The sequence below is a fragment of the Anaerobiospirillum sp. NML120449 genome, from assembly GCF_023051105.1.
Taxonomy (GTDB): Bacteria; Pseudomonadota; Gammaproteobacteria; order Enterobacterales; family Succinivibrionaceae; genus Anaerobiospirillum.
Genome location: NZ_JALKIL010000012.1, coordinates 1 through 57,671, shown reverse-complemented (window position 1 = coordinate 57,671; position 57,671 = coordinate 1). Strand labels below are relative to the sequence as shown.

34 protein-coding genes, 2 tRNA genes and 1 pseudogene (1 of these 37 running past the window's edge) are annotated in these 57,671 nt (G+C 53.3%); 26 read left to right on the top strand and 11 right to left on the bottom strand.

What is annotated here, in order from left to right:
* From MXE41_RS05390 to MXE41_RS05380, 3 genes are all read left to right on the top strand, one after another.
* Positions 1 to 525, top strand: partial view of a bifunctional aconitate hydratase 2/2-methylisocitrate dehydratase gene (locus MXE41_RS05390; RefSeq protein ID WP_247099627.1) — the final stretch only. It extends 2,040 nt beyond the left edge of the window; the window shows 525 of its 2,565 coding nt (coding positions 2,041–2,565); its start codon lies beyond the left edge, outside the window; the stop codon is at positions 523 to 525.
* Positions 526 to 1,155: 630 nt separating this feature from the next.
* Positions 1,156 to 2,115 carry a malate dehydrogenase gene (mdh, locus tag MXE41_RS05385; RefSeq protein WP_247099625.1) on the top strand — a complete coding sequence of 320 codons (960 nt, stop codon included), beginning with the start codon at positions 1,156 to 1,158 and terminating at the stop codon, positions 2,113 to 2,115.
* A 387-nt stretch (positions 2,116 to 2,502) separates the two neighbouring features.
* A complete protein-coding gene (locus MXE41_RS05380; protein WP_247099624.1) occupies positions 2,503 to 2,706 on the top strand; it encodes a hypothetical protein in 204 nt (67 codons plus the stop codon).
* Positions 2,707 to 2,760: 54 nt separating this feature from the next.
* On the opposite strand, the gene MXE41_RS05375 is transcribed toward MXE41_RS05380, so the two are convergent.
* Positions 2,761 to 3,123 (bottom strand): hypothetical protein, encoded by a 363-nt coding sequence (locus MXE41_RS05375; protein WP_247099622.1) that lies wholly within the window; start codon positions 3,121 to 3,123, stop codon positions 2,761 to 2,763.
* Between the two features lie 564 nt (positions 3,124 to 3,687).
* Here MXE41_RS05375 and MXE41_RS05370 point away from each other — a divergent pair.
* The 10 genes and pseudogenes from MXE41_RS05370 (at position 3,688) to MXE41_RS05325 (ending at position 15,360) form a co-directional block, all read left to right on the top strand.
* Positions 3,688 to 4,407 carry a flagellar protein MotX gene (locus MXE41_RS05370; protein ID WP_246978224.1) on the top strand — a complete coding sequence of 240 codons (720 nt, stop codon included), beginning with the start codon at positions 3,688 to 3,690 and terminating at the stop codon, positions 4,405 to 4,407.
* A 498-nt stretch (positions 4,408 to 4,905) separates the two neighbouring features.
* On the top strand, positions 4,906 to 6,309 hold the full coding sequence (gene ffh / locus MXE41_RS05365) for a signal recognition particle protein (RefSeq protein ID WP_246978225.1): 1,404 nt from the start codon (positions 4,906 to 4,908) through the stop codon (positions 6,307 to 6,309).
* An 887-nt stretch (positions 6,310 to 7,196) separates the two neighbouring features.
* A pseudogene (gene rpsP, locus MXE41_RS05360) lies at positions 7,197 to 7,427 on the top strand (30S ribosomal protein S16); the annotation flags it as partial.
* Positions 7,428 to 7,590: 163 nt separating this feature from the next.
* Positions 7,591 to 8,121, top strand: a complete 531-nt coding sequence (rimM, locus tag MXE41_RS05355) for a ribosome maturation factor RimM (RefSeq protein ID WP_246978226.1) — start codon at positions 7,591 to 7,593, stop codon at positions 8,119 to 8,121.
* A 67-nt stretch (positions 8,122 to 8,188) separates the two neighbouring features.
* Positions 8,189 to 8,935 (top strand): tRNA (guanosine(37)-N1)-methyltransferase TrmD, encoded by a 747-nt coding sequence (gene trmD / locus MXE41_RS05350; RefSeq protein ID WP_246978227.1) that lies wholly within the window; start codon positions 8,189 to 8,191, stop codon positions 8,933 to 8,935.
* A gap of 28 nt (positions 8,936 to 8,963) precedes the next feature.
* Positions 8,964 to 9,314 (top strand): 50S ribosomal protein L19, encoded by a 351-nt coding sequence (gene rplS / locus MXE41_RS05345; protein ID WP_246978228.1) that lies wholly within the window; start codon positions 8,964 to 8,966, stop codon positions 9,312 to 9,314.
* 686 nt (positions 9,315 to 10,000) lie between these two features.
* Entirely contained in the window at positions 10,001 to 11,269 is a 1,269-nt protein-coding gene (locus tag MXE41_RS05340; protein ID WP_246978229.1) for a hypothetical protein, read from the top strand.
* A 670-nt stretch (positions 11,270 to 11,939) separates the two neighbouring features.
* Positions 11,940 to 12,869: a flagellin gene (locus MXE41_RS05335; protein WP_247099621.1), complete on the top strand. Its 930-nt coding sequence runs from the start codon at positions 11,940 to 11,942 to the stop codon at positions 12,867 to 12,869.
* A 323-nt stretch (positions 12,870 to 13,192) separates the two neighbouring features.
* Positions 13,193 to 14,101, top strand: a complete 909-nt coding sequence (locus MXE41_RS05330) for a flagellin (protein ID WP_247099620.1) — start codon at positions 13,193 to 13,195, stop codon at positions 14,099 to 14,101.
* A 341-nt stretch (positions 14,102 to 14,442) separates the two neighbouring features.
* Positions 14,443 to 15,360, top strand: coding sequence for a flagellin (locus MXE41_RS05325; RefSeq protein WP_247099618.1), 918 nt, complete (start codon positions 14,443 to 14,445; stop codon positions 15,358 to 15,360).
* A gap of 425 nt (positions 15,361 to 15,785) precedes the next feature.
* Here MXE41_RS05325 and MXE41_RS05320 read toward each other — a convergent pair.
* The 3 genes from MXE41_RS05320 to MXE41_RS05310 all read right to left on the bottom strand — a co-directional run bounded on the left by MXE41_RS05320 (position 15,786) and on the right by MXE41_RS05310 (position 19,606).
* Positions 15,786 to 15,862, bottom strand: a tRNA-Met gene (locus MXE41_RS05320).
* An 819-nt stretch (positions 15,863 to 16,681) separates the two neighbouring features.
* Entirely contained in the window at positions 16,682 to 17,011 is a 330-nt protein-coding gene (locus MXE41_RS05315) for a hypothetical protein (protein WP_246978232.1), read from the bottom strand.
* A 1,782-nt stretch (positions 17,012 to 18,793) separates the two neighbouring features.
* Positions 18,794 to 19,606, bottom strand: a complete 813-nt coding sequence (locus MXE41_RS05310; protein ID WP_247099658.1) for a MutH/Sau3AI family endonuclease — start codon at positions 19,604 to 19,606, stop codon at positions 18,794 to 18,796.
* A gap of 928 nt (positions 19,607 to 20,534) precedes the next feature.
* On the opposite strand from MXE41_RS05310, the gene MXE41_RS05305 reads away from it, so the two are divergent.
* The 7 genes from MXE41_RS05305 (at position 20,535) to nagA (ending at position 34,005) form a co-directional block, all read left to right on the top strand.
* On the top strand, positions 20,535 to 21,044 hold the full coding sequence (locus tag MXE41_RS05305) for an RNA pyrophosphohydrolase (RefSeq protein ID WP_247099616.1): 510 nt from the start codon (positions 20,535 to 20,537) through the stop codon (positions 21,042 to 21,044).
* Positions 21,045 to 21,416: 372 nt separating this feature from the next.
* The gene (gene ptsP / locus MXE41_RS05300; RefSeq protein ID WP_247099614.1) at positions 21,417 to 23,717 is read left to right on the top strand and encodes a phosphoenolpyruvate--protein phosphotransferase; all 2,301 of its coding nucleotides are present in this window, start codon (positions 21,417 to 21,419) and stop codon (positions 23,715 to 23,717) included.
* A 334-nt stretch (positions 23,718 to 24,051) separates the two neighbouring features.
* Positions 24,052 to 24,846: a thymidylate synthase gene (thyA, locus tag MXE41_RS05295; protein ID WP_247099613.1), complete on the top strand. Its 795-nt coding sequence runs from the start codon at positions 24,052 to 24,054 to the stop codon at positions 24,844 to 24,846.
* 2,020 nt (positions 24,847 to 26,866) lie between these two features.
* Complete coding sequence (gene glmS / locus MXE41_RS05290; RefSeq protein WP_247099612.1) at positions 26,867 to 28,882, top strand: glutamine--fructose-6-phosphate transaminase (isomerizing); 2,016 nt, start codon at positions 26,867 to 26,869, stop codon at positions 28,880 to 28,882.
* A 1,573-nt stretch (positions 28,883 to 30,455) separates the two neighbouring features.
* Positions 30,456 to 30,725, top strand: coding sequence for a succinate dehydrogenase assembly factor 2 (locus MXE41_RS05285; RefSeq protein WP_246978237.1), 270 nt, complete (start codon positions 30,456 to 30,458; stop codon positions 30,723 to 30,725).
* A gap of 530 nt (positions 30,726 to 31,255) precedes the next feature.
* Entirely contained in the window at positions 31,256 to 32,659 is a 1,404-nt protein-coding gene (locus tag MXE41_RS05280; protein WP_247099611.1) for a DEAD/DEAH box helicase, read from the top strand.
* 158 nt (positions 32,660 to 32,817) lie between these two features.
* Positions 32,818 to 34,005: an N-acetylglucosamine-6-phosphate deacetylase gene (nagA, locus tag MXE41_RS05275; protein WP_246978239.1), complete on the top strand. Its 1,188-nt coding sequence runs from the start codon at positions 32,818 to 32,820 to the stop codon at positions 34,003 to 34,005.
* A gap of 679 nt (positions 34,006 to 34,684) precedes the next feature.
* On the opposite strand, the gene MXE41_RS05270 is transcribed toward nagA, so the two are convergent.
* Positions 34,685 to 35,338 (bottom strand): hypothetical protein, encoded by a 654-nt coding sequence (locus tag MXE41_RS05270; protein WP_247099610.1) that lies wholly within the window; start codon positions 35,336 to 35,338, stop codon positions 34,685 to 34,687.
* Between the two features lie 418 nt (positions 35,339 to 35,756).
* Here MXE41_RS05270 and MXE41_RS05265 point away from each other — a divergent pair, with 418 nt between their 5' ends.
* The 5 genes from MXE41_RS05265 to MXE41_RS05245 all read left to right on the top strand — a co-directional run bounded on the left by MXE41_RS05265 (position 35,757) and on the right by MXE41_RS05245 (position 42,111).
* Positions 35,757 to 36,587: a hypothetical protein gene (locus tag MXE41_RS05265; RefSeq protein WP_247099609.1), complete on the top strand. Its 831-nt coding sequence runs from the start codon at positions 35,757 to 35,759 to the stop codon at positions 36,585 to 36,587.
* A gap of 599 nt (positions 36,588 to 37,186) precedes the next feature.
* The gene (locus MXE41_RS05260) at positions 37,187 to 38,101 is read left to right on the top strand and encodes a flagellin (protein WP_247099608.1); all 915 of its coding nucleotides are present in this window, start codon (positions 37,187 to 37,189) and stop codon (positions 38,099 to 38,101) included.
* A 327-nt stretch (positions 38,102 to 38,428) separates the two neighbouring features.
* Positions 38,429 to 39,346 (top strand): flagellin, encoded by a 918-nt coding sequence (locus tag MXE41_RS05255; protein ID WP_247099607.1) that lies wholly within the window; start codon positions 38,429 to 38,431, stop codon positions 39,344 to 39,346.
* A gap of 468 nt (positions 39,347 to 39,814) precedes the next feature.
* Complete coding sequence (locus MXE41_RS05250; RefSeq protein WP_247099606.1) at positions 39,815 to 40,729, top strand: flagellin; 915 nt, start codon at positions 39,815 to 39,817, stop codon at positions 40,727 to 40,729.
* Positions 40,730 to 41,190: 461 nt separating this feature from the next.
* Positions 41,191 to 42,111, top strand: coding sequence for a flagellin (locus MXE41_RS05245; RefSeq protein WP_247099605.1), 921 nt, complete (start codon positions 41,191 to 41,193; stop codon positions 42,109 to 42,111).
* A 687-nt stretch (positions 42,112 to 42,798) separates the two neighbouring features.
* Here the strand turns inward: MXE41_RS05245 and MXE41_RS05240 are convergent.
* The 3 genes from MXE41_RS05240 to ptsP (MXE41_RS05230) form a co-directional block, all read right to left on the bottom strand.
* A tRNA-Gly gene (locus MXE41_RS05240) sits at positions 42,799 to 42,872 on the bottom strand.
* Between the two features lie 984 nt (positions 42,873 to 43,856).
* On the bottom strand, positions 43,857 to 45,173 hold the full coding sequence (locus MXE41_RS05235) for a four-carbon acid sugar kinase family protein (RefSeq protein WP_246978978.1): 1,317 nt from the start codon (positions 45,171 to 45,173) through the stop codon (positions 43,857 to 43,859).
* A 1,979-nt stretch (positions 45,174 to 47,152) separates the two neighbouring features.
* Entirely contained in the window at positions 47,153 to 50,089 is a 2,937-nt protein-coding gene (gene ptsP, locus MXE41_RS05230) for a phosphoenolpyruvate--protein phosphotransferase (protein WP_247099604.1), read from the bottom strand.
* 1,028 nt (positions 50,090 to 51,117) lie between these two features.
* Between ptsP (MXE41_RS05230) and gltX the strand changes: the two genes are divergently transcribed.
* Positions 51,118 to 52,527 (top strand): glutamate--tRNA ligase, encoded by a 1,410-nt coding sequence (gene gltX / locus MXE41_RS05225; RefSeq protein ID WP_247099603.1) that lies wholly within the window; start codon positions 51,118 to 51,120, stop codon positions 52,525 to 52,527.
* A gap of 1,098 nt (positions 52,528 to 53,625) precedes the next feature.
* Here gltX and MXE41_RS05220 read toward each other — a convergent pair.
* The 3 genes from MXE41_RS05220 to MXE41_RS05210 form a co-directional block, all read right to left on the bottom strand.
* Positions 53,626 to 54,462, bottom strand: coding sequence for a hypothetical protein (locus tag MXE41_RS05220; protein ID WP_247099602.1), 837 nt, complete (start codon positions 54,460 to 54,462; stop codon positions 53,626 to 53,628).
* Positions 54,463 to 55,097: 635 nt separating this feature from the next.
* Positions 55,098 to 55,955, bottom strand: coding sequence for a CatB-related O-acetyltransferase (locus tag MXE41_RS05215; RefSeq protein WP_246978982.1), 858 nt, complete (start codon positions 55,953 to 55,955; stop codon positions 55,098 to 55,100).
* Between the two features lie 1,348 nt (positions 55,956 to 57,303).
* Positions 57,304 to 57,671, bottom strand: a 368-nt coding sequence (locus tag MXE41_RS05210) for an autotransporter domain-containing protein (protein ID WP_247099600.1), incomplete at its 5' end; no start/stop codon positions are given.

Here is a 57,671-nt window from a genome sequence, read left to right as displayed (position 1 = left end):
GAGATTGTTGAGCCAATCTTATGCGTGCCTAATGATCCTGATGCAGCCTATCCACTCAGTGAGTGCCAGGGCACAAAGCTCGATGAGATCTTCGTTGGTTCCTGTATGACCAATATCGGTCACTACCGTGCTGTAGGCTCCATTCTGGCCTCCATGGGTCAGGAAAGCCCATGCCGCTTCTGGATGGCACCACCTACCCGTATGGACGAGTACCAGCTGCGTGCTGAGGGCCTGTACTCAGTATTTGCCCGTGCCGGTGCCCGTATGGAAATGCCAGGCTGCTCCTTATGTATGGGTAACCAGGCTCATGTAGCTGAGAATGCCACCGTAATCTCAACTTCAACCCGTAACTTCCCTAACCGTCTGGGCAAGGGCTCTCAGGTTTACCTCTCCAGCGCCGAGTTATGTGCTGTATGTGCCCGTCTTGGCTACATTCCAACCAGAGAGGAGTACTTCAAGTACACCGAGTGCCTCAATGGCAACGAGTTCCAGATCTACCGTCTGCTTAACTTCGCTCAGGTCTAAGACCACAAGGTCAGCCAGTCAGCCAGCCAGCCAGCAAATCAGCCAGGCGCAGCTTAACTGCGTTGCCGCTGAGCTGAGCTGTATTGCGTTGAGCTGCGCGTCTGCCAGGCTGCAAGGCCGCCTTGCCCGCTCACTGCGCCCCATCACAGCGCCTTACGGCGCTGGCATGGGGCAGAAGATGCGGGCACTGATGAGCAAGGGCACGACAGTGCACTGCCGGGACAATGCTCCCGTCCCATAATCAAGACCGCCGGGAAAGACAGGCTCTTTTCCTGGCGGTCTTTTGTATTTTTGGCTGAGGGTGCTGTGCCCCTGATTGATTCAGGGCACAGCGGGAAATATTTCAAACTGTGAAGTGATCAGGCACAACAGCAATAAAGTTGTGAAAAATACATTCCACATCAGGGCACTTTTGCTAAAATGGCTGAAGTTGCGATTTGGCACCATGTCGTGCCAGGCCCGTCACTGGGCCGTTTTCGTCAGAAAAAAATCAAAAGTCCTGGTGCCGGCAGAAATGACCGAAGCAGCGTAAGCTCTCTCATTGACTGTAAGAACAGCCGGACCTGCCTGAGGCAGAGCCGTCAGTTTGCGCCAGACAGGGCTAAGCATTACGCATGAGGATTAAAAAGTATGAAGGTTGCCGTTTTAGGTGCAGCAGGTGGTATTGGTCAGCCATTATCTTTAATTTTAAAGACTGAGTTACCAGCTGGCTCAAGCCTTTCTTTATATGACGTAGCACCATTCACTCCAGGTGTTGCCAAGGACTTAAGCCACATCCCAACTGATGTATGCGTAAATGGTTTTACTGGTGATGATCTTCCAAAGGCTCTTGAAGGCGCCGATGTTATCGTTATCCCAGCTGGTGTAGCCCGTAAGCCAGGCATGACCCGTGACGATCTGTTCAACATCAACGCCGGCATTATTGCCAACCTGGTTAAGAATGCTGCCCGTGTATGCCCTAAGGCCTGCATCTGCATCATTACCAACCCAGTAAACTCCACTGTACCTATTGCAGCAGAAGTATTAAAGGCTGAGGGTGTATACGACAAGCACCGCTTATTCGGTGTTTCCGCTCTGGACGTTCTGCGTTCTGAGACCTTCCTTGGTGAGGAGCTCGGCATTTCCAAGGCTTACACCCAGGTTCCAGTAGTTGGCGGCCACTCCGGCACCACCATCTTACCTTTACTGTCCAAGGTCGTAGGCTCTGAGGTTATCAGCGAGCAGCGCATCAAGGAGTTAACCAAGCGCATTCAGGACGCTGGTACTGAGGTTGTTGAGGCCAAGGCCGGTGCTGGTTCTGCTACCCTGTCCATGGCTGCTGCCGGTGCCCGTTTCGCTCTGAAGGTCCTCCGTGGCTTAATGGGCGAGCCAGGCGTAACCGAGTACGGCTATGTTGAAGGCGGCAACAAGTACGGTGAGTTCTTCGCTCAGCGTCTTGAGTTCGGTACCGAGGGCTGGAAGCGTGTTATCGACTTTGGTCCAGTTTCTGCCTACGAGCAGGAGTGCCTGGACTCCCTGAAGGACGAGCTGGCCGGTAACATCAAGAAGGGTGTTGAGTTCGGTAAGAAGTGGGTTGCTGAGAACAAGTAATTCCGCTCACGCCTGATGGCGTGCCCGCCGCCCCTGCCGGGGCCATAAAAGAAAAGAGGTCAGCAATGACCTCTTTTCTTTTTTCGGCCGCAGCAACGCCGCGTCACACCAGACCCGGCCGCGCCATGCTCGGCCCGGCTGCCGTGCCGCCCATGGCGCCGCTGCCTCAGGCAGCGGGCACCACAAAAAAAATCCCCATGGCCCCTGGCCACGGGGATTTTTTGTATCCATACCAGTCAGATAAACACGCTTTCCAATACATATTTACAAATAATCATGGCGCGCAGCGTCGCGGTCAGTCAGGCAGCCAGGCATGATGCCCCGCAGCAGATGTAACTGCATGGGTATGCTCTGTATGGCTGTTTTCTGAGTGTGAAGGGGCTATCCATGCTTAATGCAGCTGCATGCCTTTTAGCTGAGTTTGCATGGGGCATCTCCAAGGCTAATGCTGCTGCATGCCTTTTAGCTGATTGCATGGCAGCAGGGCCTGTGGCAATTGCCTTTGTTGCTGCCACTGTAATGGCCACAGCCACCATGGTGGCTTTGCTCTTGTTATTTGACTTCATATCGCAATCGTTATGGCTGAAGTAATCTGCAGCACCTGCCTGCGGCACACTGTTGAGTAGCCAAACACTGCAAAATATTTTAGCAAGTGTCTAAGGCTACATCCTCATCCTCATCGTCCTCATAATCATCATCTACCCCCAGCCACTGCATTTCTCCTCTCTCTTTCTCCTTGATCTGTTTCACTGTTGTGCAGCTCCATACGTTAACTGCCCATCCATCCATCCATCGCATCATTAAACCCATACCTGTCCGGCTGGACTCAGCGCCGTCCAGCTGGGCGCATTTTTTAAGTGGTACCTGTATATACTTCACTATTTGATTTATAAAGTTTATTTCAGGTATTGTTTCATCCAGGCGGGGCTTCTCAGCGCTGTCCAGCCGTTTGCTCTGCTGTATTGTTTTCGTACATGCATCATTATTTGTTTTATAAAGAATATTCATGGTTTGCGGATGTGAGGGAATGGGGATGGCAGCACTGGTGGGGTGATGGCCGCGTCACCATCAGTGTGGGTCCGAGGGATGAGTGTCAATATTATGAAAGTGAATGCGTGTCACAGGGCGGCAAAGATTTTTCCTTTGGGGCGGCAATGATGGGCAAAATTGCCAGGCTGTAACTATTTGCGTTTTGAGGGCCGTATGCATGCGCTTTACAGGCGGAAGTCGGCACTTCCGGGGGGCTTAAGGAGCCTTTTTTGAGGTAAGAAATGGCTTATTTTTGCGGTTTTATGAGGTTGGGGTGGCGCGGGGTGATGGTGTTGTCAAATTGACAGATTTGAGGGCCTGTTGAGCTATTTAAAGATTTAAAATTCAGAAATTTGACTGCTTTGGTGCAAAACAGTGCAGGAGGGAGGCTGGTTTAAAAAGCCTGTAAATATCGTATTTACACAGTGATTTTGGGGGTGGCATGGCAAAATTTTGCCGAATGCGGCAAAAAATTAAAGAAACGGAGGCGCCCTGTCGTTAATAGGTTAGGACGAAACTAAAACTGAATACGAGGGCTCATTTATGAGATCGCGTTTATTACTGGCTGTTGCCCTTATTGCCGGCCTTTCCAGCTCTGCTATGGCCTCGGTATCTTCTACTTATGACAAGGTAACCGATGCTCAGGCTTTAACTGCCCGCAAGGCAATTGAAAGCACTCTTGAGAAGTACAAGGACGATAACACTACCGTTAACGTCTATACTGTTGATGAACTCAACACCTATGTAGACAGCGGTGTTTACACTCAGGTTATCAGAGACAGAGACAAGTGCCAGTTCACCCCTGATATCGAAGACCGTGCCCGTATCGTAGGCATGCCTGCATTCGAGTACGTCTGGGGAGATATGCTGATCTCAGGTATCTGCGTAAAGCAGGACGTAGAACTGGGCCTGGACTATATGAAGAAGGCCGTGGATCACGCCTATGCTCCTGCCATGATCAAGATGGCAGATTACTTTGAGCGTGGCTATCTGGTGCCTCGTAACAAGGAAAAGGCTGTTACCCTGATGCGTGCTGCTGCCGCTCTTGGTAACCGTACCGCACGTCTGCAGTGGGCCGATATGCTGGTCCGTGGACTGGGTGCACCAGCCTATTATGAGGAAGCCTATTCCTGGCTTTATCATTCCCTTTACTTCACCGAATACGAAAAAACCAAGCGTAACTTCCTGCAGGCTGAAATGCAGAAGATGATGCCGCCTAATGTTATTGCCCGTGCCATGGGCGACGGCTTTTACGATATTTAACGGTCTGGCTGGCCATATGGCTGCGCCAGGTCTGATCTAAAGATTTAGTTTCAGTCCAAGACCCCTGTATCTTGTGGTACGGGGGTTTTTTCTTTGGAGCGCAGACAGACAAAATCCCGCTCCGGCATCCTGCGCCGCAGGCAGGCTGCCGGTGTGCGGCCCCGTCGCAGGCCGCAGCGCAGGCCGGCGCCAGGGCTGGCCTCTGGCCTGTCCTTCATGGGCATGCCTGGGCAGGCATGGGCGGCTGCGATTTAGCCATTATCCGTACTATGTGTATAATGTTGACGATTGTGTCCGTAAAAGGCGGGCATAATAAAGAATTTCGAGCAGGCCTGCACTGTGTAGAGTGACTTACAGTTGGAGCAGTCTTTTGTGACTGCCGGGCAGGCTGATAAACCAATAACAGGCGCAAATGCTCAGCGGATATAGTGTGCGGTAGGGGCATGCACAGTCAGTGCAGCTCCAGGCGTCCTGGTTGTGCAGGAAAGTTACCAGTCCATGTTTGAAAGTTTAAGCGACAGACTTAACCGGACCCTGAAGAACATCTCAGGTCAGGGTCGAATTACCGAAGACAACGTAAAGGATACTTTACGTGAGGTGCGTACTGCACTGCTTGAGGCCGACGTGGCCTTGCCAGTGGTCCGTGACTTTACTGCCAGAGTAAAGGAAAAGGCCCTGGGCATGGAGGTTAATACTTCATTAACCCCAGGCCAGCAGTTTGTAAGTATTGTTCATGATCAGCTCATTGAGATCATGGGCGCCAGCAACAGCGAGCTCAATCTTGCTCACCAGCCACCAGCAGTTATTCTGCTGGCCGGTCTGCAGGGTGCCGGTAAGACCACCTCGGCTGCCAAGCTTGGCCTCTATATTAAAGAGCGCCTCAAGAAGAGCATTATGATGTGTTCGGTCGATACCTATCGTCCGGCCGCTATCGAGCAGCTGCATACTCTGGGTCGTGAGACCGGCATTGAGACCTGGCCATCTGATCCGTCCAGCACTCCACAGAAGATTGCCGCTGCTGCCCTTGAAGAGGCCCGCCGCCGCTTTATCGATGTGCTGATTATCGATACCGCCGGTCGTTTGGCCGTAGACGAAGACATGATGAATGAGGTCAAGGAGCTGCATGGCATTCTTGAGCCTGTTGAAACCATGTTCGTTGTGGACGCCATGACCGGTCAGGACGCCGCCAATACTGCAAAGGCCTTTGCCGAGGCTTTGCCTCTTACCGGTGTGATTCTGACCAAGGCTGATGGTGATGCCCGTGGTGGTGCTGCTCTGTCGGTACGTCAGATCACTGGCAAGCCAATCAAGTTTATTGGTCTTGGTGAAAAGGTCGTTCCTCTGGAGCCATTCCACCCTGATCGTATTGCCGGCCGTATCCTTGGCATGGGTGATGTGCTCTCCCTGGTTGAGGAATTACAGCTCAAGACCGACAAGGAAAAGGCTGACCGTCTGGTCAAGAAGCTTAAGAAGGGCGAGGGCTTTGACCTTAACGACTTCTTAAGCCAGATGGTTGAAATGAAGAAGATGGGCGGTGTGACCGGCCTTATCTCCAAGCTGCCTGGTGGCGAAAAACTCATGGCTCAGGCTGGTGAGGCTGTCAGCGAGAAGAACTTCTCCCATATCGAAGCCATCATTCTGTCCATGACTCCCAAGGAGCGTGCTCACCCTGAAATCATCAAGGGCTCCCGCAAGAAGCGCATTGCCGCCGGCTGTGGCCTTGAGGTTCAGGAAGTCAATCGTCTGCTCACCCAGTTTGAGATGATGCAGAAGATGATGAAGAAGCTCAAGGGCGGCAAGGGCATGCGTGCTGCCATGAACGCCATGCGCGGTATGGCCGGCGGCATGGGCGGCATGGGTGGTCTGGCCGGACTGCTGGGCAACCCGGGCCGTCGCCGCTAAGCAGCCCGGGCCCGCCGCCATGGCACCGGCTCATGCCTGAACCAGGGGCGACTGCGGCCTCAGCCGCAGCCACCCCGGTCCCCAGACACAAAGGGCAGTACCCCAACAGGTACTGCCCTTTGTCGTAATGGGGCGCACAACAGGTCCGACCTTCACTACATATATATATAGCTGGAGATCACCTGCCGCATTGCCAAAGCCGTCAAAGGCCCGGCAGGGACCATGAGCTGACGCCGATGCCGTCTCTGAACCTGGCTCTTTAAAGACAGTGATACTGGGCCGTCATCACTTTTCTTACTTGCCCTGTAGTTGGGTAAGCCATCAGGCTTACCTGTATGGTCAACCTCCGTCACGGCAGGGACTGTGGCGGCTGCCCGGTCGGCAGTAGGGCAGGCAGCCGGGCGAGCCGGGAAACAGGCCTTACGCGCAGGCCCGGGCTTTTGTCCCTGGTCCGGCACACAGCATCACGGAACGCAGGCATGACATGGCCTCTGGCCGAAGGGCAGATAAAGACAGGGTTAAAGACGCATCAAGGGCAGGTTAGTCGGCCGGGGTGCAGATACACTGAGGGCAGGGCCGGTTTTAACGGGGAACAGGTCAGGGGAAAGTGAGGTGCTGCATGCAGCCGCTGAGGGTGAGCGTGCTGATGAGGCCGGGATTTGCCGCAGTGGGCGCAGGTGGGAGACGTCTAAAAGACATCCATACGAAAATAGCACATCGCGGGGGCTTTGCCTAGTGTGGAATGTTAAAAAATGAGTTATCGATCTTGATTTTTCGGTGAAAAACTGTAAAATCGCTTGTCTGTATTTATAACTTGGCTGATGCGCATCATGAGAAATCTATATGCACCTCTCAGCTGTGAACGTATTAAATAGGTAATTTACGAAATGGTAGTCATTCGTTTACGTCGCGCCGGCGCTAAGAAGCGTCCTTTTTATCACGTTGTAGTTGCTGATTCCCGTTTTGCAGCAACTGGTCGTTTCATCGAGCAGGTTGGTTTCTTCAACCCAATCGCCCGTGGTCAGGAAGTTCGTTTAAACCTGAACATCGACCGTGTTAACTACTGGAAGGGCGTTGGCGCTCAGCCATCCGATCGCGTAGAGCGCTTAATCAAGGACTTCGAGATGGGCGCTGAGGCTGTTGCCGCTTACAAGACCGCCAAGTACGAGAAGGCTGTTGCCGCTCGTAAGGCTGCTGCTGAAGCCGCCGCCGCTGCTGCCGCTGCTGAGGCTGCCGCCGCCGAAGCTCCTGCTGAAGCTTAATTAGCATTTTTTCCAGCTTATGGCTGATGATGCACCACGCTCCATGGGTAGACTGGGCTCTACTTATGGCTTAAAGGGCTACCTCAAGGTACAGTCCTTTACCGAGCAACCTGAAAACCTTTTTGACTACTCGCCTTGGTTCATTCGTCGGCGTGGGGAAGATTGGCGTGAGGTTCAGGTAGAAGCTTGGAAACCGCATGCTGACGGCTTTATTGTTAAGCTCGATGCGGTAAATGTCAAAGAAGAGGCTGCTCTTCTTACTGGCATGGATATCGGGATCAAGCGCTCAAGCTTGCCCGCACTTCCAGACGGCGAGATCTATCTTTGCGATCTCGAGGGATGCACTGTCATCGGTCTGGAGGGTGTCAACCTCGGTACAGTACTGAGGGTTGTGGATCAAGGAGCTGCCCCTTACATGGTGGTGTCTCCCTCTGACCAAACTAAGGGTGGACCTCGTCAAAGGCTCATTCCTTACGTTAAAGGCCCGATTGTCACGAAACTTGATCTCGAAGCGAAGACAATCTGGGTTGAGTGGGGCGAAGATTACTAAACCTTCTTTTTAAGGATGCGCAGGCCCGGCCTGCAGAAATTTGAGTCATCTTTTCAAGGAAATCGCAATGTGGTTTGGTGTTATATCGCTCTTTCCTGAGATGCTTAAAGCTGTAACTGAATCGGGAGTAACATCCCGTGCGGTCAAACACGGACTGATTGATATCAACGTGTGGAACCCGCGCGATTTTACTCTGGACAAATACCAGACAGTGGATGACAGGCCATACGGTGGCGGTCCCGGTATGTTGATGAAGGTTCAGCCTTTAAGGGATGCAATCAGCGCGGCCCGCCAGCAGGCACCTCAAGGAACGAAAGTCGTCTACATGTCTCCGCAAGGAGAACGTCTTAGCCACTCACTGGTCACACGATTCCATAACTGGGGTTCGTTAATCCTCATAGCCGGACGTTATGAGGGGATAGATGAGCGTATCCTTCAGAAAGAAGTCGATCTGGAGGTTTCAATCGGTGACTACGTGCTCTCGGGTGGTGAAATCCCTGCAATGTGTGTCATCGATGCGGTATCACGTATGGTTCCAGGAGTTCTGGGGGATATACGTAATGCCCATGAGGATTCTTTTGCCGATGGTTTATTGCACTTTCCTCAGTACACCCGTCCTGAAGTCATAGACGGGATGGCGGTACCAGAGGTACTGATGAGCGGCAATCACGAAAAGATCCGTCGTTGGCGACTGCAGCAGGCATTGTCCCGAACTTACGAGAGACGTCCTGATTTATTGCAGTCAAGATTACTTAATCGTGAAGAGCAGAAGCTTCTTGACGAATACCTTGAGCAAAAGAAGCTCGAGGATTAAAAAGATTTTGTTTTAGGGTAGGTAAAAAATGGCCAGTCATCCAATTATTGACCAGCTTGAGAAAGAGCAGCTCCGTCAGGACATCCCACAGTTCAACCCAGGCGACACCGTTCGTGTTGAGGTTCGTGTAGTTGAAGGCGACAAGTCCCGTTTACAGGCTTTCGAGGGCAACGTTATTGCCAAGCGTAACCGTGGCTTAAACTCCTCTTTCACCGTTCGCAAGATGTCTTCCGGTGAGGGTGTAGAGCGTGTCTTCCAGACCCACTCCCCAATGATCGCCTCCGTAAAGGTTACCCGTCGTGGTGACGTTCGCCGTGCCAAGCTGTACTACTTACGCAGCCGTACCGGTAAGGCCGCCCGTATCCGCGAGAAGGTCTAATACAAGGAACTATGTGTTCCCGGCGGCCCTGGCAAAGCGCTACGCGCAGCGGCCAGTGGTCTGCCATTATCGGCTCATGCTGATAACCATAGAGCCTGCCAGGAGCCCTGTACAGTCCGTACAGGGCTTTTGTTATTTTGGGCCTGGCCGCTTATCTGCAACCCGCCCTCCAGCCGCGCTGAACCCGGCCCGCACGGTCGGCGGCCGCAGCGCCGGTCATGCCTTACGCTGCCAGGCCCTCGGGTCAGTCCTTTATGGTGCCCGGCTGCTGCATGGCTGTGCACATTGTGCATTATGCACGCAGCAGGCGTCAGTATGGGCTGTGAGCGGCTACTTATGGCCCCTGACTTGCTAAAAACTGTTAAGACTCAATTTGGGCGTAATTGTCTGTGATAGCATAGGGCCTCACTGCATCACTAACAGCCAGCTGACCGGCGACCATGGCACGTCAGTCAGGCGCCCATGGCACGGCAGCCAGGCTGCCAGAGGTCCAGCAGCCTGGCAGTCAGGCCTGCCATACCACTTTATCCTGGCTAAATGATTATTATGACCAGCCTGAGCATGGCGGCTCATTGCTTGCAGAGATTTCACCATTGTGTCCTGAATGCCGCATCAGGAATATGCCGCAGCCACAGGGCTTTTGACTAACAGCAAAAAGAAGTCGGAATTAGGAGACCTGCGCTTTTATGCACAGATTTACCAGGGATTTGAGCGACAGACCGCAGATTGTCCATTACTACGTGGACAAGTGTGGCCTGACATGGGAGGAGGCAAGTCAGATCGCATACTGTATTGAGATCGAGAATGCCTCATGGGACATTGGCGTCTATGCTGCCATTGTCAACGCTCTCAATGAAGCTCATCACCTCCCACAGTACGACCTCAATCGCTTTGCCCGCATCATAGAGCTGCTCATGTGCTTTATGGTGATTAATGACGAGTTCAGTCACGATCTTTTCAACAACTTCGTTCGCAAGTATGAGATGTCAGCTCTGACTGATGGTGTGAGCAGCTGGGAAATAGATGAAGCTGAAAAGCTTATCGACAATACCTTTATCGATGCTTTCAGCCGCTCTATTGTCCAGTCCCGCCGCTACAGCAGCTGGCTTACTGATGAGACCGATGTTCAGGCTTCAATGATCATGTTCATCGGCTATGAAAAGCTGCGCCTCGTGGATTACATGAGAACTGACTGGGACAATCCTTACGCTGACGAAGATGCTCCTTTTGCCACCTTTGAGGTGGTAGTCGACCTGTCCTCCAATCCTCTTCCTGTGTTCTACGACTTCCGTCCGGGCAGCGTCAACCAGATGGAGGGTATCCACAGCCTGCTCAGCCGACTTGGAGATTACGGCCTGACTGCAGACGATGTTGATGTCTACATGGATCTTGATGAACCTGAGGTTAAGGATCTCGATAACATGGCCCATCAGGACTGCAGCTTTGTAGCAAGGCTCAAGCTTGACAGCAATGCAGCCCGCAGTGCTGCCCAGGAGGGCATAGACGCAGGCCTGTTCACCCAGTTTGAGCTTGAGGCGGGTATAGGCATCATGGGCCACTGTGCCAAGCAGCTGCACTCACGTAAGAGCCTTGCCCAGGTGACCTACCACTATTCCTATGACGGCGAGACCGACGGCTTTGGCTCCTTTGAAAACTTCGATGACTTCTACGAAGAGGAACAGGGACTTATGCTGCGCGGCATCAGTATCCTGGCCACCAACACCCCAAGGCCATCAGGATGGGATCCGTATCGTATCTTTGAGATGAGCGAGAACCCGGACACCGAGCTTATAATCAGGGACGACCTGCTCATGTACTGCGCCAGTGGAGAGACTACAGCCCAGATGAAGAGCCGCTTCCACCTTATCTTCGGCTCCCTCATGCTCAAGGCCGCATTCGAGTACCGCAGCCTCCAGGGCAAGGAGCTGATGATGAGCGAATACCACGCACGCTGACCCAAAACTCAGCCAGAGCAAAAAGCCATCCACAGTCCCCACAAAAAACAGTGCCGCACCCCACAGCTTTTCACGGCAGCCAGAGTACACATGGCTTTTGCGCCAGCCAGAAAACATATGGCTTTTGCGACAGCCAGGGTACACATAGCTTTCACGGCAGCCATAATACATAGAACAAAGCTGCCAGTCGGACCATCCGGCTGGCAGCTTTGCCGCATTTTGGCGGGATAGAATGATGATGGGGGAATGGTGCCTTGGTGACGTGGCCCGTATCAGCTTTTCATCATATGGACCATCAGGAGCTGCCTCCAAAGAGCACGTACCAGGGACTTAGCACTGTCGAGGATATGCATGGGGGGCATGAGAGCCACTTCGTGCAGTGGCCTGTGCAGCGTGCGCTAAATGTAGAGGCTATGACTGCCAGAAGATATGCAGGTGAGCTCGTTTACATGGCCTGATGCCTTTGATAAATATCGTGATATTTGCCTCTCTTTCAATCTGCAAATGGTATCTGTTGCCATGCGTTTTTCTGCCGCAAAGCCCGTAGCTATCAGCTTTGCGTGAATAAATGGCACCTGCGTTGCATGTAGTTATTTCAATAATGCAGTATGTCTATACTATGCTGTGACATACATGAGACGCGAAAAATAGAGAGATTAAGGAAGAGATTATGGCTCTATATGTTAATACGAATGTTAGCTCCATCAATGCCCAGAGGAAGCTCAGTAATGCCACTCTGAACCTTAATACCAGCTATCAGCGCCTCTCCTCAGGCCTTAGAATCAATTCGGCCAAGGACGACGCAGCAGGCCTGCAGATCGCTGACCGACTGACCTCACAGATTAACGGTCTTAATCAGGGTAACCGCAACACCAACGACGGTATTGCCCTTGCCCAGACCATTGAAGGCGCCCTGGACGAGACCACCAACATGCTGCAGCGCATCCGTGTGCTGGCTGTGCAGTCGGCTAACGGTACTAACTCTCAGAAAGACCGTGATGCCCTGCAGGAGGAAGTTACTCAGTTATCGGCTGAAATTACACGTATTGCTCAGCAGACAACCTATGCTGGACAGCTTGTACTGAACGGTAAGTACGATAAAAACAATAATAAGAACAGCTTAATTCCAGCTGATGGTAAGCTTGTTTTTCAGGTAGGTGCTAACGCAGGTAATACCCTTGACCTTGTGTGGGAAGATCCATTCACCATGTCGGGTATTGCTAAGATGGCTGGCATCGGTGCAGCTAATGCAAAAAATAATGGTCTTACTAAAGTCGGTCAGAATGTAAATGATTACCGCTGGTCCGTATCTTCAGCCAGCACCTCGACAAAGACCCTCGAAAACATCGACAAGATGATTCAGGCAGTTGATTCCAAGCGCGCCGGACTTGGTGCTTTACAAAACAGAATGGAAAGCACTATCCGCAACCAGGCTAACATCTCTGAAAATCAGTCTGACGCCCGTAGCCGCATAAGAGACACAGACTTCGCCTCCGAGACTGCAGCGCTTACCCAGAACAACATCATCCAGCAGGCATCTCAGTCCGTGCTGGCCCAGGCTAATCAGCGTCCTACGATTGCGCTTAGCTTACTGGGTTAATACCAGATATATTTCTTCTCTCTTTACCTAAAGCGGGCCTCGTGCCCGCTTTTTAGTTTTGCGGATCTGTAAGACTTTGGAATTATTCTGTTAGCAGTCCTAATTGCTGTTGACTGGCTGAGGCATGCTATGGCTTAAAATCATTCAAGCTCATTCTCAAACGTGCCAATGAGATTTTGCTTTTACGCTAAAGCCAATGGCATTCAGCTTTTAGATAATCAATGGCACCTGTATTGCATGGATCTATTTCAATACTACATTGCATCAATACAAGCTTTGATGAGCGTATTGCAATGAGAAATTGAGAGAGTAAGGAATAAACCATGGCCCTTTACGTTAACACGAACGTCAGCTCCATCAATGCCCAGAGAAAGCTCAGTAATGCCACTTTAAACCTGAATGTCTCATATCAGAGACTGTCATCAGGCCTACGTATTAACTCAGCTAAGGACGATGCAGCAGGTCTGCAGATCGCTGACCGACTGACCTCCCAGATTAACGGTCTCAATCAGGGTAACCGTAACACCAATGACGGTATTGCCCTAGCACAGACCATCGAAGGCGCCCTGGACGAGACTACCAACATGCTGCAGCGCATCCGTGTGCTGGCTGTACAGTCTGCCAATGGTACAAACTCAGCAGCAGACCGTAAAGCTCTTCAGGAAGAGGTCTCTCAGCTGTCACATGAAATTACCCGTATTGCCAAGCAGACTACTTTTGCGGGTCAGCAGATTCTCGACGGAGCAGGCAAGGGCTTAATTCCTACAGATGGCAAGCTTACTTTCCAGGTAGGTGCTAATGCAGGCAATACTCTGACATTGGACTGGAGTAAGGCTTTTACTATGACAGGCCTGATATCTCAGGTTAAAGGTAATGCAGCTCCTGATAAAAACAATGATGGCATAACTAAGTCTGGTGCAAATTACATTTGGACCATATCAATGGCTTCACTTGCAACTGCCGTTCTTAGAAACATAGACAGCTATATTCAGGCTGTTGATTCCAAGCGTGCAAACCTTGGTGCTTTACAAAATAGAATGGAAAGCACTATCCGCAACCAGGCTAACATATCTGAAAATCAGTCTGATGCCCGTAGCCGCATAAGAGACACAGACTTCGCATCTGAAACTGCAGCTCTTACCCAGAACAACATCATCCAGCAGGCATCTCAGTCCGTGCTGGCCCAGGCTAATCAGCGTCCTACGATTGCGCTGAGCTTACTGGGCAGATAATAAATTCATTACTCTTCTCTCTTTACCTAAAGCGGGCCTTGTGCCCGCTTTTTAGCTTTTTATAAGAGCAGTATGATACTTGCTGTCTGGAGGCCGGTCTTTGTGCCATGAAAAGATTGCGACACGTTCGGGGTTAATACAGTCAAGGCCATTTGACTTATAAGCTTCAGTCATAAAAGAGCCTGTTAGCTTCTGTTTATTGACGTTAAAGCCACAAGGAGCCTGCCTTGAGGGGAGCAATGGCACCTGCGTTGCATGAGACTGTTCATATAATGCAGAACACGTACTTAATGTCTTGCGTGTGTCATGCAACAAGAAATTGAGAGAATAAGGAAAAAACCATGGCCCTTTACGTTAACACGAACGTCAGCTCCATCAATGCCCAAAGGAAGCTCAGTAATGCCACTTTAAACCTGAATGTCTCTTATCAGAGACTGTCTTCAGGTCTGCGTATTAACTCAGCTAAGGACGACGCAGCAGGTCTGCAGATCGCTGACCGACTGACCTCTCAGATTAACGGCCTCAATCAGGGTAACCGTAACACCAATGACGGCATTGCCCTGGCCCAGACCATTGAAGGTGCCCTGGACGAAACCACCAACATGCTGCAGCGTATCCGCGTGCTGGCTGTACAGTCTGCCAACGGTACTAACTCTGCATCTGACCGTAAGGCTATTCAGGAAGAAGTAACTCAGCTCTCCCAGGAAATCTCACGTATCGCCAAGCAGACCACTTTCGCAGGTCAGGTTGTACTTGAAGGTGCAGGAAAAGGTCTTATCCCAGCTGATGGCAAGCTTACTTTCCAGGTTGGCGCTAATGCAGGCAACACTCTTAATCTGAGCTGGTCAATGGGATTTACTCTTTGTGGAATTGCTGACCAGGCAGGAATTAGTCCACAGAATCAGAAAGATACCAATGCCAAGTTTGGCCTTATGGTAAGTGCTAATGCTCTTCGCTTTACAGTTTCTACTTCTTCCAGAGCAACATATACACTGGAACACATAGACAAGCTGATTCAGGCTGTTGACTCCAAGCGCGCAGGACTTGGTGCTTTACAAAATAGAATGGAGAGTACTATCCGCAATCAGGCTAATATCTCCGAAAACCAGTCTGATGCCCGTAGCCGCATAAGAGACACAGACTTCGCCTCTGAGACTGCAGCTCTTACCCAGAACAACATCATTCAGCAGGCCTCACAGTCCGTGCTGGCTCAGGCTAACCAGCGTCCTACTATCGCTCTTAGCTTACTGGGCAGATAATCAATTACTTCTCTCTTTAACCTAAGCGGGCCACTGGCCCGCTTTTTCGCTTCTGGGGCAACAGAGCTGACCGCTTTAATAAAGAGGCATGGATCTGGAGATGAACACGTAAGACGTTGTTTAGAGGAGCCATAACGGCTGAGATAAACTCAAGTCCCACCTAATCACCTGTGCCACGGCCAAATGATATTGACGTCTGGGCAGAGCCTGAAGGCAATAGAGTGCTGACCAGTGATTACTGGCATGTGATGAGAGGTATTAGGGGATTAGAGGTCTTCAGAAGAGATGCGGCGGGATAGCGCCAGATGGGAGGTTGCCGTGGAGGCGACGGGCTGCAGGAGAATTTTGCAGGGCCCAGAAACGAAAAAAGCAGCTTAAAGCTGCTGATTTGCGTCGTCTTTGGAGCAGGCTGACCAGTTTAAAACTGGTTGCGGGGGCAGGATTTGAACCTACGACCTTCGGGTTATGAGCCCGACGAGCTACCGAGCTGCTCCACCCCGCGATTGAATGAGCACATTATATGGAGATGCAGATCACATGTCAACAACTTTTTCAAAAATAATTAACATGACCATCACATTACTGTGCCGCATGGCAGTTGACAAGAGGCTCTCAACCTGTACCAACTCCCTTATATAAGCCATCGAGGCGTCCATGAGTGGGCGTGTATCTTTGTTAAAAACAGAGGAGCCAAAAGTTAAAGAAAGTGGCACCGCTGACAACCTGTGGAATGGGGAGGCGGTCCTGTCCTTGTGTACCGGGGCTTGCTGCCTCTTGAGAGGACGGCGTACAGGCTCCTATATGGCAAGGCTGTGCAATACCACGTCTATCCATATCAGGAAGGTCCGAAGCATCACCAGTATGCTATGTGCTCATTACAGAGGGCTATCTTACAGGTATGGCAGAGCAGGTATACGAGGAGCCTGCAGCACAGGTATACGAATAGCCTGCAGCAACTCCAGCCATGCTGAGAGCTGGGGCATACCTCTGACAGCCGTCTCAATACCTGCCCTCAGGCGTGAACCACTGTACAGGGCTCATTACCGTGATCGTGCCTGACTGCAAAGCAAACTGGCATGGCTAATCGACACCAGCAGTAAAGGGCGGTAAAGGCAGTAGAGCACTTATGAGGGAAAGTATGGTGAGGATAGAGGGAATGTAAGGCAGGGGACAGCGCAGGACAGTCATTCAGGAAGGACAGTTTGAGCAGCCAGACCTCCGGATGATGCCGGAGGCTGGAGCGGGTCCGGCCGGTGAGGCAGGTGGCCGGGCCGTATGGCAGTAAGACAGCACCTGGGGCTGTCTTATCTGCCGTGCAGGATTAGTTCTGCTGGGCTGTGGTGAACACTGAGTTCTCGCCACCATATGGATTAGGGGCATAGGACTCGGCATCCCAGTCGTTGTCAAATTGCTCCTGACCATCAGGCATGACGTACTTGAAACGGTACTGGTAGCTTGGCTGCAGGCCGGTCAGCACGGAAATGGAACCGCAGAAGGTACCATTCTTCATAGGCTTCATGGCAACTGGCTCCCAGCCATTGTGTTCACAGATTAAGTAAATCTTTTGAGCGCCCAGAGTGGCTTCCTTCTTGATGTAGAAAGTAATGGTGACTTTCTTGCCATCCTTGGTCAGGCGTTTGGAGATACTCATTCAAAACCTCGTTATTGATGCAGGACTCATACGTCCCATAAGCCAGGTCACAACCTCCAGGACATTGAGGCGTACCTTGTCATGTTGTGCAATACCTGCCTGCAGCAGGGGCGTATGGTCATATCAGTTACCTCTGCCATAACGGCCGAATGTTGCTGTTATTACAGCCCTGATGGCAGGAGATAACCTGTACATTTTCTTGACGCGTATAATTGCAATACTGGTTCAAAGAATATGCTGACTGTGATTATATGAGATTATCAAGGTCCTGACAAAGGAAAAAACGCGATATTTATCAAAAAAATCAGAGTTGCTCCTGCCAGGTCCCATTGGTACGCCCCTGGTGACTGGAAATTTATTTTGCTCAGCCTGTCATACCATGCCCTAAAAGGTTGCTTACCCCATGGCAGGACCCTTTGGAGGGTACCTGGGTACCCTCCAACAGCAGGGCACCTGGCATCCTGTTAATGGGCACCTTAGGATACCTGTCAGCAAGCTCTTTTCAGGGAAGTTGCCGGACATGTTAAAGGTACCTTGCAGGTGTCCTGCAGTACCCTGGTACTACCTGAGCTCAGCCATGCTCATAGCAGGTCACTAATGCATAGTTTATGGGTACAGGTCAGCCTCGATAATAGGCGGCGTATTGTCTGGTGTAAGCTCTTATTACAGGTATGTATGGGGCTGCTGCAGGCATGTGCAGGACTGCCCAACAGCGGCTTACACTGCATACTGCATAGTGCCTTAACAGGTATGCATGCAGGTCGGCCTGCACATCCCTGCATCTGCCTTAACAGGCAGGGTAAAGGTACCCTTGTACAAGGTATGTAGCAGGTATCCAACAGGTCAATTGGGGCTGGGTATGGGTACCTTGTCAGGTAACCTCATGACCACGGTATGTCTGGTCATTCAATGACCACCTTATGGTGACCTGAGGTACTGAGACTGAAGCTTTAATATTGATAACCATGGCCGGTAAAGTTCTGGTCAGGTTAGCATGGGCTTGAGGTTAAATAGCTTAGATACTTGATTTTGAGACGGAGGGATGTGCTGATGGAGGTAAGACAGGGGTGGGCGCTTTACGGGCTGCAGGCAAGAGAGCCCAGCAAGCTTACAAATTGGCTATGGCCATCCATGTGACCTGGTGTCTCACAGGGTATGTCATGCTGGCCTTACAGGCCTTGGGAGTACCTGCAAACAGGGTAGGACATGCTGGCTGTACAGGTCTTTGGGGTAGCTGCATACAAGGTAGGAAATGCTGGCCTTACAGCTCATGGGGATACCTGCATACAGGGCATGGCATGCAGGCATTACAGGTCCTGGGGTACCTGCAAACAGGGTAGGACATTCTGGCTGTACAGGTCTTGGGGGTAGCTGCATACAAGGCAGGACATGCTGGCATTCAGGTCAGCAGCAGGCATTATGTGCTTGAGGGGATTTAGGAGGTATGTAGTGGAGAGGCAGAGCTCCCAGCTGCCACACTGAGACGCAGGCAGCTCAGAGAGTCGGTGCAGCATGGCATTCAGAGTGATAGTCAGTGCTTGAAGGGCAGCTGGAGCGAAAGGTCAGGCGGCCACCCATGCAGGGCTATTGCTAAAGATCATGCGTCCACCAAGGCAGGGATGGGAGGCATGAGTACTGCTTGCCTGGGTGACTGTTTAGGTCAGGCTGGCAGGAAGGTAGCAAGCCTCGAAAGGCCTTCCTGGCTGGCAGGAAGGAAGGCAGCCAGTTGACTGGTCAGGCAGGTCTCCAAGGGCAGGGGCCCTGTTGAGCCGGGGTATTGGGTCAGGAGGGCTCTGATGGCATAAGGATGTGCTGGAGTTCCTTGAGGTGGGCAAGGTCATCTGGCTGCAGGCCCTGGGATGCACTCAGGGACTGCAGCAGGGAGGTGGTAAATGCCTGGCGGAAGTAGTAGCCGCGTGGAGTGGTCCAGGCTGTATTGCCCTCGGTGTCTCTTACCGGGGTGTAGGTAAGGGAGTCCAGGGCCTTGGGACGCATCTGCAGTATGTTGCCCATGGTTCCGTTTATCTCGTGGGCACGGCCGGAGAAGATGAGCTCATTGAACTCGTTGTAGTCCTGCTCCATGATGGCAAGCTGGTCTTTGTCAGGCTGGAAAAAGAAATAGCCCAGAATACGGCGTTCTGCAGGAGGCAGTCCTTTGGGAGCAAAGAGGATGACAAAAAGCATATGTCTTACTTTGCTGTACAGGGATGTACGCTCAAAAGGAATATAGCGTTCTGGATTTATGCTGGCAGCTGAGATAAAGGTGGTCTCACGGGCAGTAAAGTCTGAGCTTACCGGTATGGTCTTAAGCTCAATACCCAGGTCCACAAAGTCAGGCAGGGACTGATTGCTGGCATCAGCTCCTAAAAAGAGTTCAATAATCTGGCCGCTGTAGCCACGGGACTGACGGCTCTGCTCGGGCATATATACTCCGGCAAGCACAGCAAGCTCATTAACAGAGCGGCCCACAATGGCATTGAGGCGCTGGAGCAGCTGCTCCATATCCTTTGGGGGATCGAGCACCAGCGGGCTTTTGAGACTGTTTTCATACTGCCAGCCGTCATTTGCGATTTTGATATCTGCGCTGTTGTTCATCACTTGCTGCGTCCTTGCTGCCCGGGGATAAAAGTAAGCTCTGGCTGCAGTCCTCAAAGAGCAGCTGAGTACCAGTGATTATACATGCCATGGCTTTTACTGCCATGGGAGGCTGCGCTATGTCCATGCTTAGTCATGGGCAGTAGCTGTATTGAGCGGGCGCAGTGATAATCACCCAGTGTGATGGTCTTATGGTGCCACAGGTACCAGGGGCATTGAGCTTGAGCTGCAATGAGTACTCCCATGCCATTAGGGGCAGTGCCGCAGCCAACTCATTGGGTATGCTTATGCAGCTGGGGCTGAATCAGGCTCACGCAGCCATGGTGCAGCATGTTCATGGATGTGGGGGCTTGCACCTGCTTTTGCAGAGAGGGAGTGCCGTGGCGGTGTGCGGCGTGCTGCTGAATCAGCCGCATGGGCGGAAGCAGTATGCGCTGCGAAGCGTTGCGCAGCTGGGCGCAGGCATGGAGTGGTGGTTTGCGCTTTTTGCGGCCGTGGCCTGGTGATTATGCCGGGAGAAGGTGGAGGTGAGGTCGTGACGGGACTGGGAAAGGGGGCGGAAATGGCGGCGGGGCGGGCGCTGATGAAAAATATGATCCTGATTCATTTTGAATTTTTAGATCTGGCCCTTAGTACTTGAACACGGGTATATGTGATAATGCAAAATGTTGCAGGAAAGATGGACAAAGCACGTGCGCACATGCTGCCAGACCTGACAGGTACTCAAAGATACTGTGCCTGTGTGCTTTTTCTGAACTTTTCCCCTGATGTGCTGTCATATCTCAGGCAGGTACAGCTCTTTGGGGCTTGATGACTGAGATGGCGCAGTCTTTTCTTTGCTGGGACAGGTCTGCCACACAGGTATTATTCTGTTCTGAGGAGACCGGGCGGTCTGGCCTGCGGGTTGTTAGATCACTTTGAGGTGTGCATGCTTGACGAAAATGGCTACAGACCAAATGTTGGAATGGTGATCTTTAATTCCCGGAGCCAGGTGCTGTGGGCACGCAGAGCCCGTCAGAATACCTGGCAGTTTCCTCAGGGCGGCATCAAGGATGGAGAAAGCGAAGAAGAGGCCATGTATCGTGAACTGTACGAGGAAATTGGCCTGAAAGCGGATGATGTCTACATTGTTCAGACCTCACGCAACTTCTATCGTTACCGTGTCCCGCAAAAGCACAGAAATTACCCTCGTGGAATCGAGGGTTATCAGGGACAGAAACAGCGCTGGTTTCTACTTGCTCTGGTCGATGAGGCCAATTTCGAGGCCGCCGTACAGTTTAACAGCAGCCGGCATCCTGAATTTGACCGCTGTCAGTGGGTGTCCTACTGGTATCCACTCAGACATGTGATCTCATTTAAAAGGGATGTATACCGCAAAATCCTGGTTGAATTTGCTCCGTCGGTACTTAGACTGGAGCTCAAAGCCAGACGCGACTGACATTCAAAAGGTAATTATGTACCGGGCCCGGCTTCACACAGCATTGCCCTGCACGCCCCTCAAAGACCCTGATTCCTGGCACGGGCAGCTGCAACTGCCCGGATGGCTGCAGGGCCTGTCTGCCAGGCTGCCCTGGCAGGACAGCCAGCCATGGCGCATGGCGCCAGGCCGGGCAGTGCAGCACGGTGCAGCCGTGCGCTGCTGCAGGCTGGCAGTACGAGCGCCCTGCGGGGCTGTGGCACAGAATTTGGGGGATACCCTGATTGCCCCCGGGCCGCAGTCATCCGGCCTTTAACAATTTAAGTATGTTTAGAACAAACAGGTCCTGACAGGACCGTATCCGGCAGTGGCGGTAATATTTGGAGAGTTTTCATGGACGGAAGAATTTTCTTACAGGCTTTACGTCAGATTACCCAGGAGGTCTCAAGTGAGCATGACTTGAAGAAAGCCATGAATCTGCTCGTTCAGCATATCCGTCAGACTACTGAGGCAGACTGCTGCTCTCTTTATCTGCTGGATGAATTTCGTAAAAGATACCGCCTCATGGCTACTGATGGTCTGTCCCAGCAGGCCGTAGGCAAGGCAACACTGCGCCAGGACGAAGGTCTGGTAGGCGTAGTGGGCACTACCAGTGAAATTCTCAACCTGGCCGACGCCTCCGCCCACCCTAATTTCAAATATCTGCCTGACGTAGGTGAGGACGAATACCTGTCCTTCCTGGGCGTACCTGTACTCAATCAGGGCAACCGCCTCGGCGTTCTGGTAGTACAGAGCAAGACCCGCCAGATCTTCGGTGAGCAGGAAGAGTCCTTCATGGTCACCCTGGCCGCCCAGATTGGCTCCATCATTGCCCGCTCCAAGCAGGAAAACAGTGTTGAGGACGACGTGCTCCAGCGTCTTAAGGGCATGAGCTCCACAGGTGAAGTGGCCATTGCTCCTGCTCTGGTATGGCAGCCTGATGTCTCCCTTGATGAGGTCAAGATTCAGCAGTGTGATGACCCTATGATGCAGGTTGAGCTCTTCAACCAGGTCATGTTCCAGCTGCAGATTGAAATGGATCGTGCCGCCCTGAAGATGCAGGAGGGCGACAAGCGCTCTGCTGCCTCAGGCTATGTGTCCAGCTATGGCCGTCTGCTTGATGACTCCGCCTTCCAGGACGAAGTAGTCTCCTCCATTGAGGAGGGCCAGTATATGGCTACCTCTGCGGTCAAATTCGTCATTGAGCGCCGCCTGAAAGATGCCCAGATCTCAGGTCAGGAAGACAAATTTGTCGAAATTCAGGATTTTGGTCAGGTACTGATTTCCCGACTGGTGCATGCCTGCAACCGTGAGTTTGACATTGCCGAGCCTGTCATTCTGGTCATGGAGAATATCTCAGCCTCCATGGTAGCCGAGCTGCCAAAGGACAAGATTGCAGGCTTCGTGGCTACCTCAAGAGTAGCCAGTGCTCATGCCAGCATTCTGGCCCGTGACTTTGGTATTCCATCGGTACTGGGTGTCAACATCAATATCAACGATATTGACGGCCACACCATCATTGTTGATGGCCGCAACTGTGAGGTCATTCTTGACCCTCCTGAGTCAGTAGTGGACGAGTTCCGTCAGCTGGTAACCCAGAGCCGTGAACAGCACGATCTCTTCGATCGTGAGATGAACAATACAGTTAATTGCCTTGATGGCCGCCATATCACTATTGGCCTCAATGCCGGTCTCAACCAGAAGAACTCAGACGTATCCCAGTGCAGCGACAATATCGGTCTGTTCCGTACCGAAATTGCATTCATGCTCTGCCAGACTTTCCCAAGTGAACAGCAGCAGTATGAGTGGTACTCACGCATGCTCGAGGAGTTCTCTCCAAAGCCGGTATGCATGCGTACCCTGGATATTGGCTCTGACAAGGGTCTTTCCTATCTGCCTAACAAGGAAAACAATCCGGCTCTGGGCTGGCGCGGTGTCCGTGTCACCATGGACATGCCAAACATTATGTACACCCAGCTGCGTGCCATGCTGCGTGCCCATCAGAAGTATGGCAACCTTGAGCTCATGATCCCAATGGTCTCCCGCATTGAGGAAGTACTCTTTGTCAAAAAGGCCATGATTGAGGTAGCCAACGAGATTCGTTCCCGTACCGGCCAAGAGGTCACTCTGCCACGCTTTGGCGTCATGATTGAGGTACCATCCTGTGTCTACCTCATGGACGAACTGGCCGCCGAGGTCGATTTCTTCTCCATCGGCAGTAACGACCTCATGCAGTACCTGCTGGCCGTAGACCGCTCCAACCCTAAGGTACAGCGTTTCTACAATATCTTCCATCCAGCCGTGGTACGCTGCCTTAAGGATCTGGCCAACAAGGCCAGTCAGCATGGCCGCCACATCACCCTGTGCGGTGAAAGTGCCGGTGAGCCACTGTCAGCACTGCTGCTCCTGTCTCTGGGCTTTACCTCCCTGAGCATGAACTACTCCTACATCTCCCGTATCAAGTACATACTCAGACGAGTAAGCTACGAGCAGCTCCAGGAGCTGGGCAAAAAGGCGCTGACCATGACCTCAGCAGCCGAAATCCGCTCCCTGTACGAGGTCTATGCCATCTCCCAGGGCCTGGGCAAAATCATCTCCCTGTACCAGCAGGAGCACAACAAGCCGGACCCTAACATAATACCGGCCAAGCCTTAATACCAGGTAAGCGCCACTGAAGTGGCCGCTCCCTGGTGACCAGGCTGGACGCACGGCCATGCAGGCCCGGACGAATGGCCCAAGGCCAGCAGTCCCTGCCGTCCGGCAGACAACAGCTCGCAGGGCAGGGTCCATAAACCCAGCCCATGGCCCCTGCCTTATGGCGTGATATCAGGCCCGCAGCTCTCCCCACAAAGGGAGGGTTGCGGGCCTGAACTGTTTTGGGCGGAGCCTGGCTTGCCCGGCGGACAATTGGGGTACAATAATCCGTCGCTGTTTTAAGCAGTCCTTACGGGCACAATGCCCCTGTACTTTTTTCGGCATGGAGAGCGGTATGCAGGTTTATCTGGACTTAATGAAGAAAATCATGGATGAGGGCACCGAGCGCGGTGATCGTACCGGCACTGGTACCGTATCCCTTTTTGGCACTCAGATGCGCTTTGACATCAGCACTCATTTTCCGCTGCTGACCACCAAGAAAGTACATCTGCGCTCCATCATTCATGAGCTGCTGTGGTTTTTAAACGGTGACACCAATATCAAATATCTCAATGACAACAAGGTAACTATCTGGGACGAGTGGGCCGATGAAAACGGCGAACTGGGCCCGGTCTATGGCAAGCAGTGGCGTCGCTGGGAATGTGCCGACGGTCGCGTTATCGATCAGATCTCCAATGTGGTCGAGCAGATTAAGAACAACCCGAACAGCCGCCGCCTCATAGTAAATGCCTGGAATGTGGCTGATGTGGACAATATGGCCCTGCCTCCATGCCACATGATGTTCCAGTTCTATGTAGCCAATGGTTCCTTAAGCTGCATGCTCTATCAGCGCAGCTGCGACTTCTTCCTGGGCGTACCATTTAATATCGCCTCCTATGCCCTGCTTACCATGATGATGGCCCAGCAGTGTGGCCTCAAGCCAGGTGAGTTTGTCTGGACCGGCGGTGATACCCACCTGTATCTCAACCATCTTGAGCAGGCCCGCGAGCAGCTCTCCCGCACCCCGCGTGCCCTGCCACGCATGCTCATCAAGCGCAAGCCTGAGAGCATCTTCGACTACAAATTCGAGGACTTCGAGCTGGTCGACTACGATCCATACCCTGTCATCAAGGCACCAATAGCCGTATAGGCCACGCACTGTCCAGAAGGACCCAGACCCCATCATCATCCACACCGGGCAGGCCATCAGGCCTGCCCGGCCTGTCTGAGCCCGACCCGGGCCATGCTCAGGCGCACCCATTCGAGCAGTCCCGCCGTCCGGGCCATGCAGCCTGCTGCAAAGGCAGGCCTGTATCTGCACATGCTCTTGAAATGCCAGGGCCAGAACCAGCCTTGACCATGCAGGATGTCATGAAATGCAGACTGTCCGCGCATAGCAAAGCTCTCAGACCTGCACCTTTCATCCACTCCCATCCTATTCCAGCCACGTCCAGCCAGTCCCTTCCGAACCTGCAGCCTGCATCAGCTTTGCTGAAGTATGGGTGAGAGTAGGGGCTTTGCCGTGCCATGGCCGCGTGTGACCTGCACAGGCGCAGCTATAACCAGCGCGGCTCAGAGACCTACATCCATATGAAGTCTGTCCACCATAGCAGCCCTCTCAAAATCCAGTGTGCATGGATCCCCATATGAAAAGCACGGCTGCCAGCTCCACTCTGCCCTCTTCCTGGCCCTTAATAGCCAGCCTGTCCCGTGACCGTCTCTCAAAAGCAGTCCTTTGCACGGACATCTCTGTCTGAGCAGTCCCACCCCATTTGAGCAAGCCGTCGGGCAATTGTCTCCCAGCCCTGTCCAAAGCATAAATCCCCAGTGCTGACATGCTATCTGACACTGATGGAGCTTTAGCTGAACCTGGGGCATGAACCAGGGCAAGGTCCCAGGCCCGAACCTGCCCTGGCGCTCTCCTTTGACCCTCCCTCAAAAAGCTAATCCCTTGCACTTGTGCGGGCACAGAAAATCACAGGGCCTTGCACCAGTGCACATCATTATCACAGACCCGAAACATACCGCTGTCAGCGGCTTTTTTGCTGATAAAATGACCATCTGCCTGCGCAGAGCCGCACAGCACGTTCTGCCTGGCATTTCAGTGTGAACTGCCCCTGAAGAGCGCCATTAATGCCGCTAATCAGGGGCGGCCCCGCAGCTGCTGTGAGCATGGTGCTCACGGCTGCTCATATCCGTAACCAAATACGGCCAGCCACCTGCCAGCAATTAAGGCAGACCGGGCTTTTTACCAGGCCTCTTGCCAGGCCGCGCTCAGAGCAGCAGTCCGCCTGCCTCTCATGGCGATGTCCTTTGCATTGGCTGTCAGACTGACCTGTCAGGCCGGCCACGGGGCTGGCTTTTAGTCTGGAGGACGGCTGTCCCAGGGCCACTCAAGACCGCTCAAAGGCACAGCCCGGTATGCCCCAAAGGCCTGGCCCATGCAGGCCATAATGCCTCAAAGCGCAACAGTACTCAGATTCAGGCAAGCAGAGCCGACCCTTCACCAGGAGCCAGCAGCTGCAGCTGCGCCTGCTGTTCAGGCCTGCCTGAACATCTGGTCCCTGAGGACCCACGAGGCAGCTGCCCTCAGGCCATGATGCCCGCGCCCAGCCCTCGAGCTGATGGCTGGACTGAGCTGGGCTTTCATGGCACAGCCTGCCTATAGAGCTCTGCTATGGTCGGCAGGCTGAGTCCTGTGAGCCGGTAACTGCCTGCACGTCAGGTCAGTATCAGGCAGTCTGCAGCTGACAGGGCTGGAGACAGGCTTTTGCACTCTGGATGAGGGGCGGTCAGACAGGCAGGCTGCTGGTAAGCCGGACAGCTGTTAAGCTGGGCGGCAGTTAAACTGACCGTCGGAATTTGAGCCGGCCTGCCCCTGTCGCAGGCCAGGTCGGCCGGCCTGCACGGCAGCGTCGGTTTTTGTGCCTGAAGCTGCACCTGAGTGGTCAGGGCGCCAGCATGGCAGCAGGCAGGGGGTGCATTCATGCCTGCCTGCCCGCCCGCCTGCTGCGCAGTGCGCAGCACTCAGTGCTCAGCGCGCAGCACATGGCTGTGCCTTACTTGTCCGGATATTTGCGGGATGTGTTGCAGCCACCCGCCAGCTGCCAGGCGGGCCGACAGGCCTGCCTTGCGGAGGCTGGGTGGGCTGACTTGGAGATGTAAAAAGTATGTGTGGTATTGTCGGTGCAATTGCTCAGCGTCCTGTTGCTGAAATTTTGCTCTATGGTCTTAAGGCTCTTGAGTACCGTGGTTATGATTCCTCAGGTCTGTGCTTTGCCAGAGCTGATGACCCTTTGATTATTAAAAGCACGGGCAAGGTCAGTGCTCTTGAGGCTCTGGTAAAAGAAGCTCATGCCGATGGCTGCTGTGGTATAGCCCATACCCGCTGGGCTACCCATGGCCGTCCTACAGTGGAAAATGCCCATCCTCATCAGGTCGGAGCCATTACTCTGGTCCACAATGGCATTATCGAAAACTATCAGGAGCTTCGTGAGCGCCTGAGTGCCGATGGCTATGAGTTTAAAAGCTCCACCGACACCGAAGTCCTGGCTGCCCTGATTGACTCCTGCCTTACCCGCATACTTTCAGATGAGCTCACTGGCAGCTGCTGTGGCGGCAGCGCCTGCGGCCAGGAGGCCGCTGGGCAGTCAGATGAGGGCCAGGGCCAGGATGGCAGCAGTGCCGGCGACTGTGCTGAGCACAGCCCAGGTTACCGTGCCCTGAATATGGCTCTCAGTCAGGTCCATGGATCATATGCCGTGGCTGTGATTGAAAAGAGCAATCCTGATGAAATCATCATTGCCCGTGAGGGATCACCTCTGGTGGTGGGCCTTGGCATTGGTGAAAACTTCATTGCCTCAGATGTGCTGGCGCTGCTGCCGGTTACCTCCCGTTTTATCTACCTTGAAGAGGGTGACAGGGGCCTTATCCGCCGTGACCACATTGAGCTTTATGACCGTCAGGGCCTTAAGGCAGAGCGTGATATCTGCTCCCTTGAGAGCACAGCCGAAGTCCTGGGCAAGGGCGGCTTCCGTCACTACATGCAAAAGGAAATCTTTGAGCAGCCTGAGGCCCTTAATAACACCATGATGGGCCGCCTGGGCAGCGACAATATCCTGGCCGATGCCTTCACTGGCAGCGCCACCGCCGCAACCAGCGCCGCCAACGGCGCAGCTGCCGCTGGGGAGCCAGGCGGAATGGATTTTCTCAGTGTGCTGAGGGATATCAGGCATGTGGAGATTGTGGCCTGTGGCACCTCATTTCATGCCGGTCTGACAGGCAAATACCTCATTGAGGAATATGCCCGGGTGGCCACCACAGTAAACATTGCCTCGGAATTTCGCTATCACAGCAATATCGTTCCGGACAATGCTCTGTTTGTGACTCTCTCGCAGTCAGGTGAAACAGCTGATACTCTTGCGGCCCTGCGCCTTGCGCGCAGCCGGGGCTACCGCTATACCCTGTGTATCTGCAATGTGGCCAACAGTTCTCTGGTGCGTGAGTCTGACTTTGCTTTCCTGACCCGTGCCGGTGCCGAGATTGGCGTGGCCTCCACCAAGGCATTTACCACCCAGCTGCTGGCCCTGAACATGTTAACCGTAGCCCTGGGACGAGCCCGCAATACCATCAGCGCTGAGCAGGCTGCTGACCTTATTGCCCAGATTCAGGCAGCTCCGACATATCTTAATCAGGTGCTGAGTCTTGATGGCCGTATTGAGCAGCTGGCCCATGACTTTGCCGGCAAGCAGCATGCTCTCTTCCTTGGTCGTGGTCTTATGTACCCGGTAGCTCTTGAAGGTGCTCTCAAGCTCAAGGAAATCTCCTATATCCACGCCGAGGGCTATGCCGCAGGCGAGCTCAAGCACGGCCCTATAGCCCTGATTGACAGCTCCATGCCGGTAATTGTGGTAGCCCCTGACAATGAGCTGCTGCCCAAGCTGGTCTCCAATATCGAGGAAGTACGTGCCCGTGGCGGACGACTGTACATTTTCCCGGGCAACAATTTCAAGGCAGAGCTCGACCCGGCCCAGTGCACCCTCATTCCTGTCAATGAAGTACCGCACTTCATCAGCCCGATTATCTTCACCGTTCCGCTGCAGCTGCTGTCCTATCACGTAGCCGTTATCAACGGCACCGACGTCGACCAGCCACGCAACCTGGCCAAGTCCGTAACTGTGGAATAGCCCACCTGTTATCAAGGCAAGCCCCCGCACGCCCCGGCGCCAACGCGCCAGGGCGTGCCACCGCCACCTCTTCCCGCCCAGCCGACCTGTGTGACCGCAATCCTGCCCGACCTCAGCGCGCCTGAAGCAACAGCCATATCTGAGGTCGGCACAAGAGTTCTGCCAGATCTGAGCAAGGTGGCGCAAGCCTGCCATGCCTGATCCCGGCGCTGCATACTGTCAGGTCCTGAGCCATGTTGCAGCGACAGCCATGTTGCAGCGACAGGCCATATTTGAGCCCGACTGCTCGTAACAGTCCGGTCTGATTCTGGCTGCAGTAGCCACCATGGTCTAATCCAGGCCGCTGCAGTCTGCGTTAAGCTCCCAGTCTTACCCGGTCCGCCACAGCAGTGCTGAGCGCCTCACCTGTTGCTCTGACCTGCCTGAAGCTTTCAGGCTTGTCAGGGCAATCACAGCTGCGCTGAGCGCTGCCTGATCCCATGACGGGTACTGGTCAGGGGCCGTTGCCGGGCACATACAGGAACAACAGCCGGGTAAGCCCAGGAGCTGCAGCCGGGCAGCTGCCCTGCAGCTGTCTGGCAGGTCCTGGCACCGGCTGCAGCTGCGGGTCATTATCGGCAGTCAATTTTGACCAGGGGCTCATTTTTTCCGATAATTACGGGATGAGCCCCTGAGCGCCTTGCTGCCCTTATCATGGAGCTCCCCACTAAGGAGTAAATGTATGAGCGGCAGTGGCCGCGCTGCTGGATAACAGCCAGCTGCGCCACTGTGACCGGACCCGGCCATAATGAATCTTGCGCCAGCACTGCACAGCACGACCGCGGACAGTTGCACACAACTGCAGTACTCACAGCAGCGCAGTCAGCGCCGGTACAGCACCAGTAAAGCGTACGTCGGCCTGCAGCTGGCTGTGATGTCCGCCAGACGGCAAGCCCGGCAGTCAGCCGCCTTACAAACAGCATGTCTGCCTGATCCTGTACTGAGCTCTGTGAGCTGCGCTTATAGAACAGGCATCAGGCAGACGGGCAGCTGTGAGCAGCCTGGAGCTGAGCGTGCTGCTGCGCCGCTGCGCTGCTGCGCCAGGTTTTAGCTGTCATGCTTACCGGGCAGGCCCGGCAGTGGCTGTGCTCAAGCCCGGCTGGTTTGAGCTGATATGCAGCTCAAACCAGCCTGCAATGGCTTACCAGCCTGAGCTGACTGCAACCTGGCAAGGCCAGGTCTGGCCAGCCAGGCGCTGCCTGAGTCCGGCAGTGCTCAAGTCAGTCAGGTAGAAAGCTGCAGCGTAGTGCCGGACTTGAGTCCAGTAAGCATGCTGGCTGCTGCCATGACAGCGGCTCAGAGCTGATGCTGATACGTCTTTGCTGGCATCAGAGCCTGACCCTGAGCCAGGTAAGGGCACGCGCCGTCTGCCTGTGGTCTGACCGTGATGATGCCAGCGGCAGCAGCTGCAGCTGCAGCATAGGGCTGCACTGCTGCGCAGCTGCTCTGGCTGTCAGCCTTTTGGCCGTCACTGTGGTGGCGGGCTGGGCTGGCCTTAGTATGTGGGGGCAACACCAATGAGGATGAGTAAATTATGAGTGAGATTAACTGGGGCAAGATTAAGTGGCAGTCCCGTCGCGGTATGCGCGAGCTTGATTTAATGCTGCTGCCTTTTGTCGAGCACGATCTGCCAGGCATGGCGCCTGAAGTGGTCGATGATTATATGGACCTGCTTGATGCAACCGACCTCCAGCTGTTCCGCTGGCTGCATCAGACTGAGAGCCCTGACAGTGAGCGTCGTCAGAAGATGGTTGAGACCATCATTGCCTGTCACGCTACCCGTGCCGGCCGCGAAGGCGTATAAGCCCTGTCGCACTGGCCGGGCATTACCCGGCCTGTCCTGGTAATGCCCGGCGTGGTCAGCCTGGCCGTGCCCGGAGCGTTGAGCTCTGATTCTGGCTGCCGGCTTTATGGCAGCCCAACCTGGCCATGCCTGGTCAGGGCCGGGCAAAAGCCCATGGCAGCATGCTCTGTACTGTGCCCTGATGCCGTAAGCAGCAGGGGCGGCCTTGTTGTGCCTGACTGTCAGGCAGCAGCTGTCTGAGGGTAACTTCGTGGCATAGCTGGACTGTGCATGCGGGCATTGCTGCAACTCTGCAAGGCAGCCCCGGCAGTGCCGCCTGAGGAACATTGGCTGTTGATCCTGCCCAGAGGAGGGTACGGGCGGCAGCGTGCGCAGGCGCAACGCGCCAGGCTCCGGGCAGGGGCTGGCTGCGTGAGCCGGGCGCATGGCGGTAACGGGAGAGCCTGGGCAGCTGAGGCTGCCCCGGTGGGCTGAGTGCAGCCCAGGCAGTGTGAGTACTGCAGGTCTGAAGTTTTTGAAGAGATGATGTAATGTTTGAAGAGTTTACCTTACCTGGTTTTGTCCTTGATGCCATTGAAAAGATGGGCTGGGAAGAGCCTACCCCTGTACAGAGCCTGGTGATTCCGGCTGCTTTGGAGGGAGCTGATATCCTGGGCGGTGCTCCGACAGGTACAGGCAAGAGTGCAGCCTTTTTGCTGCCTGTTATTGCCCGTCTGGCTCAGAGACCACGTAAGGGCGTACAGTGCATTATTCTTGAGCCTACCCGTGAGCTGGCCATTCAGATTATGAACGTAGCCCGCGACCTGCTGGCCTCCCAGGATGAGGCCATTGAGTCAGGTGAGGGGGAAATCACCGAAGCCATTACCGCTGGAACCATCATAGGCGGTGAGGATCGTGCCCGTCAGCGCGATGAGCTGCCTAATATTGTGTGTGCCACCCCGGGACGTCTCCAGGAATTTCTCAAAAAGGGCTGGTTTGACAGCCGTGATGTCGAAATTCTGGTCATTGACGAAGCCGACCGCATGCTAGACATGGGCTTTCGTGATGACATAGCCGAAATTACCCGTCAGCTCGACCGCCGCTATCAGACCATGCTCTTTTCAGCTACGCTTGAGGGCTTTGGTGTCCGTGATTTTGCCAGCAATGTGCTTAACAACCCTCATGAAGTCAGCGCAGGTGAGTCTGACCAGAGCAGTGAAAAGCTCCCTGAGCTGCTTCAGTCACGTGCTTACTACGCAGCCAATGATTCCCAGAAGGTCAAAATTCTTTTCCACCTGCTGACCACAGTGCAGGGAAAAAGCATTATTTTTGTCCGCACCCGCGACAATTTAAGCCGCCTTGCTGCACTGTTAAAGCGTCAAGGCATGGCGTTTGCAAGCCTGCAGGGTGAAAGCTCACAACAGGAGAGAAAAGCGGCTTTGCGTCGTTTTAGTGACGGCGAAGTCTCCATCCTTATTGCTACTGACGTGGCCTCTCGCGGTCTTGATCTTGAAGATGTAACTCACGTTTACAACTTTGACCTGCCGTCAAAGGGCGAGATCTATGTGCACCGCGCCGGAAGAACGGCACGTGCCGGAGCAAAGGGTGTGGTTATCAGCCTCGTTCAGGCTGACGAATTTGCCACTCTCGAGCGCATTGAGCGCTATACAGGACGTACTGTGGAGCGCAGAGCCATCAAGGGCCTGTGTGCCTCCTTTGAGGAGGTGGGTGTAGTCCATCAAAGTGAGAAGAAGCGCAGCCGTGCTTCACCAAATGGCGGTTTTGACAAAAAGGCCCGCGAGGACAAAAAGCCGCGTAAAAAGGTGCGCCTGCGTGATAAAAAGAACAAGGGCAAGCCAGATTTTGCAGCCAAACGTGAGAAAAAGGCTGCCCGCCTTGCCGGCAGGGTTAATGCCGGAGCTGCACAGGGCTCTGAGCCTGACAGGCAGCAGTAAAAGAATTTTAGAGCAGGTCGTAAGCTCAGGTCCTGATTAATATCCGTGCGGTCTCGGCGCCGGGCGGGTTTAACCTGTCAGAATTACTGCCTGGAATCATGCTCATGACTGTAGTCGAGCATGCCTGATTTCCAACTAAGCCGGCATGATGAAAGCATATGATTTTAGGAACTAAGTCAATGGGTGCAACCATTTTGCGTAATGCAAAACTGCACCTGTCCAAGGGTGTACTTGAAGGCGCTGACAGCATTGCAGTTCAGAACCACCGTATTATTCCGGTGGACCCTGTGCTGCTTGAGGACGGCACCTCCGAGGAAATTGATCTTAACGGCATGCACGTAGCCCCGGGCTTTATTGATCTGCTGGTCAATGGCTGTGCCGGTGTCACCTTCTCCTCAGACCTGAGCCTTGACGGCCTTGAGCGTATGCGTCGCTGGCTTACTCTGCGCGGTACCCTGACTTTTGTTCCAACTCTGGTATCAGGTCCACGTGAGAGCATGACCCGTGCTCTGGCTGCCGTACGCAAGTTCATGGACAAGCACCCTGGCGTATGTCCTGGTATTCACCTTGAGGGTCCATTTATCAACCCTGAGCGCAAGGGCTTCCATGGCAGCGGCTATATCCGTGGTATCTCCAATTCCGACCTTGCCTACCTGCGTGACAATATCGACAACATCGCCTACATGACCGTAGCTCCTGAAGTTGTACGCGGCAAGTTCCTCATGGAACTGATGGGCATGGGCATGAAGCTGTCTCTTGGTCACACCAATGCCTCCTTCAACGATACTGTTGATGCTTTCAAGATGGGTGTGAACAACATTACCCACCTGTTCAACGCCATGCGTCCGCTCAACGGCCGTGAGCCAGGCATTATCGGTGCCGTACTCAACGCCCAGACCGTAAGAGCCGGTGTGATTGCCGATGGCCGTCACGTGCACCCTGCCATTGTTCGTATCGTGCACCAGATGCTCAAGGACCGCATGTACATCGTTTCTGACTCTCAGGCCATTGCAGGCTCTCCAGAGGTCATGAACTCCTTTACCGTAGCCGGTACTGAAGTATTCAACGACTCCAAGCGCGGTCTTATCGATGCCAAGGGCTCACTGGTGGGCACCAACATCTGTATGATGGACGGCGTCAAGTTCCTGGTTAAGACCTGTGGTATTCCTCTTGATGAGGCCCTGATGGCCGCCTCCACCATTCCAGCCCGTGTACTGGGCCTTGACTACGAGTCCGGCTGGATTGACCACGGCTATCGTGCTGACCTTATCGTCTTCAACGACGACTTCAAGATCCGCTACGTCATCCAGAACGGCTTCTTAAAGACCACAGCCGAGCTTATCTAAGACAGCCACGCCGCACGCCCCAGGCCCCCAGCCCCGGGGCGAGGCACCAGCCAGCCCGGCCCTGCCGGGCTGGCCCTCTCAAGGGCACCTTTATCCTGACACATGAATCATCATGCCAGGACAAAGGTGCCCTTGGCATTTCATCACCCCAGGCAAAATCTCAACCCCGTCCCGTGTCCGCGCACAACAGGCAAACGGGCAGGTACCCCACCGAATGGTCATGCAGGCAGCAGCCATGCGCCAGGCAAAGCCATGTGCAGGTCAGGCCACGACCATGGCATGGCCCGGCACAGCCCCTGGAGCATGCGTGCACCCAGTGCAGGGCTGACCAGTCAGGCAGATCATACCCCAGCCTGCTTCATCTCCATCCTTTCACATTCCTTTCTCTCCGCTGCAGCAAACCAGTTCCAGCCCATTACTCTCGTCTTGTGCTGCTCATATCATTGTCTTAGAAAACAATACGCGTCATGGCAGATAGTCAGGCACAAAACGAAATTTGCGCAAGATGCGTCCTAAAAGATTTATCTTGTGCCGCAATCTGAGTGTAAATCATGATTACGTGAACATCAGCTAAAGACATAAGCGCTGCCATTATGTATATTTAAATAAGAAACAGCTGCAGACAGACCTGCTGAGCCAGAACGGCCTGCAGGTGGCACATGCTGTGCCTCAGTGGTATTTACCGAAGTTTTATTAATGGAGACAAGGTGAGCAGTATGACTGGCAATAAGAAAAGCACCTCAAAGTCAGAGGAAGTGGCATCAAAGAAAGTGAAGACATCGGCATCAGTCAAAAGCACTGCAGCCAGGGCAAAGAGCTCCACCACCGAGGCATCAGCGTCAGCAAAAAGCACCAGGACCAGGGCAAAGAGCTCCACCACCGAGGCATCAGAGTCAGCAAAAAGCACCAGGACCAGGGCAAAGACCCCTGCCGCCGAGGCATCAGAGTCAGCAAAAAGCACCAGGACCAGAGCAAAGACCCCTGCCGCCGAGGCATCAGAGTCAGCAAAAAGCACCAGGACCAGGGCAAAGACCCCTGCCGCCGAGGCATCAGAGTCAGCAAATAGCACCAGGACCAGGGCAAAGAGCTCTGCTGCCGATGCATCAGAGTCAGCCAAAAGCACCAGGACCATAGCAAAGAGCTCTGGCACCGAGGCTTCAGAGTCAGCAAAAAGCACCAGGACCAGGGCAAAGAGCTCTGGCACCGATGCATCAGAATCAGCCAAAAGCACCAGGACCAGAGCAAAGAGCTCTGCTGCCGAGGCACAAGAATCAGCCAAAAGCACCAGGACCAGGGCAAAGAGCTCTGCTGCCGAGGCACAAGAATCAGCCAAAAGCACTGCCTCAGATGCATCAGAATCAGCAAAAATCACCTCCACCACCAGGGCATCATTTGCTCAAAGCAGTCAGGAGCATGTTGATTTTGATCGAGAGTCGTGCAAGTTACAGATTATGAAATGTGTTTGCGACATTTATGCTGATAAATGTGTAAACCATGATTTAAAGGAGAGGGCTGAGCGTGAGGCTGTCAGCGAGTATGAACAAACACGTTACAAGGGAGCAGCCAAAGCCAGGAAAGCTCAGAGCATAATCAGGACTATGGTCGAGGACAGACTTTCTGAGTACAACGACTCTTATTATGCTGAAGTTCTCAAGGCAGATACTAAGAATGATCTGTATAGTCTGTTACAAAATGCCTCTGATGCCTTTATGGCATTTGCAGACAATGAGACTCTGGTGAACTTTGCGCTTATGGCCAGAATTAATGATATTCAGGCTATGTATGACAGCTTGAGGGAGCTTTTAACTGAGCACAGTGACAGGAAAGACAGCAGCATAATGGTGCTTCAGATGCTCAGTGATATAAGACGCAGGGATTACACCGTAGCAGAGCAGTACTTTAACGATCATATTGGCAGCTATAAAGATTTTCTCTACAGCGTTGAGGCTGAGCTCGAGCTGGAAAGGGACAGAGTTCCATATGATCTGCCTCCAGGCACAAAAAGTTTTCATAAGCCGATCTTTGAAGATCGGGACAGCACTGTGGTGGACTTTGACTCAATGTCTCCCTCTGAGCTTGCCCTTTGGGCTGCGCAAAAGCTGCTGCCATTTTGCATCTCTTTGATAGTTGATAAGAGCATCAGTATGTCACTGGATGCAGAGCTGGATATGATAGTTAATGCCTTGCCAAAGTCAGTCATACCCCAGGACGGTACCAGCGCAATTGAACTTGAGCACTTTAGACAGATATGCCAGGATTTCCTGAACGATCCTAAAGTGTCTTATGTGAAGTCTCAATTGACAAGCCGTGTTTTAGAGTCTGACTCAATGAAGTCATTTCTTGAGTCCGTTGACTCTGCTATGGCTATGAGTCTTGTCTCTGTGGTCCGTCATCGTGACGCATTTGATAATTTCAAAATAAGGGTTACCAGGATTATTGAAAAGGGAACGCTCGATTATTTGAATGATCTTGACGGCTTTAACATGGATGAGATGATGGCTCTCAGTTTCATTTTTAATCAGGTTATAGCAAATCCGGTTATGTGTGGGCCAGGTGATGGCAAAATCCCGGCAATGCCATAAGGCTGGACATCCGAGGGCAAAGGCACAGGCAAGAGCACAGCTAAGGCCATGACCAGAAGCACTGGCAAGACCAGTAGCAAGGACAGAGCAGGTCAGTCTTAAGGCAGTTCCTGGCAGACCCTGAGCAGTGCATAGGGCGGCAAAAAGGCTGCATCGAAGCCTGCAGCCGCCAGAGCAAAGAAAACACAGCAGTTAACGTAACATCGCCATACTGTGCCCTGCTGTCTGTAAAGCTTATGCATAAGCCCTTCAGCAGCCTGCATATGGCGCAATGAAGTCTGCTGAGATGCTTTACAAAATATGATAAGTCGCCCTGCACTAAGCCCATAAAAGGCCCATACTGGTGCTTCTCCATGCCCGCAATCCATACCGCATGGTGGCCTTTAACGCCCGTAATTCAGGGTATGTAAATAAAGTCATTTACATCTATTTTGGGAACATGAACAGCTCAAGTACGAAAAATCAGCCTGTTTTGGTATTTATGGCCACCTGTTTAAGGACATAGTTAATAACACGTTAATAAGGCAGCACGTCAGGGCATCTGCTGTGGCCTGACCAGATCTGTAAGAAAAGAATAGAGTAAATTCCGGAGCATCAAAATGGGCATTTACGTAAATACAAACGTTAGCAGCTTAAACGGCCGCAGATATCTCAACAACGTACAGAATCAGCTGACTACTACGTACCAGAGACTCAGTTCTGGCCTGAGAATTAACTCTGCCAAGGACGACGCCGCTGGCCTGCAAATCAGCTCCCGCCTGACCACCCAGATAAATGGCCTGAACCAGGGTAACCGTAATGCCTCTGACGGTATTGCCCTTGCCCAGACCATTGAAGGAGCCATGGACGAAACCACCAATATGCTCCAGAAGATCCGTACTCTGGCAGTTCAGGCAGCCAATGGTACTAACACCGAGGCTGACCGTAAGGCTCTGGACACCGAGGCAACTGCTCTGGTAGCTGAGATTGACCGTATTGCCAGCCAGACCAAGTTCGGTGGTAAGACCGTACTTGACGGCAGTGATAAAGGTGCAACTTCGATTTACAGCACCAATAACGGCAGTGCTGGCAAGCTGACCTTACAGGTAGGCGCCAATAAGGGCGACACTATTTCCTTTGATGTTGCCAACATGAAGTTCACCAAAGCCATGGAGCTTGCTGGATATAAAGGTGCTGGTGCTGGTGCTGATAAATTCTGGAATGTTGATAAGAAGCTGTTACTTTCCACTGCTGACGGTGCTCAGGCTACTATTGAGGCCATTGATAAGATCATCGGTGCAGTCGACGCACAGCGTGCTGGCCTAGGTGCAATCCAGAACCGTCTTGAGAGTTCGATCCGCAACCAGGCAAACGTTTCCGCCAACCAGGCGGATGCCCGTAGCCGCATTCGTGATGCAGACTTCGCCGAAGAGTCTGCCAACCTGAGCCAGCAGTCCATTATCCAGCAGGCTGCCACCTCAATGCTCATGCAGGCCAACACCCGTCCACAGCTGGGTCTGTCCCTGTTAGGCTAATACAGCACGTCCAAACAAGGCTGCAGCATCCCTAAGTCCATGCAGCCTCTCCGGAGCCCCTGATCTACAAAGGTCAGGGGCTTTGGTATTTATGGGCTTTGAAGGGCATGGGTGAATCGCCAGGGCTGTAAGTAGAGGGTGTAAATAAATTTTTATATCTATTTAGTTTGTCCAGTAGTGCTGTTTACGATAAATCAGGGAGTATCGCATCTGCGTGTGTCTATTTAAGCTGAAATGAAAGGGCGCGTTAGTACTATTGCATGTGAGGGCAACTGCTGTGGCCCCAATCAAAACTGAAACTAATAGTGAAAATACCGGAGCATCAAAATGGGCGTTTACGTAAATACAAACGTTAGCAGCTTAAATGGCCGCAGATACCTCAACAACGTACAGAATCAGCTGACTACCACTTACCAGAGACTCAGTTCAGGCCTGAGAATTAACAGTGCCAAGGACGACGCCGCTGGCTTACAAATCAGCTCCCGCCTGACCACCCAGGTTAACGGCCTGAACCAGGGTAACCGCAACGCCGCAGATGGTATTGCTCTTGCCCAGACCATTGAAGGCGCCATGGACGAAACCACCAACATGCTCCAGAAGATCCGTACTCTGGCTGTCCAGGCTGCCAACGGCACCAACACCGGCGAGGATAAGGCCGCTCTCTCCAAGGAAGCTACTGCTCTGATTTCTGAAATCGATCGTATTGCAGGCCAGACTCGTTTCGGTGGTGCTCTGATTCTTGATGGCAGTGATGGTACAGGCCTGTTACAGGGCGGTAAGAAGTCTGCCGGTAATCTTACTCTGCAGGTAGGTGCCAATAAGGGTGACATCATCTCATTTGATATTGCAAATGCTCACTTCACCAAGATCGCCGATGCTACTAAAAAGTTTGGCGGCGGTGGTGCCGGTAAGATTGATATCAAAACTTTCTACGATGGTGGTGTAGTCAAGTTTTCGGCTGCTGATGCCGCTCAGAACGCCATTCAGGCCATGGACTACCTCATTGCTCAGGTAGATGCCGAGCGTGCTGGCCTAGGTGCAATCCAGAACCGTCTTGAGAGTTCGATCCGCAACCAGGCAAACGTTTCCGCCAACCAGGCTGACGCCCGTAGCCGCATTCGTGACGCAGACTTTGCTGAGGAGTCCGCCAACCTTTCACAGCAGTCCATCATCCAGCAGGCTGCCACCTCCATGCTCATGCAGGCTAACACCCGTCCACAGCTGGGTCTGTCCCTGTTAGGCTAATACAGCACGTCCAAACAAGGCTGTAACATTCCTAAGTCCATGCAGCCTCTCCGGAGCCCCTGATCTACAAAGGTCAGGGGCTTTGGCGTTTTTTGAGCATGGAAAAGCATCATACGGCAGTTAACGCTTTACAAAACTCCAAAGCATAAGGTTTCGTTATGTAAAGCAATTACCAATGAGTCGGGAGGCAAATCATGAGGCATGAGGCATGAGGAATATTAAGATAATTGTGGAAAGGCCTGACTACGGGCGTTAAGCGGCAGTTGCCATGCTGAGGTCATGGCGCTTAAACGCCAGAATTGATATCTATTTCGCGTGTGCGCAGTTTATGAAAATCGGCTTATTTTTCATTGATTCAGCTCTATTCAAGGCTTAAACATACATGGCGTTAATATAATTGCATGTGAGGGCAACTGCTGTGGCCCCAATCAAAACTGAAACTAATAGTGAAAATACCGGAGCATCAAAATGGGCGTTTACGTAAATACAAACGTTAGCAGCTTAAATGGCCGCAGATATCTCAACAATGTCCAGAATCAGCTGACTACCACTTACCAGAGACTCAGTTCAGGCCTGAGAATTAACAGTGCCAAGGACGACGCCGCTGGCTTACAAATCAGCTCCCGCCTGACCACCCAGGTCAACGGTCTGAACCAGGGTAACCGCAATGCCGCAGATGGTATTGCTCTTGCCCAGACCATTGAAGGCGCCATGGACGAAACCACCAGCATGCTCCAGAAGATCCGTACTCTGGCTGTCCAGGCTGCCAATGGCACCAACACCGGTGAGGACAAGGCAGCTCTCTCCAAGGAAGCCACTGCTCTGGTAGCCGAAATTGACCGTATTGCCGGTCAGACCCGCTTCGGTGGCGCCCTTATCCTTGATGGCGGTAAGAACACTGGTCTGTTAGTTGGTGACAAGGAATCCGCCGGTCAGTTAACTCTGCAGGTAGGCGCCAATAAGGGTGACACCATTACCTTCGACGTAGGTAACGCCCACTTCACCAAGATTGCAAATGCCACTGGCAAGTTCGGCACTGGTCAGGGCAAGGTCGAGATGAATAAGTTCTTTGAGAACGGTAAAATCAAGTTTTCGGCTGCTGATGCCGCTCAGAACGCCATTCAGGCCATGGATTTCCTCATTGCTCAGGTAGATGCCGAGCGTGCTGGCCTAGGTGCAATCCAGAACCGTCTTGAGAGTTCAATACGCAACCAGGCAAACGTTTCCGCCAACCAGGCTGACGCCCGTAGCCGTATTCGTGACGCAGACTTCGCCGAAGAGTCCGCCAACCTCTCCCAGCAGTCCATCATTCAGCAGGCTGCTACCTCCATGCTCATGCAGGCTAACACCCGTCCACAGCTGGGTCTGTCCCTGTTAGGCTAATACAGCACGTCCATACAAGGCTGCAGCATTCCTAAGTCCATGCAGCCTCTCCGGAGCCCCTGATCCCCAAAGGTCAGGGGCTTTGGCGTTTTTTGAGCATGGAAAAGCATAATCCGGCAGTTAACGCTTTACAAAACTCCAAAGCATAAGGTTTCGTTATGTAAAGCAATTACCAATGAGCCGGGAGGCAAATCATGAGGCATGAGGAATATTAAGATAATTGTGGAAAGGCCTGACTGCGGGCGTTAAGCGGCAGTTGCCATGCGGAGGTCATGGCGCTTAAACGCAAGAATTGATATCTATTTTGCGTGTGCGCCGTTTATGAAAATCGGCTTATTTTTCATTGATTTAGCTCTATTCAAGGCTTAAACATACATGGCGTTAATATAATTGCATGTGAGGGCAACTGCTGTGGCCCCAATTAAAACTGAAACTAATAGTGAAAATACCGGAGCATCAAAATGGGCGTTTACGTAAATACAAACGTTAGCAGCTTAAATGGCCGCAGATATCTCAACAATGTCCAGAATCAGCTGACTACCACTTACCAGAGACTCAGTTCAGGCCTGAGAATTAACTCTGCCAAGGACGACGCCGCTGGCTTACAAATCAGCTCCCGCCTGACCACCCAGGTTAACGGCCTGAACCAGGGTAACCGCAACGCCGCAGATGGTATTGCTCTTGCCCAGACCATTGAAGGCGCCATGGACGAAACCACCAGCATGCTCCAGAAGATCCGTACTCTGGCTGTCCAGGCTGCCAACGGCACCAACACCGGTGAGGACAAGGCCGCCCTCTCCAAGGAAGCCACTGCTCTGGTAGCCGAAATTGACCGTATTGCTGGTCAGACCCGCTTCGGTGGCGCTCTTATCCTTGATGGCGGTAAGAACACTGGTCTGTTAGTAGGTGACAAGGAATCCGCCGGTCAGTTAACTCTGCAGGTAGGCGCCAATAAGGGCGACACCATTACCTTCGACGTAGGTAACGCCCACTTCACACGTATTGCTGACGCTACCAAAAAGTTTGGTGCAGCTCAGAACCAAGTTAAGCTTGAAAATTTCTATGATAAGGGTAATAAAGTAATCCAGTTTTCCAAGGCTGATGCTGCTCAGACTGCTATTCAGGCTATGGATTTCCTTATTGCTCAGATTGACTCCGAGCGTGCTGGCCTAGGTGCAATCCAGAACCGTCTTGAAAGTTCAATACGCAACCAGGCAAACGTTTCCGCCAACCAGGCTGACGCCCGTAGCCGTATTCGTGACGCAGACTTCGCCGAAGAGTCCGCCAACCTCTCCCAGCAGTCCATCATTCAGCAGGCTGCTACCTCCATGCTCATGCAGGCTAACACCCGTCCACAACTGGGTCTGTCCCTGTTAGGCTAATCAAGGCAGCCCGTGCCTGAGCTGCAGGCCTGTATGGTCCTGCAGCATCTCCGGAGCCCCTGATCCCCAAAGGTCAGGGGCTTTGGTGTTTTATGAACAATGCAGCTTAAGGTCCACCCAGCTTAACTCAAGTAAGATTAGTCAGGTTAACAGCAGCGTGCTCAAGGACCCCAGGACATCACGCCTTTTGATTCCAGCTCTTTACGGGCAATCTTCTTCACTTCTCTCCAGTCAGCTGCGCTTAAAAACGTTGCGTCTTCCCTTAGCAACAAACGACTACACCCCGCCTCTTAACAGCCATCAGCCAAGAGCACAGAACCATACTCATTTTTTGCGCAAAAATGCAAAACTTTCATTTATCTGCAAAACAATGCAGCCGTCTTTCATAATTTGCAGTCAATTGCATATCTTTGCATGAAAATAACTGCAAATTTTGCAGCTGGTGGCGTAAAGCGAGCTTCCATTGGAACCTGGCTCCATGGACTGTATGAACAAGTATTCGGTTTTGTTTAAGGGAGAGTTTAGATTGGATAAGACCTGTAAGGAGTCTTACAGTCAGGTGAGAATCTGAGAGGATGAGACGAGCTTAGCAGCTTCAGGAGGGGAGCAGGTTGACGGCTGCTGCAGGGGGCTACAAAAGCGTTTCAGGCCAGGTGCAGCATAGCTTGTTCTGTGCATTTGGCTATGTGGAGCGGCCTACGGGGCTCGAACCCGCGCCAGGAGCTTGGGAAGCTTCTGTTCTACCACTAAACTAAGGCCGCACACGTTGGATTGTATTACTACCTGGGAAAAAAGCAAGTAAGGCCCAGTAATGATGCAGGCTTTCAGAGCAGTGCTTTCTGGCTAAGGACTCCCGGTCTGGCTTTTCCAGGGCCATTTCCCAAAAACCCCACCTTTCAAGCCCCACGCAGGTTATATGTCCCAACGCTATTGATCTTAGCCACAAAGCACCCAAAATGCCTCTGCATGGTCAAGCCAAATTTAGGGTTAAGGCTAACATCTGTTGAACCTGCAAGGCCCCATGCGGGCAGCATCAAGTCCCTGCAAAGGTCCAGTCATCCTGTCCTTACCAGGCCGCCCTAAAGGTCCAAAGCCGGGCAACCGCAATGCCTCACTGATGTCGTATGCATAGCAGCAACTGGACATCAAGTAATTAGCCCCAAGCCCCTGCAAGGCCCAAAGCCGGGCAAGCGCAATGCCTCACTGATGGCGTATGCATAGCAGCAACTGGACATCCAGTAATTAGCCCCAAGGCCCATAAAGGCCCCTTTAGGGTCAAGGCCCTCATCAGTTGAACCTGTAGTACTCAGGGCCAATGCCTCACAGCCACGCCCCATCAGTCCGGCCTTTCCAAGTCCCCCAGCCTGTCAACCATAAGTCCCAGGACCCCTGCCGGTTGAGGACATAGTTGCGGTCTCAAGGCACCTCTTTTATGCCATTCATCCGCTCACCCCAAAGGCCTCACGGTAAAAACCTGTCCACGGCATATACAGAGACCTCAACCCCTTATCCGCAAAGCCCCAACCTCACCATTCACTGAGCACAGCTTTTTCACGCCTGTAACCTTGGGCAGCCATATCCCAGGACCCGGACAGGTTAAGCCATGACCCGGACAGCCATCTACCATGCACAAGGACAGCCAAAGCCATGACCCGGGCAGTCATCCTCGCAGGACCATGGCCGCCAAAGCCATTGGCCAGGTCATTTCCCTGGCCCCAGGACATTACCCTGGCCCAGGGGCAGGGCTAAATGACCATCTTTCTTCTCAGGTACTGGATACTCTCGATGAGGGTAGCCGGGTCGGTAGCGGAGGTGGCTGAGGCCACATAGTGCATACCTGCGTAAGGGCCATCAAGCAGCTGGCCGTAGGCTGTCAGCGGCAGTACCTGGCCCTGTATCTCCAGACCAAGGGACTTGAGCTCACGGCAGATAGCCACTGTGTATTCAGCACCTGTGGAGTAAACAGCCTTAAAGGAAGGGCAGCGCTCTATGACCATGCGGGTAATCTGGCCATAGGCTGTGGCAATGAGGTCCATGGCCTCGGCCGGGCTGCGGTTGCTCTCCTCGAGCATACGGTCAAACTGCATGAGAATCTGGGAATTGGCGCCCAGGTGGTCTGATACGGCAAAGACAGTGGTGAAGTCATCAGCACGGGCCACCACATTGGTCACTACACGCTCAATCTCGGCAGCACGCTTCTGATCATCATCAATGAGGTCAATATTCTTGACCGGTACAAACAGAGCCTTTTCCTCAAGGCGCAGCATTTCCACCTGGGCGGCAATAAGAGGATTGGAGCCGCCCACCAGACCGAAGATCTTCTGATTAAGACCGTCCTCGGCACTGCCGGCACGCATGACCTTGCGGGCCATGGTGGCGGTGAAAGGACCCGGGTCTACAGCAATGAATTTGATGCCTGACTTGATGACGGCATCGGCAATGGTGTTGATGTCCTGCTGAGAGGTACAGTCAAGCACAATGGCGCGGGTACCACTCTGGGCAAGGTCCCGAATCTTGGCAGCCAGACAGTCACTGCCATGGAAGAGATCCTTAAGATGCAGAGCCTCGGACTTGTAGCGGAATTTCTCGGTAAAGAGATCAGCTACACGGCCTCCGTCATAAGGGCGCAGATCATCAAGGCCCACCAGGGACTTTTCTACAGGCTTGCCATCTACCAGGATATAACCGCCCACATTGGAGCGCTTGAGCTCAGGGAAGGCCGGTACCACAATGGCCACACGGTTGTCTCCAAGGGCATCGAGCAGGGCCTGGGTCTCGGTACAGGTATTACCGCGCATGGCCGGGTCAATACGCTTGGCATAGAGTTTTACGTCACTGGACTTGAGCAGTTTGCCTGCATAGAAAACCATCTGATAGCTTTGAGATGGCATGAGATTACGGCTGTTGGTGGAATACACCAGGCAGTCGTATTTCTGAGTGGCCGGATCCTTAAGGCCACGAGAACTTACCAGAGAGCACACAGTAGAGCGGTTCTTCTGCAGCATCGCACCTACTGAGCTGGCTCCGGTAATTTCATCAGAGATCACAACGCATTGAGCCATATTTCTTTTTTCCTGTATAAGACAAACCACAAAAGCCCGGGGCAGTCCTGCCTGCCAGAGCTTACAGTCACTCCTGACAGACAGGGCACCAATTATAAACATTTCACCGGCGCCGCAAAGAGCCCCGCGTCCCGGTACCACAGGCGCACTGCCACAGCGCAGGGGCAGCAGTAATGTAAGGCCACTCAGGTCATTTACAGCCCGGCGCAGCCTGAAGGCCCTTTACAGCCCTGTAAAGAGCAGCAGGACTGTGCAGGCCATAAAAGCCCGGCAGGCCAGGCAAGCCCCAGGCAGCATGCCCGGACACAGCCCTCATGAGGCCAAAGTACAAGGTAAGCCCTTGCCCTGCTCTGCTGTCCCGGGGCAGGGATAGAGCAACACCGCAGCATATGACATCACAGGCAGCATTGCAGCAGGGCTGCTGGCACAAGGGGCAAGGGCGCAAGAGCTACTGGCATACGGCGCATATCGTAACGCCGCACTGGCCAGCGGCAGCCAGCGACATGCCGCGCGCCATGATGCCTCAGCCATACATCTGTTCAAAAGGCAAGCCGCACACAGCGTAACGACATAAGGGTCAGCATGACTGGCATGGAGGTCAGTGTCATGGCGTTACGCCACATACTATGCGCAGCTCACAGCATAAAAGACCCAAAGCAGGCCCAGGGGCGGTGCAACAGAGACTTTCATCTGGACTGCGTCCCCATACTATGTGCCGCGCGCTATGACGCCACAGCCGCCATTTAACGCCAGACGACTGGCAGCGCACAGCGTATCGCGGCTCCCATACTGGTCACTATGGTCCGTAGGACGCACAGCTGACAAGCTCTCAGCATGCATCGCAGGCCTGGCAGTCAGCGCACAGCATGGCGTCGAGCCCTGCAAGCGGCGCCTTGCAACGTGCGACGCACAGCGTAACGCCGCAGGTAGCGTAACGCCACCCGGCGTCGGGCCTTGCGCAGCGTGACGACACAGCCGGTGCCACAGCACCGTAAGTCCCAGCGCCTCAGACCATGACATCACAGCCCCTATAGTTGACCACACTGGCTGTACAGGGGCATGAACAGGCACTATGCCTGCGCCGCAAGACAACGAGCCCTGCACATCGTGACGACAAAGCCGGTGCTACGGCACCAAAGGCCCCAACCCTCAGCCCTGACATCACAGCCCCTATAGTTGACCAGGCCGGCTGTGCAAGGGCATGAACAGGCACTATGCCCGCGTTCCCGGCGACGGGCCTTACGCAGCGTGACGACACATTCGTGTAGCGGCACCTTAAAGGCCCCAGCGCCTCAGACCATGACATCATAGCCCCTATAGTTGACCATGCTGGCTGTACAGGGGCATGAACAGGCACTCTGCCTGCTCCGCAAGACAACGATCCTTGCGCAGCGTGACGACACAGCCGGTGCTACGGCACCAAAAGCCCCCACGCCTCAGCCCTGACATCACAGCCCCTATAGTTGACCAGGCCGGCTGCGCAAGGGCATGAACAGGCACTCTGCCCGCGCCGCAAGACAACGAGCCTTGCGCAGCGTGACAACACAGCCGGTGCAGCGGCACCAAAAGTCCCCACGCCTCAGACCATGACATCATAGCCCCTATAGTTGACCAGGAAGGCTGTACAGGGGCATGAACAGGCACTATACCCGCGCCACAAGACAACGAGCCCTGCGCAGTGTAACGACACAGCCGCGCAAGGGCACCAGGCAACGTTCGGCCCACAGCATAACGAGGCGTCTGGCATGTGCGGCTGCTACAAGCCTCCGGCGTAAGGATGACGCAGTCGGTGCAATGCTGCCAGGCGACGGGCCGCCCGCAGCATGGCGCAGCATGCTCGCAGCGGCGAGAGGTGGCCTGCGCGCCAGATGGCCATCACAGCCCGAGTCTCAATCCTGGCCTGATGGCGCAGCGTATGGGGCGCAAGGCGCATTGCGCCATGCTGCGCAGGGCGCGCAAGGCGCGGCAGTCGACAGGCGTCAGCCCAGAGTGGAGATTCGGGCGCGTATCATCAGTACTGATGATGGCACCACTGAGATCTCGTCTATGCCCATGCGCACCAGCTCATGGGTAAAGCCCTCATCTGCAGCCAGCTCACCGCATACACCTACCCAGATGCCATGCTTGTGGGCATTGTTGACTGTCATTTCAATCAGGCGGATAACGGCACGGTGATAAGGGTTTAAGAAGCGGCCCAGCTCGGCATTCTGACGGTCAACAGCCAGGGTGAACTGGGTAAGGTCATTGGTGCCTATGCTGAAGAAGTCGACATGCTCGGCCAGCAGGTCGGAGATAACAGCTGAGGCCGGAGTCTCAATCATAATGCCCAGCTCAATGTTATCTGAGTATTCCCTGCCCTCACGGCGCAGCTCTTCCTTGACCTCCTCACAGATACGGCGGCAGTCCTTGACCTCCTCTACTGAGGAAATCATAGGGAAGAGAATGGCCAGACGGCCATAGACCGAGGCGCGGTACAGGGCACGCAGCTGGGTTTTAAAGACCTCAGGCTGGGTAAGACAGATACGAATGGCTCTCATGCCCATGGCAGGATTTTCCTCATGCTTGAGCATGAAGTAATCAGCTGTCTTGTCAGCGCCTATATCCAGGGTTCTGATAATCACTCTCTTGCCCTCCATGGCAGAGAGAGTCTCCCTGTAGATATTGAACTGGGTTTCTTCAGAAGGATAATCTGATGAGGACAGGTAGATATATTCAGAGCGGAACAGACCAATGCCTTCGGCATCTGAGCTCTTGACCAGATCGAGATCAGATACGGCGCCGATATTGGCATAGAGGCTGATTTTGCGACCGCTTAAGGTCCTGGTCTCACGGCCACGGAACTGCTCGAGGCGGGCACGCAGAGCATCTTCAGTACGCTTGCGGTCAGCATATATCCCCTGGGTCTTTTCATCAGGATCGATAATGACGCGGCCGGCACCACCATCGATAATGGCCAGCTTGCCCTCCAGATCCGGGGTCAGGCGGTTGCCTATGCTGATAACAGCAGGCAGACCCAGAGTACGGGCAAAGATAACAGTATGCGAGCGGGATGAGCCCTCGGAGGTAATAATGCCCTTGACGAGGTTCTGGTCGAGCTGAACGGTTTCAGAAGGGGCCAGATCGTCTGTGGCCAGAATCACAGGTTCATTGGCATTGACCAGGTGGTGTGGCTGCTTGAAGCCCGAGTTTTCATTGAGGATATCGCTCAGGCGTCGGGACACGTCAATTACATCAGCGGCACGGCCCTGCATGTAATCGTTGTCCATCTGGCTGAACAACTCAGCAAACTTGTGGCCTGTTACCTCAACGGCATATTCAGCATTGACCATTTCATCTCTGATGGTCTGCTCAATGGCGTCAACATAATCAGGATCATCAAGCATCATCTGGTGAATCTGAAAGACTACGGCATTCTGTTCACCAAGGCGTTCTACTGTGACCTCATAAAGAGAGCCCAGCTGGGCAATGGCCTCAGCTCTGGCCTTTTCAAAGCGAGCCACTTCAGCATCGGCATCTTCAATACCGCGCCTGGAGGCCAGAGGGGCATGACGCTGCATAAAGCAGATACGGCCCATGGCAATACCACGGCTGGCCGGGGTACCGTGAATCACTTTATGACGGCCGTCATTTTCAATTTCAGGCGTTTCACTGGCGGTATTAAAGGAAATAGTGTCGTCGTCATAATGCAGACCGGAGGTAGCCACATCACTCTTGAGATCATTATTGTGGTGACGCAGGCTGGCGCTGGCAGCAATAGAGCTGCCCGGCATGAGCATATAGGCCGGGGTACCCATTACCACAGGCGGTACCGGCTCAGCTGTGCCTGCTGAGTCAATAATGCGAACTGAGCTGTAAGGGGCGTTACTAAGTCCCCCGGTACCATGGCTTAAAGGCTCGGTGGCAGAGGAGAAATCCTGAAACTCAGGACTTTGCATGAGCACACCCTCATAGCCGTGAGCAAAATTCAGTGCCTTGGCAGCGGCCACGGCATCAGCAGCAGCCAGATGTGCTGCATCGGCTGCCGCCACAGCGGCGGCAGCAGCGGCCTCAGCCACCTGCAATGTCTGCTCAACCTTGGAGTGGGCATCCTCAGTGCTCAGATCACTGGAGCGGCTGCCCGAACCGGCGACTGCAGGAGAGTCCTGAGCAGCTGATTCTGCATGAGCACCAGAATCGGCCTGACTGTCAGGGGCAGAGTGCCCGTCACAGCCGCCATGGACGCCAGCATCAGCGGTGCCAGCTGAATCAGCCGGAGCCGGGCAGACCTGAGCACCGTGGTCCTGAGTGGCAGCCTCAGCATGAGCGGCATCATTGCCCTCAGTCATGACTGTCAGAGCGGTGCTGTGGCAGCTGTCGCCACTGGAGCAGCTGCCATGGGAGTCATGGTCGCCACTGGCATCATGGCATGCCTGGGCATCATGGTCATCATGGCAAGCCTGGGCATCATGGCATGCCTGGGCATCATGGTCATCATGGCAAGCCTGGGCATCATGGCATGCCTGACCCTCATGGACATCATGGCCCATGCCGGCATCACCAGCCTCAGTGGTACCACAGTCCTGGTGATGGTGGGGTGCACTGTCCTGGCTGTCCTTGTCGCCATGATGCTCAGCGCCTGCGCTGCTGCCATTGTGGTCCATGCCACTGTCTGTGCTGTGGTTGCTGTCGTGATGGTGGTCACCGGCCTCCAGGCTGCCCTGGTCGTGCAGCTGGTCGTGCTGGTGAGCTCCAGAGGCATTGCTGTGCTCTGGGCAGCCCGGGGCACTGTCCTGCCCAGAGCTGCTGTAATCTGTTGTGCCTGTATTGCAGGTATTACAGCCCTCAGCCTGATTGAGGGAGCTGTTATCCTGATAATGGTCATGACCTGTATGGACAGCACCTTCAGGGGCACTGCCTGGTTGTGTCTGCTTATCCATGGGGTTGTGGTCGCTCAATTTTCCTTGTCCTGATTTCTGGCAATTAGATGATCATAACCCATACCAGCCCCGGCTCCAGCACTCTGAAAACTTCGAATTAGCATAGAAAATATACGCACAGCTCCAAATCAGCGCTTTGCACGCGCCAATCGGCTGATACCATCCTGTAATTACCAGAACTTTTTGCCATCAGAGCGGGCAAAGACAAGGCATTATGTCACTGCCTGAGGTACAAAGAGGTACTTTTGGTGCTGAATATTGTCCCGAAATTATTTCCTGCTCCATTTCACCCCGGGTGCGGGTAAGACAGGCAGGTGAGGGTAAGGCCGAATTGGATATGGGATGGGGATTGAGGGCCTGGGACAGTACCTGGGTCATGATATTGGCCATCAGGCTGTCCATACCGAGGGACAGAGAGCAGGGACAGTTGAGAATGCCGGCTGGGACCTTTGTTTGTACAGAGGTACGAGAGGCACTCTGACTGCAAGCAGCAGCTGTACTAAACAGCAACAGCTCAGGTAGGGGCGGGCGCTTGCAGCGGCAATGGCAGCAGGTATGGCTGCTGCTGCTGCGGTTCATGCTGCAGGGATGAGGTCGACTGAGGAGCCTGGGCAAGTGAGGAGGTTGGGTCAGTCTCAGTGACGCGGCGCGAGCTGCAGGTGCTTCAGTAGATGGCGGAGTCGGCGCGGGGACGGAGCGGGCTAGGCTGGTCTGTGAGGGCACGGCGCGGGCGCTGCCTGGCGCGGTATGGCCCTGTGATGTCTGGTGAGCCTGCAGGGCCAGTGCGAGCTCAGTGAGCATAGGACAGGCGATGGGGAGGGCGGCTGTTATCTTTGCCCAGGGCGGGCGCCATAGACATACATAAGTGCTAAAATAGGCGCAATTTTGGCCCGCGATGTCTTAACAGATGTTGGGGCTGACGGTCTGTACAGGTCATGAGGCTGCAAGTGCTGCCAGGGCAGGTGCAGGTCAGATTTTTACAGGTGCGGGCACTTCCTACTCCGCACTGTGGCTAAAGGAACTTTAAGATGGAAAAAGTCAAAACACGTTTTGCACCTTCCCCAACCGGCTATCTGCACGTGGGTGGTGCCAGAACAGCTTTATTCTCCTGGCTGTATGCCCGTCACTGTGGCGGTACCTTTGTGCTGCGTATTGAGGATACTGATCGAGAGCGCTCCACTCAGCCAGCCATTGACGCCATTTTAGAGTCCATGGAGTGGCTTAACCTCAGCTGGGATGAGGGTCCTTACTATCAGACAAAGCGCTTTGACCGCTATAAGGAAGTTATTGACCAGCTTATTAAGGATGGCAAGGCCTACAAGTGCTACTGCTCCAAGGAGCGCCTTGAGGAAGTACGTAATGACCAGATGGCCAAAGGCTTAAAGCCACGCTATGACGGTCACTGCCGTGATGACCACTCCGAGCACAGCCATGATGAGCCATATGTAGTGCGCTTTAGAAATCCAGACAGCGGCACTGTTGAATTTGATGACATGGTCAAGGGAAAGATTACCTTCCAGAACTCCGAGCTGGACGACTTCATCATTCAGCGTTCTGACGGCACTCCAACCTACAACTTCTGTGTGGTAGTAGATGACTTTGACATGGGTATTACCCACGTTATCCGTGGTGATGACCACGTCAACAATACCCCACGTCAGATCAATATCTACCGTGCCATGGGTGCCAAAGAGCCTGTATTTGGTCACGTAGCCATGATTCTTGGTGATGACGGCAACAAGCTGTCCAAGCGCCATGGTGCAGTAAGCGTCATGCAGTACCGTGAGGACGGCTATCTGCCTGAGGCTCTGTTAAATTACCTAGTACGTCTGGGCTGGTCTCACGGTGATCAGGAAATCTTCTCCGTACCTGAGATGATTGAGCTCTTTACCCCTGAGCAGATTAACAAGTCAGCCTCCAGCTTCAACACCAAGAAGCTTGAGTGGTTAAATGCCCAGTACATGAAGTCACTGCCACGTGACCAGGTAGCAGCCGAGCTCAAGTGGCACTTTGCCCGCATTGGCATCGACACCGACAAGGCCGAAGGCCCATGCCTTGAGCTGGTAGTAAAGAACTACTGTGAGCGTACCCACACCCTCAAGGAAATGGCTGAAAAGACCCGCTGCTACTTTGAGGACATCAATGAGTACGACGCTGCCGGCGTAAAGAAGTGGATCAAGGAAGGCTCAGTAGAGATTCTCAAGGACTGTCTGACCACTCTGCAGGGCCTTGAGACCTGGGAAGCTGCCGTCATCGACAAGGCTCTTGAGGGCGTAGCTGAGCGTCATGAGGTAGGCATGGGCAAGGTAGGTCAGCCATTACGTCTGGCCATGACCGGCACCCCAACCTCACCTGGCATTGGTGACACCATGGAGCTGGTAGGCCGCGAGCGTGCCTTCAAGCGCATCGAAGACGCCATCGCCGCTTTCTCAAAGTAAAAGAAAGAGAAAGAGCAAGAGCCCCGAAAGCTCATCCACAGCTGAATACCAGCAGCCATGCTCCTGTCAGCGCTGACCTCAACGCAGTGCAGGGACGGGCACGGCAGACATCACAGCCATGCAGGCCCAGGCCATACACGCAGAGCTCGTTTACAGTCACGCTCTGCCCGGCCCGGCCTGCATGGCTTTTTTCTGTGCCTGAAATCCCATCTGATGCTTGCCAGACGCTCTGCCAGTAAAGGAGCGCAGGTCAGTCTGTCTGGCTGGGAGGTTGCTGTCAGTCAGTACCAGTATGGCTGTAAGGACAGCCGGTAATGCTGGCGGTACTGTATGGCTGTAAGGACAGCCGGTAAGAGAGGCTGCCTGGTATGGCTGTTATGCCAGACGCTAAGGATGGCTGCATGGCATGGCTGTAAGGACAGCCGGTAAGGCTGGCAGTACTGTATGGCAGTAAGGACAGTCGGTAAGGCTGGCGGTACTGTATGGCTGTAAGGACAGCCGGTAAGGCTGGCAGTACTATATGACGGTAAGGCTGGCAGTACTATATGGCTGTAAGGGCAGTCGGTAAGAGATGCTGCCGGTATGGCTGTAAGGACAGCCGGTAAGGCTGGTGATACTGTATGGCTGTAAGGACAGCCGGTAATGCTGGCGGTACTGTATAGCTGTAAGGGCAGCTGGTAAGGCTGGCAGTACTGTATGGCTGTTATTACAGACGCTAAGGATGGCGGCCTGGCATGGCAGTAAGGGCAGCTGGTAAGGCTGGCTCTCTGGTATGGCTGTAAGGGCAGCTGGTAAGGCTGGCAGTACCATATGGCGGTAAGGACAGCAGGTAAGAGAGGCTGACCGGTATGGCTATAAGGACATCCGGTAAGGCTGGTCGTATTACTGAGTGATGGCAGCCTGCAGCTTGAGCTTCAGTGATGGGGTATGGTTGAGAGACGGACAGTTAGGGGGCATGTAGGACATGCATGTTGTCACATGGATGAGCGCTGTCTGGCTGGGCGGAGAACAGGTCTCAGGTATGTGTGTGAGAAAAGATGAAAAGGCAGCAGCCCGTCAGGGTTGCTGCCTTTTTAAAGGGCGTAAGCCAGGGCTCTTTCAGCCCTTTTTCTGCTCTTCTCCCAGAGATTTGAGCATATGATCTCTCATGTTGGCCAGATCTTTATCGATATGGATGAGAGCGCGTATGGCCTTACCATCGTCATCAACCTCTACATAGTTGAAGTCCATAAAGGTGTCCGGCTCTGTTGGGAATATGTAGGCTGTGTCGCTGTTCGGGATGCTTACCAGCAGCCATGGCTCAGAAAGGGGAATGAGCTTTTCCCTGTCCTCGTTTTTAAAGAAGGAGATGAAGTCTTCAGCCTTTGTGCGGGGGACCTTGATACCTGAGGCTACCATTCGTGGTACATCGTAGTCCCACCACCTGATATCCATAAGGTCAGAGATAATCTCATCTGAGAAGCGGTAACGGACAATACGCTGAGAGCCGCTGCTGCCACCACCTACTACCACGGCATAAGGAGGAATGTCCTTTGTCACCACAGTGCCGGTACCAATGACGGCACCATGGCCAATGGTTACTGATTTGGGGAATCTGGTATGGGCGCCAATCCAGACATCATTGCCTACTGTTATCTCATTGGTATCTCCGCCATTTTCAGCAAATACCGGATTGGGTACAGGAATATCTCCTGAGTAATACATAAAGAGGCGGTTGTTGAACATGCTGCTGGATGTGCTTGGCTGGTCTATGACATGAAAGCCCATGCCCATATCTACATTATGAGCAACAGAGCAGTAGCGGCCAATGCTGGTGGTGATCACGGTACTGTGGTGGGCAACATAGGAATAGGCGTCAATCTGCACGCGGAAAGCATGTGAATTATTGCCAAAATGAACCGGGCCGCGATAGCGCAGATTACGGGATATGGCCACCTGATCTGACACGGACAGATATACTTTTTTAAGACTGTCCCTGATGGCAGAAGAGGGGATGGCAAGTTGAAGTTTGACCAGTGGCATTGATTATTCTCATGTACAGTTATAGTGGCCCTTAGGCTGGGAATGGACTGATTAGTGCGCGGGCGCTGCCAGCTGTCGAAGGCCTGCTGTCAGCTCAAATATGCAGCCCTCAATGCAAGTAAGTATATTCAGCTCCACCCTGCAGCCATCAATGCAATGAAGTACGTTCAGCTCTAACCAGCAACCCTTGAGGCGAGTGGGTAAATTCACAACTGAGAGCGTCTCATGGCAAGGGTAAAGCACTGTCATTCATGCCGACCTTTATGCAGTTAAGTAATATCCCATTGAGCACAGCCTTGCAGGGCGCTTCACTGCAGTGCTCAGCACCTCGTACTACACATACGCTGTGGGCAGCCCGTGGCCGCATCGTCAGGTATAGCTGTTTTCTGCTGCTGCAGAGGCCGGTTTGAGACTACGCCAGTTATGAGCGAGCTTCAGGCTGCGACTGTGAGGTGTTACAGTCGTTCACGAGCAGTATCGACCTGCAATATGACCTGCGTGCTTGTATGATAAGTGGTCAGTTGCAGTTCTGCTCAGGAGACATTTGGTCAGCGCTGCAGGAAGGCACGTACAGCCTGTCCTTCATCATTGACCTCAACACAGTTGAAGTCCATAAAGCTGTCAGGCTCAGATGGGAACACATAGGCCGTTTCAGGATCTGGTACGCATACCAGAAGCCATGGCTCACAGAGCTGCAGCAGCTTTTCCCTGTCTTCGTTTTTGAAGAAGGATATGAAGTCCTTTACGTCGGTAGATGGCACCTCAACCCCTGAGGCAATCATACGGGGTACATCATAGTCCCACCAGTTGAGCTCCAGCAGGTCGCTGATTATCTCATCAGAGAAGCGGTAGCGCAGAATTCGCTGGGAGCCGCTGCTGCCACCTCCGGCAACAATGGCGTAAGGAGGGATGTCCTTTGTGACTACAGTGCCGGTTCCTATGACAGCTCCATGACCTACCTTTACTGATTTGGCAAATTTGACGTGAGCGCCAATCCAGACATCATGGCCAATCTCTATCTGACTGGTGTCGCCACCCTGAGCGACCATAGCGGGACTGGCTTTCTTGATCTCGCCTGAGTAGTGCATGAAAGCGTGGTTATTGAAGAAGCTGTTGCTGGTAGTAGGGTAGGTCATAATGTGGTTACCCATGCTCATGTCCACTCGATGCCCAACAGAGCAGTAGCGGCCCAGCTTGCTGGTAGCCATCATGGTCTCAAAGGAGACCTCGGTATAGGCATCAATCTGCATGCGAAAGGCAAGACAGTTACGTCCAATATTAACCGGACCACGGAACCTGAGGTTACGTGCAAAGCTGATGTCACCATAAATACGCAGATGCAGTGAGGCCAGCTGATTGCGCAGCTGCTCGGATAGTTCTGTAGGTTTAAGTCTGACAAGTGGCATTGGATATTCCTGTTAGCCGGGAGCCATATTCAGTAAGGCAGATAACATGTCTGTGAAGTCTGAGGCCTGCAGCCAGCACACGCATCCTGTATTACAACCAGTCTGTAGTATGCATTCATAATCCAGAAGCAGAAGCCCATGACCAGATAACTGCAAAGGGCTGCTATGAGGTCAAGACAGGCTCTGAGTGCAGCGGCATATGTACGGACATCGGCACCGGGCACAGCACCTGAGGATGCATGAGTGGCTCACATATATGCAGATCTGCGGGCTTTACGCTGCAGACAGAGTGACCCTTAAGGATGGTTCATCCTGTTTGTACAGCTATGACTCCACAGCTGCAAAGTGATATGAACAGTCGATTATCTCACACCAGGCCACATCGCCAAACAGCCATGCAACTCATGACCTGGATATTGCCGCGCCACCATGGCAGGTCCATACCAGTCACTGCACGAAGCGCCAGACGGGACCTGACATGACATGTCATGCCATGGTACGTCTTTGCTGGCAACTTGGGCAGCATTATTCATAAGCGCCAGTATTGGCGCTCATCGGCGCTGCTCCTGTCATGTGTGTTAGGCAGGGATCCACAGTACCTCAAGTGCTTTTCCCTCACCAACGAGTTCGCCTAATCAGATTCACACTGCCCTTTATCTCCCGTCTTTAAGCGATTTGGATTAATGCGGCAGCCAATGTCTGATGTACTGCTAATCCCATGGTTGTCATACAAGCAATGAGCGCGGTCTTTAGAGCAGGCAGTCATTTGGTAGCCATACTGTGCTTGGTTAAGAGCTGAATATGCAGATCAAGGGCAATCTAAAGCGGAGATGTCAGGACAATCAGGAAAGTCGTAAGAGTCAGATCTGCAGCATCAGAAACTCACAATGTGAGAACTAAGAGAGATAATCGCCGCTCGGATAAACAGCTGTTACCAAATAATATTAACCTATTGTCATAATAAAACATTTTAGAAAGCGCCCAATTGGATTGAGTAAAAACGTTTTTCCATAGAGAAGAATAAAAACATAACATTATAATTGCAAATACATCGATGTGTATGCCAATGAAAAAGGCAGCTTCCTGACGAGCAGGGGCTGCCCTTATTTATTGGGGTACTGCAAACGTTGTCATTGTCCCAATGGCTTGCTGTCATCTCTACGAGCTTGCCTATCGTAAAGCTGACTGCAGCTTATCAGAGCAGGTTCAACTGTTATGCAGTACATAATAATTCGAGCTGTACTAACAGTGCAGCATGTCTGCACAGGCAGCCCGTTGCGGGCTGCCCTAAGGTCTGCACAGCGTGCTGTGCTGGCCTGATTAACTGCAGAACAATGTTACTGCATCATTAGAATACGTAGCGTACGTTAGCAGAAGCGCCGAACTCCTTGATGTTGGAAGAACCAGTGTAGTTCAGACCAACACCAACGCCCAGGTTACCGGACTTGGCGGCTACGCCCATGGCAGCGCCGTAGGTGAAGCTGTCAACAAACTCGGACTTGGTAGCAACGCTCCAGTTGGTTACGTCGGTCCAGTTTACAGTGCTGTCCAGAGTGTCATCACCGAAGTTACCGGTTAAGGTAAGGTCGAAGGATGGCTTGACAGTCCACTGCTCACCAGCGTACTCCTTGGCGATGGTTACACCGACAGGGATGGAGAATACGTTGGCAGTTGAGTTCTCAACAGAGGCTGCAGAGCCGCCGTCAAAGCCAACAG

Excerpts from the sequence above, each read along its gene's own strand:
- mdh (WP_247099625.1), top strand. The coding sequence starts at position 1,156 with ATGAAGGTTGCCGTTTTAGGTGCAGCAGGTGGTATTGGTCAGCCATTA.
- MXE41_RS05380 (WP_247099624.1), top strand. The coding sequence starts at position 2,503 with ATGCTTAATGCAGCTGCATGCCTTTTAGCTGAGTTTGCATGGGGCATC.
- MXE41_RS05375 (WP_247099622.1), bottom strand. The coding sequence starts at position 3,123 with ATGAATATTCTTTATAAAACAAATAATGATGCATGTACGAAAACAATA.
- MXE41_RS05370 (WP_246978224.1), top strand. The coding sequence starts at position 3,688 with ATGAGATCGCGTTTATTACTGGCTGTTGCCCTTATTGCCGGCCTTTCC.
- ffh (WP_246978225.1), top strand. The coding sequence starts at position 4,906 with ATGTTTGAAAGTTTAAGCGACAGACTTAACCGGACCCTGAAGAACATC.
- rimM (WP_246978226.1), top strand. The coding sequence starts at position 7,591 with ATGGCTGATGATGCACCACGCTCCATGGGTAGACTGGGCTCTACTTAT.
- trmD (WP_246978227.1), top strand. The coding sequence starts at position 8,189 with ATGTGGTTTGGTGTTATATCGCTCTTTCCTGAGATGCTTAAAGCTGTA.
- rplS (WP_246978228.1), top strand. The coding sequence starts at position 8,964 with ATGGCCAGTCATCCAATTATTGACCAGCTTGAGAAAGAGCAGCTCCGT.
- MXE41_RS05340 (WP_246978229.1), top strand. The coding sequence starts at position 10,001 with ATGCACAGATTTACCAGGGATTTGAGCGACAGACCGCAGATTGTCCAT.
- MXE41_RS05335 (WP_247099621.1), top strand. The coding sequence starts at position 11,940 with ATGGCTCTATATGTTAATACGAATGTTAGCTCCATCAATGCCCAGAGG.
- MXE41_RS05330 (WP_247099620.1), top strand. The coding sequence starts at position 13,193 with ATGGCCCTTTACGTTAACACGAACGTCAGCTCCATCAATGCCCAGAGA.
- MXE41_RS05325 (WP_247099618.1), top strand. The coding sequence starts at position 14,443 with ATGGCCCTTTACGTTAACACGAACGTCAGCTCCATCAATGCCCAAAGG.
- MXE41_RS05315 (WP_246978232.1), bottom strand. The coding sequence starts at position 17,011 with ATGAGTATCTCCAAACGCCTGACCAAGGATGGCAAGAAAGTCACCATT.
- MXE41_RS05310 (WP_247099658.1), bottom strand. The coding sequence starts at position 19,606 with ATGAACAACAGCGCAGATATCAAAATCGCAAATGACGGCTGGCAGTAT.
- MXE41_RS05305 (WP_247099616.1), top strand. The coding sequence starts at position 20,535 with ATGCTTGACGAAAATGGCTACAGACCAAATGTTGGAATGGTGATCTTT.
- ptsP (WP_247099614.1), top strand. The coding sequence starts at position 21,417 with ATGGACGGAAGAATTTTCTTACAGGCTTTACGTCAGATTACCCAGGAG.
- thyA (WP_247099613.1), top strand. The coding sequence starts at position 24,052 with ATGCAGGTTTATCTGGACTTAATGAAGAAAATCATGGATGAGGGCACC.
- glmS (WP_247099612.1), top strand. The coding sequence starts at position 26,867 with ATGTGTGGTATTGTCGGTGCAATTGCTCAGCGTCCTGTTGCTGAAATT.
- MXE41_RS05285 (WP_246978237.1), top strand. The coding sequence starts at position 30,456 with ATGAGTGAGATTAACTGGGGCAAGATTAAGTGGCAGTCCCGTCGCGGT.
- MXE41_RS05280 (WP_247099611.1), top strand. The coding sequence starts at position 31,256 with ATGTTTGAAGAGTTTACCTTACCTGGTTTTGTCCTTGATGCCATTGAA.
- nagA (WP_246978239.1), top strand. The coding sequence starts at position 32,818 with ATGATTTTAGGAACTAAGTCAATGGGTGCAACCATTTTGCGTAATGCA.
- MXE41_RS05265 (WP_247099609.1), top strand. The coding sequence starts at position 35,757 with ATGGCCAGAATTAATGATATTCAGGCTATGTATGACAGCTTGAGGGAG.
- MXE41_RS05260 (WP_247099608.1), top strand. The coding sequence starts at position 37,187 with ATGGGCATTTACGTAAATACAAACGTTAGCAGCTTAAACGGCCGCAGA.
- MXE41_RS05255 (WP_247099607.1), top strand. The coding sequence starts at position 38,429 with ATGGGCGTTTACGTAAATACAAACGTTAGCAGCTTAAATGGCCGCAGA.
- MXE41_RS05250 (WP_247099606.1), top strand. The coding sequence starts at position 39,815 with ATGGGCGTTTACGTAAATACAAACGTTAGCAGCTTAAATGGCCGCAGA.
- MXE41_RS05245 (WP_247099605.1), top strand. The coding sequence starts at position 41,191 with ATGGGCGTTTACGTAAATACAAACGTTAGCAGCTTAAATGGCCGCAGA.
- MXE41_RS05235 (WP_246978978.1), bottom strand. The coding sequence starts at position 45,173 with ATGGCTCAATGCGTTGTGATCTCTGATGAAATTACCGGAGCCAGCTCA.
- ptsP (WP_247099604.1), bottom strand. The coding sequence starts at position 50,089 with ATGGATAAGCAGACACAACCAGGCAGTGCCCCTGAAGGTGCTGTCCAT.
- gltX (WP_247099603.1), top strand. The coding sequence starts at position 51,118 with ATGGAAAAAGTCAAAACACGTTTTGCACCTTCCCCAACCGGCTATCTG.
- MXE41_RS05215 (WP_246978982.1), bottom strand. The coding sequence starts at position 55,955 with ATGCCACTTGTCAGACTTAAACCTACAGAACTATCCGAGCAGCTGCGC.